Annotated in this window: 60 protein-coding genes and 3 pseudogenes (1 of these 63 only partly in view); 19 read left to right on the forward strand and 44 right to left on the reverse strand. The window is 51.7% G+C overall.

Features of this window, described 5'->3' with window-relative positions:
* On the forward strand, positions 1-381 hold a 381-nt coding region (locus WFP70_RS23675), incomplete at its 5' end, for a MipA/OmpV family protein (protein WP_337024632.1).
* 354 nt (positions 382-735) lie between these two features.
* The gene (locus WFP70_RS23680; protein ID WP_337024631.1) at positions 736-1773 is read left to right on the forward strand and encodes a tyrosine-type recombinase/integrase; all 1038 of its coding nucleotides are present in this window, start codon (positions 736-738) and stop codon (positions 1771-1773) included.
* A 52-nt stretch (positions 1774-1825) separates the two neighbouring features.
* Here the strand turns inward: WFP70_RS23680 and WFP70_RS23685 are convergent, their stop codons facing one another.
* A complete protein-coding gene (locus WFP70_RS23685) occupies positions 1826-2401 on the reverse strand; it encodes a PIN domain-containing protein (RefSeq protein ID WP_337024630.1) in 576 nt (191 codons plus the stop codon).
* Positions 2398-2856, reverse strand: a complete 459-nt coding sequence (locus WFP70_RS23690) for a helix-turn-helix domain-containing protein (protein ID WP_128602179.1) — start codon at positions 2854-2856, stop codon at positions 2398-2400. Before WFP70_RS23690 ends, WFP70_RS23685 begins: the two co-directional genes overlap by 4 nt.
* A 225-nt stretch (positions 2857-3081) precedes the next feature.
* On the opposite strand from WFP70_RS23690, the gene WFP70_RS23695 reads away from it, so the two are divergent.
* Complete coding sequence (locus WFP70_RS23695; protein ID WP_337024629.1) at positions 3082-3870, forward strand: nucleotidyltransferase domain-containing protein; 789 nt, start codon at positions 3082-3084, stop codon at positions 3868-3870.
* A gap of 79 nt (positions 3871-3949) precedes the next feature.
* Positions 3950-4888, forward strand: a complete 939-nt coding sequence (locus WFP70_RS23700; protein ID WP_337024628.1) for an Rpn family recombination-promoting nuclease/putative transposase — start codon at positions 3950-3952, stop codon at positions 4886-4888.
* Between the two features lie 8 nt (positions 4889-4896).
* Here the strand turns inward: WFP70_RS23700 and WFP70_RS23705 are convergent, their stop codons facing one another.
* The 7 genes from WFP70_RS23705 to WFP70_RS23735 all read right to left on the reverse strand — a co-directional run bounded on the left by WFP70_RS23705 (position 4897) and on the right by WFP70_RS23735 (position 11271).
* Positions 4897-5490 carry a DUF2913 family protein gene (locus tag WFP70_RS23705; RefSeq protein ID WP_337024627.1) on the reverse strand — a complete coding sequence of 198 codons (594 nt, stop codon included), beginning with the start codon at positions 5488-5490 and terminating at the stop codon, positions 4897-4899.
* Between the two features lie 376 nt (positions 5491-5866).
* Complete coding sequence (locus WFP70_RS23710) at positions 5867-6106, reverse strand: hypothetical protein (RefSeq protein WP_337024626.1); 240 nt, start codon at positions 6104-6106, stop codon at positions 5867-5869.
* A gap of 126 nt (positions 6107-6232) precedes the next feature.
* Complete coding sequence (locus WFP70_RS23715; protein WP_337024625.1) at positions 6233-7513, reverse strand: histidine-type phosphatase; 1281 nt, start codon at positions 7511-7513, stop codon at positions 6233-6235.
* A gap of 22 nt (positions 7514-7535) precedes the next feature.
* On the reverse strand, positions 7536-8894 hold the full coding sequence (locus tag WFP70_RS23720; protein WP_337024624.1) for an MFS transporter: 1359 nt from the start codon (positions 8892-8894) through the stop codon (positions 7536-7538).
* Between the two features lie 106 nt (positions 8895-9000).
* On the reverse strand, positions 9001-9810 hold the full coding sequence (locus tag WFP70_RS23725) for an inositol monophosphatase family protein (RefSeq protein ID WP_337024623.1): 810 nt from the start codon (positions 9808-9810) through the stop codon (positions 9001-9003).
* A 126-nt stretch (positions 9811-9936) separates the two neighbouring features.
* The gene (locus WFP70_RS23730; protein ID WP_337024622.1) at positions 9937-10917 is read right to left on the reverse strand and encodes a LacI family DNA-binding transcriptional regulator; all 981 of its coding nucleotides are present in this window, start codon (positions 10915-10917) and stop codon (positions 9937-9939) included.
* A gap of 96 nt (positions 10918-11013) precedes the next feature.
* The gene (locus tag WFP70_RS23735) at positions 11014-11271 is read right to left on the reverse strand and encodes a hypothetical protein (protein ID WP_337024621.1); all 258 of its coding nucleotides are present in this window, start codon (positions 11269-11271) and stop codon (positions 11014-11016) included.
* 422 nt (positions 11272-11693) lie between these two features.
* Here WFP70_RS23735 and WFP70_RS23740 point away from each other — a divergent pair, with 422 nt between their 5' ends.
* A complete protein-coding gene (locus tag WFP70_RS23740) occupies positions 11694-12932 on the forward strand; it encodes a diguanylate cyclase domain-containing protein (protein WP_337024620.1) in 1239 nt (412 codons plus the stop codon).
* 303 nt (positions 12933-13235) lie between these two features.
* Here WFP70_RS23740 and WFP70_RS23745 read toward each other — a convergent pair whose 3' ends face one another.
* From WFP70_RS23745 to WFP70_RS23785, 9 genes are all read right to left on the reverse strand, one after another.
* The gene (locus WFP70_RS23745; protein WP_017345754.1) at positions 13236-13445 is read right to left on the reverse strand and encodes a CsbD family protein; all 210 of its coding nucleotides are present in this window, start codon (positions 13443-13445) and stop codon (positions 13236-13238) included.
* Positions 13446-13715: 270 nt separating this feature from the next.
* Positions 13716-14810 carry an SMP-30/gluconolactonase/LRE family protein gene (locus WFP70_RS23750; protein ID WP_337024619.1) on the reverse strand — a complete coding sequence of 365 codons (1095 nt, stop codon included), beginning with the start codon at positions 14808-14810 and terminating at the stop codon, positions 13716-13718.
* Between the two features lie 23 nt (positions 14811-14833).
* Entirely contained in the window at positions 14834-15355 is a 522-nt protein-coding gene (locus WFP70_RS23755; RefSeq protein WP_337024618.1) for a VOC family protein, read from the reverse strand.
* A 90-nt stretch (positions 15356-15445) separates the two neighbouring features.
* Positions 15446-17260, reverse strand: a complete 1815-nt coding sequence (locus WFP70_RS23760) for a glycoside hydrolase family 15 protein (RefSeq protein WP_337024617.1) — start codon at positions 17258-17260, stop codon at positions 15446-15448.
* 71 nt (positions 17261-17331) lie between these two features.
* The gene (locus WFP70_RS23765; protein ID WP_337024616.1) at positions 17332-18225 is read right to left on the reverse strand and encodes an SDR family oxidoreductase; all 894 of its coding nucleotides are present in this window, start codon (positions 18223-18225) and stop codon (positions 17332-17334) included.
* A 403-nt stretch (positions 18226-18628) separates the two neighbouring features.
* Entirely contained in the window at positions 18629-18991 is a 363-nt protein-coding gene (locus tag WFP70_RS23770; RefSeq protein ID WP_224934485.1) for a hypothetical protein, read from the reverse strand.
* 376 nt (positions 18992-19367) lie between these two features.
* Positions 19368-19634, reverse strand: a complete 267-nt coding sequence (locus WFP70_RS23775) for a biofilm development regulator YmgB/AriR family protein (protein ID WP_337024615.1) — start codon at positions 19632-19634, stop codon at positions 19368-19370.
* Between the two features lie 374 nt (positions 19635-20008).
* Positions 20009-20770 carry a MerR family transcriptional regulator gene (locus WFP70_RS23780; RefSeq protein ID WP_337024614.1) on the reverse strand — a complete coding sequence of 254 codons (762 nt, stop codon included), beginning with the start codon at positions 20768-20770 and terminating at the stop codon, positions 20009-20011.
* 140 nt (positions 20771-20910) lie between these two features.
* Entirely contained in the window at positions 20911-21153 is a 243-nt protein-coding gene (locus WFP70_RS23785; RefSeq protein WP_337024613.1) for a hypothetical protein, read from the reverse strand.
* Positions 21154-21535: 382 nt separating this feature from the next.
* Between WFP70_RS23785 and WFP70_RS23790 the strand changes: the two genes are divergently transcribed.
* Entirely contained in the window at positions 21536-21775 is a 240-nt protein-coding gene (locus WFP70_RS23790; RefSeq protein ID WP_337024612.1) for a biofilm development regulator YmgB/AriR family protein, read from the forward strand.
* A gap of 175 nt (positions 21776-21950) precedes the next feature.
* Here the strand turns inward: WFP70_RS23790 and WFP70_RS23795 are convergent, their stop codons facing one another.
* Complete coding sequence (locus WFP70_RS23795) at positions 21951-22211, reverse strand: hypothetical protein (RefSeq protein WP_337024611.1); 261 nt, start codon at positions 22209-22211, stop codon at positions 21951-21953.
* Between the two features lie 835 nt (positions 22212-23046).
* Between WFP70_RS23795 and WFP70_RS23800 the strand changes: the two genes are divergently transcribed.
* Complete coding sequence (locus WFP70_RS23800; RefSeq protein ID WP_337024610.1) at positions 23047-24210, forward strand: diguanylate phosphodiesterase; 1164 nt, start codon at positions 23047-23049, stop codon at positions 24208-24210.
* Positions 24211-24311: 101 nt separating this feature from the next.
* On the opposite strand, the gene WFP70_RS23805 is transcribed toward WFP70_RS23800, so the two are convergent.
* A complete protein-coding gene (locus tag WFP70_RS23805) occupies positions 24312-24641 on the reverse strand; it encodes a hypothetical protein (RefSeq protein WP_282997086.1) in 330 nt (109 codons plus the stop codon).
* A gap of 185 nt (positions 24642-24826) precedes the next feature.
* Between WFP70_RS23805 and WFP70_RS23810 the strand changes: the two genes are divergently transcribed.
* The 3 genes from WFP70_RS23810 (at position 24827) to WFP70_RS23820 (ending at position 25846) form a co-directional block, all read left to right on the forward strand.
* Positions 24827-25114, forward strand: coding sequence for a hypothetical protein (locus WFP70_RS23810; protein WP_283227563.1), 288 nt, complete (start codon positions 24827-24829; stop codon positions 25112-25114).
* Positions 25115-25295: 181 nt separating this feature from the next.
* Positions 25296-25562 carry a hypothetical protein gene (locus WFP70_RS23815; protein WP_337024609.1) on the forward strand — a complete coding sequence of 89 codons (267 nt, stop codon included), beginning with the start codon at positions 25296-25298 and terminating at the stop codon, positions 25560-25562.
* A gap of 86 nt (positions 25563-25648) precedes the next feature.
* Complete coding sequence (locus tag WFP70_RS23820; RefSeq protein ID WP_313824975.1) at positions 25649-25846, forward strand: hypothetical protein; 198 nt, start codon at positions 25649-25651, stop codon at positions 25844-25846.
* 136 nt (positions 25847-25982) lie between these two features.
* On the opposite strand, the gene WFP70_RS23825 is transcribed toward WFP70_RS23820, so the two are convergent.
* The 3 genes from WFP70_RS23825 to ycgZ all read right to left on the reverse strand — a co-directional run bounded on the left by WFP70_RS23825 (position 25983) and on the right by ycgZ (position 26965).
* Positions 25983-26249: a biofilm development regulator YmgB/AriR family protein gene (locus WFP70_RS23825; RefSeq protein WP_337024608.1), complete on the reverse strand. Its 267-nt coding sequence runs from the start codon at positions 26247-26249 to the stop codon at positions 25983-25985.
* A 109-nt stretch (positions 26250-26358) separates the two neighbouring features.
* Positions 26359-26622 (reverse strand): hypothetical protein, encoded by a 264-nt coding sequence (locus tag WFP70_RS23830; protein ID WP_337024607.1) that lies wholly within the window; start codon positions 26620-26622, stop codon positions 26359-26361.
* 106 nt (positions 26623-26728) lie between these two features.
* Complete coding sequence (gene ycgZ / locus WFP70_RS23835) at positions 26729-26965, reverse strand: regulatory protein YcgZ (protein ID WP_337024606.1); 237 nt, start codon at positions 26963-26965, stop codon at positions 26729-26731.
* An 896-nt stretch (positions 26966-27861) separates the two neighbouring features.
* On the opposite strand from ycgZ, the pseudogene WFP70_RS23840 reads away from it, so the two are divergent.
* The 3 genes and pseudogenes from WFP70_RS23840 (at position 27862) to WFP70_RS23850 (ending at position 29641) form a co-directional block, all read left to right on the forward strand.
* Positions 27862-28487, forward strand: a pseudogene (locus tag WFP70_RS23840) (recombinase family protein).
* A 137-nt stretch (positions 28488-28624) separates the two neighbouring features.
* A complete protein-coding gene (locus WFP70_RS23845) occupies positions 28625-29059 on the forward strand; it encodes a hypothetical protein (RefSeq protein WP_337024605.1) in 435 nt (144 codons plus the stop codon).
* A gap of 183 nt (positions 29060-29242) precedes the next feature.
* Entirely contained in the window at positions 29243-29641 is a 399-nt protein-coding gene (locus WFP70_RS23850) for a hypothetical protein (RefSeq protein ID WP_337024604.1), read from the forward strand.
* A 29-nt stretch (positions 29642-29670) separates the two neighbouring features.
* On the opposite strand, the gene WFP70_RS23855 is transcribed toward WFP70_RS23850, so the two are convergent.
* From WFP70_RS23855 to WFP70_RS23895, 9 genes are read right to left on the reverse strand one after another with little or no spacing between them, the layout of a single operon-like run.
* Complete coding sequence (locus tag WFP70_RS23855; protein WP_337024635.1) at positions 29671-31179, reverse strand: conjugal transfer protein TraG N-terminal domain-containing protein; 1509 nt, start codon at positions 31177-31179, stop codon at positions 29671-29673.
* Entirely contained in the window at positions 31179-31544 is a 366-nt protein-coding gene (locus tag WFP70_RS23860) for a hypothetical protein (RefSeq protein ID WP_442956368.1), read from the reverse strand. The genes WFP70_RS23855 and WFP70_RS23860 overlap by 1 nt, the downstream gene beginning before the upstream one ends.
* A gap of 14 nt (positions 31545-31558) precedes the next feature.
* Positions 31559-33301 (reverse strand): TIGR03752 family integrating conjugative element protein, encoded by a 1743-nt coding sequence (locus tag WFP70_RS23865; protein WP_337024602.1) that lies wholly within the window; start codon positions 33299-33301, stop codon positions 31559-31561.
* A complete protein-coding gene (locus tag WFP70_RS23870; protein ID WP_337024601.1) occupies positions 33291-34205 on the reverse strand; it encodes a TIGR03749 family integrating conjugative element protein in 915 nt (304 codons plus the stop codon). The genes WFP70_RS23865 and WFP70_RS23870 overlap by 11 nt, the downstream gene beginning before the upstream one ends.
* The gene (locus tag WFP70_RS23875) at positions 34205-34861 is read right to left on the reverse strand and encodes a PFL_4703 family integrating conjugative element protein (RefSeq protein ID WP_337024600.1); all 657 of its coding nucleotides are present in this window, start codon (positions 34859-34861) and stop codon (positions 34205-34207) included. Before WFP70_RS23875 ends, WFP70_RS23870 begins: the two co-directional genes overlap by 1 nt.
* Positions 34858-35223, reverse strand: coding sequence for a TIGR03750 family conjugal transfer protein (locus WFP70_RS23880; protein ID WP_337024599.1), 366 nt, complete (start codon positions 35221-35223; stop codon positions 34858-34860). The genes WFP70_RS23875 and WFP70_RS23880 overlap by 4 nt, the downstream gene beginning before the upstream one ends.
* A gap of 13 nt (positions 35224-35236) precedes the next feature.
* Positions 35237-35638, reverse strand: a complete 402-nt coding sequence (locus tag WFP70_RS23885; protein WP_337024598.1) for a TIGR03745 family integrating conjugative element membrane protein — start codon at positions 35636-35638, stop codon at positions 35237-35239.
* A 31-nt stretch (positions 35639-35669) separates the two neighbouring features.
* Positions 35670-35912, reverse strand: a complete 243-nt coding sequence (locus WFP70_RS23890; RefSeq protein ID WP_200547421.1) for a TIGR03758 family integrating conjugative element protein — start codon at positions 35910-35912, stop codon at positions 35670-35672.
* Positions 35912-36247 (reverse strand): integrative conjugative element protein, RAQPRD family, encoded by a 336-nt coding sequence (locus WFP70_RS23895; RefSeq protein WP_312464422.1) that lies wholly within the window; start codon positions 36245-36247, stop codon positions 35912-35914. Before WFP70_RS23895 ends, WFP70_RS23890 begins: the two co-directional genes overlap by 1 nt.
* A 376-nt stretch (positions 36248-36623) precedes the next feature.
* On the opposite strand from WFP70_RS23895, the gene WFP70_RS23900 reads away from it, so the two are divergent.
* The 3 genes from WFP70_RS23900 to WFP70_RS23910 all read left to right on the forward strand — a co-directional run bounded on the left by WFP70_RS23900 (position 36624) and on the right by WFP70_RS23910 (position 39648).
* On the forward strand, positions 36624-37289 hold the full coding sequence (locus tag WFP70_RS23900) for an SOS response-associated peptidase family protein (protein ID WP_337024597.1): 666 nt from the start codon (positions 36624-36626) through the stop codon (positions 37287-37289).
* Positions 37290-37507: 218 nt separating this feature from the next.
* Positions 37508-37735: a hypothetical protein gene (locus WFP70_RS23905; protein WP_337024596.1), complete on the forward strand. Its 228-nt coding sequence runs from the start codon at positions 37508-37510 to the stop codon at positions 37733-37735.
* Between the two features lie 476 nt (positions 37736-38211).
* Entirely contained in the window at positions 38212-39648 is a 1437-nt protein-coding gene (locus WFP70_RS23910; protein WP_337024595.1) for an SEFIR domain-containing protein, read from the forward strand.
* Between the two features lie 630 nt (positions 39649-40278).
* On the opposite strand, the pseudogene WFP70_RS23915 reads toward WFP70_RS23910, so the two are convergent.
* From WFP70_RS23915 to WFP70_RS23950, 8 genes and pseudogenes are all read right to left on the reverse strand, one after another.
* A pseudogene (locus tag WFP70_RS23915) lies at positions 40279-40791 on the reverse strand (TIGR03747 family integrating conjugative element membrane protein); the annotation flags it as partial.
* 124 nt (positions 40792-40915) lie between these two features.
* Positions 40916-41710, reverse strand: a pseudogene (locus WFP70_RS23920) (TraI domain-containing protein); the annotation flags it as partial.
* The gene (locus WFP70_RS23925; RefSeq protein ID WP_337024594.1) at positions 41598-43115 is read right to left on the reverse strand and encodes a UvrD-helicase domain-containing protein; all 1518 of its coding nucleotides are present in this window, start codon (positions 43113-43115) and stop codon (positions 41598-41600) included. The pseudogene WFP70_RS23920 and the gene WFP70_RS23925, both read right to left, overlap by 113 nt.
* A 115-nt stretch (positions 43116-43230) precedes the next feature.
* Positions 43231-43911 (reverse strand): N-6 DNA methylase, encoded by a 681-nt coding sequence (locus tag WFP70_RS23930; protein ID WP_337024593.1) that lies wholly within the window; start codon positions 43909-43911, stop codon positions 43231-43233.
* Between the two features lie 125 nt (positions 43912-44036).
* Complete coding sequence (locus tag WFP70_RS23935; protein WP_337024633.1) at positions 44037-44972, reverse strand: DUF1281 domain-containing protein; 936 nt, start codon at positions 44970-44972, stop codon at positions 44037-44039.
* Between the two features lie 256 nt (positions 44973-45228).
* Entirely contained in the window at positions 45229-45570 is a 342-nt protein-coding gene (locus tag WFP70_RS23940; protein ID WP_337024592.1) for a hypothetical protein, read from the reverse strand.
* A gap of 98 nt (positions 45571-45668) precedes the next feature.
* A complete protein-coding gene (locus WFP70_RS23945) occupies positions 45669-46016 on the reverse strand; it encodes a hypothetical protein (protein ID WP_337024591.1) in 348 nt (115 codons plus the stop codon).
* Positions 46017-46321: 305 nt separating this feature from the next.
* A complete protein-coding gene (locus tag WFP70_RS23950) occupies positions 46322-47218 on the reverse strand; it encodes an integrase domain-containing protein (protein ID WP_337024590.1) in 897 nt (298 codons plus the stop codon).
* A 2762-nt stretch (positions 47219-49980) separates the two neighbouring features.
* Here WFP70_RS23950 and WFP70_RS23955 point away from each other — a divergent pair.
* The 3 genes from WFP70_RS23955 to umuC all read left to right on the forward strand — a co-directional run bounded on the left by WFP70_RS23955 (position 49981) and on the right by umuC (position 52073).
* Positions 49981-50217, forward strand: a complete 237-nt coding sequence (locus WFP70_RS23955) for a hypothetical protein (protein WP_337024589.1) — start codon at positions 49981-49983, stop codon at positions 50215-50217.
* Positions 50218-50360: 143 nt separating this feature from the next.
* Positions 50361-50801, forward strand: coding sequence for a translesion error-prone DNA polymerase V autoproteolytic subunit (gene umuD / locus WFP70_RS23960; protein WP_337024588.1), 441 nt, complete (start codon positions 50361-50363; stop codon positions 50799-50801).
* On the forward strand, positions 50802-52073 hold the full coding sequence (umuC, locus tag WFP70_RS23965; protein WP_337024587.1) for a translesion error-prone DNA polymerase V subunit UmuC: 1272 nt from the start codon (positions 50802-50804) through the stop codon (positions 52071-52073). It begins immediately after the preceding gene.
* A gap of 1188 nt (positions 52074-53261) precedes the next feature.
* On the opposite strand, the gene WFP70_RS23970 is transcribed toward umuC, so the two are convergent.
* The 4 genes from WFP70_RS23970 to WFP70_RS23985 form a co-directional block, all read right to left on the reverse strand.
* A complete protein-coding gene (locus tag WFP70_RS23970) occupies positions 53262-54218 on the reverse strand; it encodes a ParB/RepB/Spo0J family plasmid partition protein (RefSeq protein ID WP_337024586.1) in 957 nt (318 codons plus the stop codon).
* A complete protein-coding gene (gene sopA / locus WFP70_RS23975) occupies positions 54218-55384 on the reverse strand; it encodes a plasmid-partitioning protein SopA (RefSeq protein WP_337024585.1) in 1167 nt (388 codons plus the stop codon). Before sopA ends, WFP70_RS23970 begins: the two co-directional genes overlap by 1 nt.
* A gap of 14 nt (positions 55385-55398) precedes the next feature.
* On the reverse strand, positions 55399-55596 hold the full coding sequence (locus WFP70_RS23980; protein WP_337024584.1) for a hypothetical protein: 198 nt from the start codon (positions 55594-55596) through the stop codon (positions 55399-55401).
* A gap of 345 nt (positions 55597-55941) precedes the next feature.
* On the reverse strand, positions 55942-56811 hold the end of the coding sequence (locus WFP70_RS23985) for an ATP-binding protein (protein WP_337024583.1). 978 nt of this gene lie beyond the right edge of the window; the window shows 870 of its 1848 coding nt (coding positions 979-1848); its start codon lies off the right edge, out of view; it ends in the stop codon at positions 55942-55944.

A 56811-nucleotide genomic window follows, 5' to 3' on the forward strand; every position in this document is an offset into this window, starting at 1 on the left:
CTGCTGACAACCCGTATTGTTTCTGATGTGACAGGCCATAGTAATGGACAGGAGTTACTGGTTTGGGCTGATTTTCCAATCGTCTGGGATCAATTGCTTGTAATGCCAGGTGTGGGTGCTGTCGTTCGCAGCGACAAACTGGCAAATTACTATTTTGGAGGCGTTTCTTCATCTGAATCATCATCAGACCGAAATAGCTGGGATACCGGTACTACTATTTCGCCGATGGCTTCAGTCGTAACCAGTTACCGATTCAGTTCCCACTGGATTGGAATGTTTACAGCCAATTATGAGTATTACGATAAAGGGATCGCGGACAGTCCGCTGGTGCAACATAATGGTGAGTGGTTATTTATTACCGGGATTGGTTACTCCTGGTAGTTAAAACTCAGTATTAACCCTTAATTCCTCCATAAATTTTATTGAATTCAGTCCATCACATCTCTCATCATATAGACGCCAGTCAACTTTGGAATTTTTGACCTTATATAATATAGATTATATAAGGCCAGACAAACCCGAAAAACCCCTGTATCATGCGGATCCGGGCCGGATCCTGGGCTTTTGGCCATTTATACGTGACGGCGGAACCTTTACGCTGCCTTGCTGCTAGTGCGGGCGCAGGTGGATAATTCTCCGGCAGCGCTACGTAAAATCTGGCGGGCATATGCCCTGTTATCTCTTCAGAATTCACGTAGCGATGCCGTCATCAAAACGGACAAAGACTGAGCAGACATGAACGACATCTCCGTTTTTACCGGCGTGGCCCTCAGCGGCAGCGCCGGTGACGAACTCACCGCGAAGCTGGCCGCCTTTGTCCGGCACCGCGAGGCCTTCTCGCCGAATACCTGGCGCCAGCTGCTCAGCGTAATGCGGATCTGCTGGCGCTGGTCGCAGGAAAACAGCCGTTCATTTCTGCCGATGTCGCCGGAGGATATGCAGGACTACCTGTTTCACCTGCAGGCGCTTGGCCGATCAACTTCGACCATCTCGGTGCACGCCGCCCTTCTGTCGATGTTACACCGTAACGCAGGGCTGGTGCCTCCGACGGTTTCACCGGACGTTATTCGTGCTAAAAAGAAAATTAACCGTACGGCCGTCGTCTCCGGCGAGCGCACCGGGCAGGCGGTGCCCTTCTGCCGGCCGGATCTGAATCGTCTCGATGTTGCCTGGAAGCATTCGCCCCGGCTTCAGCATCTGCGGGACCTCGCCTTCATGCACGTGGCATACGGCACATTGCTGCGTATGAGTGAGTTGTCCCGCCTTCGGGTGCGTGACATTACTCGATCGGCCGACGGCCGCATTATCCTCGACGTCGGCTGGACCAAGACCATTCTTCAGTCAGGCGGCATCGTCAAGGCGCTCAGTTCACGCTCCTCTGAGCGGCTAATGGAATGGATTAACGCCGCCGGCCTGGCGGAGGAACCCGATGCGGTTCTGTTTTGCCCCATACACCGGTCAAACAAAATTACCGCAGTCTCAACAGTGCCCATGAGCGCTCCGTGCCTGGAAGATATCTGGCGCCGCGCAAGGCATCACGCCGGAGCGAAAGCTCCCCTTAAAACGAACAAGGGACGCTACTCCAGCTGGAGTGGCCACAGCGCGCGCGTCGGCGCCGCGCAGGATATGGCCAGAAAGGGCATCTCCATTGCGCAGATTATGCAGGAAGGCACCTGGACGCAGACCCAGACCGTGATGCGGTATATCCGCATGGTCGAGGCCCATAAAGGGGCTATGGTCGGTCTGATGGAGGCGGACACCTGGCCTGACTAAAGGGGCCAGGTGTCCGCCAGGCCCGCTCCGAATGCCATTAGCAAGCGAATATTCAGATTAATGCTGCCAGAGGCCGTAACCGGGAGACGGTTTCCGGAAGCTGCTGCCGCAGCAGACAGTCAAGATACTCATCGGGCGTGAAAGGCGGAGACGAAAGACTGGCGCGCTGGCGCCGGGCCGCGTCGATCACAACGGTGATGTCCAGGTCGGTAAGATCAGTGATAAAGCTGTCAGGGTGAATAGCACGCAGGTTCCATACCGACAGCACCTCATCAGGAAAATCCCTGAGGTTAAACGTCACAATACCTTCTGCCTGGGCCACGATCGCAGCGGCAACGACGTGACGGTCGTCTTCATCAGGCAATCCCCTGATGGATTCAATCAGAGACTGATATCCGGTTACCAGAGCATCCGGTACATGGCGATCCATTAATGCGCGGACACGCTCAAGCTGAGCCCTGTTAAGCTCGGTGCGATTGAGCAACACGTTACGTATCCACTCTTCATGGATGTCTTCACTCCAGCGCGCGCGAAACTGCCCGCCGGCAGCAAGGTACATCAGGAAGCTGCGCAGAGGTGCAGGGTAGAGAACGCAGGCGTCAAATACGACGGTATAACCAGAACTCATTCGTAACCCAGCCCAAGTTCCTGATCAAGTGCACCCAGCTCATCAAGCGCATCATGCCTCTGGTTCACAAGTTTGTTGCGGTAAGCAAGCGCGTCCACGTAGCGGATTTTACGGCGGTTTCCCGTACGATGGTAAGGCAGTTCACCGTTGTCCAGCAGGCGAATCAGCGTTGGACGCGAAATGTTAAGCAGATCGGCCACTTCCTGCGTTGTCATCTCTGCTCCGACCGGAACAAGGCGCACGGCGTTTCCTTCACCCAGCTCGGTGAGCACGTCTACCAGCATACGCAGCGCGCTGACCGGAATGCTGACATTGTGGATCTGGCCACGTTTGTCAGTGAGTGAAACCTGCTGTGACTCTGCGCGTGTTTCGAGCACGGCGGAGAGTTCCCTGCTGCACAGGCGCGCAAGTTCCGCTTCCTGCAGGGAAGGAAGCTTATTCTGAAGTTGTGTCATGAACACCTCCTGTATCTATTATTCGAAATTTTCGCAAATGGTGGCGTTATATGCAACCGCATTATGTTGTGACGTGTAGCTTAACGCTGCAGGCAGGGTCCGCTGGCATAACAAGAGCCATCAACGCGGGGAAAGTTGTGCTGCCTGGCACTCTTCACCTGCACGGGGTTTACAGATCGGGTGAACTGTCCAGGCCTATCCTTCATAATGTAAACATGTTCCCTGATGAAGCTGAGAAAAATGGCTGTTGATGAAACCGGTTTTATCTCCGACCCTGACGGAAAAAATTTACAGCCCCAGTTCAGCAATATGATTAGCGATGTTGCTAAAGCTCTTGTCATTTCTCAGGCAGACAACATACACAGCATCTATGTCTACGGGAGCGTGGCTCAGGGAACCGCCGTAGAGACGGTGTCTGATCTGGATATCACGGTTATTTTCAGTCGTGAACGCGTCGGGACTGAATCGCCTACACTGACTGAGGTCATCAGGTCGCTCGAAGAGGCACATCCGGTAATCAGTAAAATTGACCTGGACACCGGCACCCTCTCCACTGTGATGGATCCTCAACAGCTCAATCGATGGGGATACTGGCTCAAGCACCATTGCGTCTGCGTATACGGCCAGGATTTACGCGAACGTTTTGCAGCCTTCAGGCCTTCAAGGGAGATTGCCGTTGCCGTAAATGGTGATTTTTTTAACGTGCTTAATGAATACGCTTCACAGATGAAACCGCCTTCAGAACCCGCACAACGGCAGAGGCTGCAAAGAGCTGCGGCCCGTAAGGCCATTCGTTCGACAAATATTCTGAGAGACGAAAATGATTCAGACTGGCCCATGACGCTGGAAGAGCACTGTGCAAAGTTTAACGACCTTTATCCGGCTCTCTCAGAAGGAATGGACTACCTGCTGAGCATCAGTAAACGCCCTCGCGGCGATATCATGGCTTTCGCCAGCAGGATCTCGACATTTGTCTACTGGCTAAATGCGGAATTCAGCACGCGCAATCGGTAATCCCTAAAAGCCGGCAATGCCCTAACACACCCTAAATCTTCTGAAGTAGAAGGTCATCTGGCTGACGGATATCAGTGACATGAGTAAAACAACAACACCGACACCCCACGATGCGACATTCAAAGCATTTCTGACGCACCCGGATACGGCGCGCGACTTTATCGAACTACACGTGCCGGCAGAGTTTCGCGCGATTTGCGACCTCAGCACACTAAAACTTGAGTCCGGCAGTTTTGTGGAAGAAAACCTTCGCGCCTATTACAGCGACGTGCTTTACAGCGTTAAAACCACCCGCGGTGACGGCTATATTCATGTGCTGATTGAGCATCAGTCCACGCCCGATCGGCATATGGCGTTTAGGCTGATGCGATACGCTATAGCGGCTATGCAGCGCCATCTTGATGCCGGTCATAAGCAGCTGCCGCTGGTGATCCCAGTCCTGTTTTATACCGGGCGGCGAAGTCCTTACCCTTACTCGACCGACTGGCTTCAGGAATTCAGCGAACCGGACATTGCTGCACGGTTATACGGAGCGGCATTTCCACTGGTCGATGTTACAGTCATACCTGATGACGAGATAATGAATCACCGCAGCATGGCTGCACTGACTCTGCTACAAAAGCATATTCATCACCGGGACCTGACTGAACTTCTTGATCGGCTGGCTGCTACAATGCTGACCGGACATCTGACGGGACAGCAACTTGTATCGCTGATAAACTATCTTGTACAGGCAGGCGAAACTGATGACGCTGAAGCTTTTGTACGTAACCTGGCACAGAAAGTGCCACAGCATGAGGATGCTCTGATGACGATTGCACAACAACTGGAGCAGAAAGGCATTGAGATTGGACGCCAGGAGGGCCTTCAGCTCGGGGAGATGAAAGGCCGTCAGGAAGGGAAGCTTGAAGAGAGATTCGAACTGGCCGGCAAGATGCTTAAAAGCGGTATTCCTCTGCAAAAGGTCAAAGAACTGACCGGATTGTCAGACGAAGTGCTTTCTAAAATTCATCACTAAAAGCCCTCTTACCCCTGGTTGCTGGAAATTAAATGATGCAGCAGGGGATCCGTTGTACTGGCATGACGTTGCCATCCTGCACGCTTCAGCAGCGCATCGACAGCAGGAAGATCGGCGGTGATGCGTACAGCGAGAGGGGAGATCTGAAGCCCATCGTCATCGAATCCGGTTTCCAGATCGTTTTTCCTTAAAAAGACTCCCGGCACCTTCGGACTCAGTTTAACCGCGCGGCGCCCTTCCCATTCAGACTCGGTGAGAACGCCGTAATTAATACCCGTCAGCGTAATGGCGTGCATCACGTGCTGGAGGCGGAATAAATCATTCTGCGCCAGCAGATCGCCGCTGCTTGCCCGCCAGAGATATTCCAGCTTGCCTGGAAGATCCGCGCGAAGCCCCTTCTCCCGACCCTCCCTGAGCAGCCAGCGTATGTCATTAGCCAGTTCACGCCGGAACAGACGCTTCTTCTCTGCCGTCGCCAGCCATCTGCATAAAAAGAGATTTTCCTGCGCAGCGGAACTGACGGCTCCGGCCTGACGCGCCATGTTCAGTGCGATAAGCCCGCACCAGGCAAGGTGATCGACGTAGAGGTCCGTGGTATCCATACTTTAATTAATTTTTCGTTGGTATGCCGATTTAATTGCTGATCCTAACCTGCGCGGGCTTCAATTTCATCCCTGTTTATCATGGAGCCTGTCCGCCCTACAGGTGGCCTGAGGCTGACAGCGTAAATGGAAGCGCGGGTTATAGATAACTCCTATGACCAGTAACGAAAGGTAAATATAAATTCCACCCTGACCAGAGTAATATCGTGATGCACACACAACTACGCTGTTGCAAACGAGAATTTCTGTACTGATTTATTTAACCCGTCTTCTGGCGGGTTTTTTTCAGGATCCGCGCCGGCATTTTCAGGATGTTAAACACGCAGACCATCACGCCTCGAACGTCAGCGGTGTTCTGGCACAAAGGCAGCAGCCTTCAGGTCAGCGCATAGGGAAATCTGAGCATAAATACAGTGAGGGGTGTCTTGTGTTGCCTGCCGTACAGCTCATGGACAATCAGCTGCCTGCCACTCTGGATCCTGACTTCCAGGACCGTCGTGACGCTGGCTGCGGCATTGTTTTCAGTTGATGCGAAACGACTGCCTACCAGTGTGGTCAGCTCCGCTTCCGTTAACTTCATGAGCATGCCGTTCTTTTCCAAAAAGACTTTCAACATAAACAAGATAGCTTAAATACAGGCACCTGGTGACGTTTGCGTGCCTTTCCTGAAAATGTCAGACCTGACATGCGTACCGGAGAATACGGGCACACAGATATTTGTGTACCCGTGTACTTCAGTGACTTACTGATAGCTCACCGGCGTGATGGAATCTGAGTCCAGATTCCGGCCAAGCGCTTTCAGCGCCGTTTTCATCGGACATAACGTGCCCACTTCGGTGATCCGGCAATCGGACTGGTGCCACTCTTCCCGCAGCAACGGATGTTGGTCATCAACCGTCTGCAGGCGCCGCAGGTCATCTAGGCTCTGCCCCTGGAAATAGACGTGCAGGAACCGTTCGCCGCTTTTCGTATCGCGCCAGCGCTCAAACACCAGGCTGCTGCCCGGCGGAATGTTGCCACGCGTGTAGCCTGACAGCGTCCACGTGAAGTTCATCAGGGTGCGCACCATGGCAATATTGGTATCATGGGCAACCAGCAGCAGCCAGCGGGAGTCCGGCAGCTTATCCGTCGTATCGGAAACACCCTGTCCGACGCCCTGCAGCATAGTGTTGAGCAGAATCGACCCGCGTTTTTGCGCTGTATACATCACATCGTTGCCCATATCGTAATTCGCCGTGAGCAGCGGCAGCACCGCTGTGATCTGCGCGGATGAGGTGATGTTACCCCACGCCAGCTGGCTCAGCGGCAGGTTTTCATTCCATCCAAGGCGCAGAGTTTCAACCATGTTTGCCAGTACGCTCAGGCCGTCGATGGAGGCTTTACCGCTCTTACTCTGTTTAATCTGCCAGGGCTTGTCGAAGTACGAGCAGTCAGCATCCGGGCTGCACACCGCTTGTTTGAGTGCCTGCACCGCCGGCTGCAGCGCCTGCTGACGTGCAGCTAAATCCCGTGCCTTCGCTCTTACTGCCGCCAGCTGTTTTGCCGGGTCAGTATTGGTGGCAGGAAACGCCTCCGTCTGGAAAAGCGGGTCGTCCTCTCCCTCTACCCGATGGACCGATACGCCACAGCCGGGAAAGGCCCCGTCAACCAGCGCCTGTGCCGTGGCGCGGGTGCGCTGAAGTGGGCTGGCGCGCACGTATACATCCTGCGGTTGCGGGCAGCCCGCGGTCAGCAGGCCCAGCTCGCGGTAATGCTCCCCTTCCCAGCGGCCCTTGTTCGCCACGGCGGCATAGCCGTGACCGGTAAGCTCCCCGTCGCGCGTGGTCCAGGTTGTCCAGGCACGATGCGTGGCCGCTTCAATATCCTTGCGGTTGCCTGGCGTGGGCGGGCGAATGCCGTGACGGTTGAGTTCGACGACTTTCTCCAGCTGATACTGTGCTTCTGCGTGCGCCTGAGAGGCGCATAACCATAGTGTACCGGCGATAAACAGGCGTGCGGCGGCCTGATGTCTGCGTGGCATCATAATGTCTTCCTTACTGAACTGATTAAGAGGGAGAAAGGGTGCGGTGTTCGCTGGCGTTGCGTCTCGCCACCATTACGGCGGTGACAAAGCACAACAGCGCGGAAACGAGACCGGCTGCCACCCAGAACAGGGACAACGTGTGAAAATCGTAGATTTTTTTGCCGTTCTCAATCACCGATGTTCTGTCGATGATGATGCCGGTGAGAAACTCGCCAAACCCGGCGCCGGCGTAGCTGACGATGCCGATGGTACCCAGTGCTGCGCCCGCTGCTTTACGGGATGAAATGTCCACGGCCAGCAGGCCGCCCAGGAAGCAGGTCAGCGCACCGATGGTGGCGCCAAAAATGACCATGGAGATGATGTCGGTGTAGTAGCTGTGCGGTGACCACAGCATCAGCGCAAAGCCACCGGTGTTAATCAGGCTGATGAAACCGGCCATGATGCTGCGGTTTTTTGCAAAGAAACGGTCCGACAGCACCCCCGCCAGGATGGTACCGACAATACCCGCGATGGCATTGACGCCAATGATCGCCGAGGCCTCCACGGTGGTGTAGCCCTTACCCTGCTGCAGGAAGAATATGCCCCAGGAGTTTACGCCGTAGCGGTCGATGTACATAAAGGCTGAGGCCAGCGCCAGCGTCCACAGTGCCGGGTTGCGCAGCGCAAACAGCTGGTTTTTCAGGATGGAGCTTTTCGCCTCGTGTTCTTCCAGGGGCTCGTTGCTGATTTCATGAATGGACGGGAAACCGCTGCTCTGCGGCGAGTCACGCATAAACAGCAGCATGATCACCACGCCTGCTGCGCCCAGCGCGGCAGTGGAGAGATAGCCCATGTGCCAGCCGTATCCGGCAATCACCGCGGCGATCACCATATAGGTCATGGCCTCACCGATGTTGTGCGCGGTCGACCAGATGGAATAGAAGGTGCCGCGCTCTTTCGTGCCGTACCAGCGCGCGAGCGACACCGCACACGGTCCCACGCCCATCGACTGTGCCCAGCCGTTGATGCCCCAGAAGATGGCCAGCAGCATGGCGTTGGTGGTCATGCCCATCATCAGGTTCATGCCTGCGCTGAGCAGCAGGCCCAGGCTCATAAAGCGCACCACGTTAGCGTGGTCGGCAATAAATCCGTTTACCAGCTTGCCGATGGCATAACTGAAAAACAGCGCGGAACCGATCATGCCCAGCTCGGAAGGTGAAATACCGAGGTCCACCAGGGCGCTTTTTGCCACGGTGAACGACAGACGGCATACGTAAAACGTCACGTAAGCGAGCGTCATCGCCAGAAACGTCTGCCACCGCACGAAGCGGAAGCGCTGTTCATTAAAGGCGCCGGCGTGTTTCTCCGGACTGGCGCGGAAATAGCTGAGTAATCCAGACATCTTGTTGTCTCCGAAAGGCGGAGGCGTTGCTGATTGCTGTGTATCATCCCTGACGGCCGGTTCCATTTTATGTAGAGTACAGAATCAGAAGCCCTGCCCGTGCAGGTTAGCGTAAGGGTTGTTTAACCCATTGTTTTAATTGTGGGTAAAGCGTTTCACTTGCCAGCAGTACCGGGTTGCCGCGCGCGATGCCCTCGTCAGCCAGGTAGTCGTTTGTGGAGCCGCCGGCTTCGCGCATTAGCACGATGCCCGGCAGGCCGTCCCACGGATTCATGTGCGGTTCGTAATAACCAATCAGTCGCCCGGCGGCGGCCCAGGCGCTCATCAGAGCACCCGAACCGTTGCGGACGAACATGCCGCCGTGCTGCAGCAGCTCATCCAGAAACGGCAGGAAATCCGCGGAGGACACGCGGTGCGAGGTGCCGACGCCCATCACGCCGCCTGCCACGCTTGTCGCCGCATGCGGTGTGATCCGCCGGTCATTCAGCCATGCGCCCTGTCCTTTCAGAGCATGGAAGAGTTCGTGGTGATTCGGGTCGTACACCACGCCAATCACCGGTTCACCGTCCACCACGATAGCCAGCGACAGGCACCAGGTGTGCAGCCCGTTAAGGAAACAACTGGTGCCGTCAATCGGGTCAACGACCCACAGCACGCGCTGCTGCGCATCCACGGTGCCGCTCTCTTCACCAAGAAATCCATCTTCCGGGAAAGCGTCTGCAATGCGTGATTTAACGTAAGACTCCACCTCGCAGTCGGCGCGGCTGACCACGTCCTGCAGGTCATCCCCCTTGTGTTCGGTGAGCAGGCTGTCGCGCTGCTGATAAAACTCATAGGCCAGCTTTCCCCCGGACTCCGCAAGACTGCAGGCGAAACGGTAACGCGCCAGAAGCGAATCAACTTCATGGGTAGCCATAACTTCTCCTCGATAATGCACACGTGTGCATTTTGTGGCAAAAAATTAGCCCCGCAGGGCAGAAAAGAGTCTGGCTGGATTGCGAAGATTAATCTGTGAGCAAATCCACATAAAATTAATTTTCCATTATGCGCTATGACGAACGATTAATTTCACCGGCACGGCGCGCTGGCGGGACGGGAGATCAAACTGTTCAATACGGGTCACCAGCAGGTCGACCGCCTGCTGCGCCAGGCCGTCTGTATCCTGCTGCACGGTGGTGAGGTGATAGGGATCCCAGCTGGCCTGCGGAATGTCATCAAAACCGATGACCGCAGGAAGATCGCCGCTACTGTTCATCGCCCGCAGGCCGTCCATCGCGCCCAGAGCGAGCATGTCCGTGGCGCACAGCAGCACCTGGCATTCGCTTAGTTCCTGTGCCGCCGCCCGGCCTGCCGCATAGCCGCCGCCGGCAATAAAACGGGAGCTAATGGTGAGGTCTGGTGCGCAAGCCTGCAGCGCTTCGTAGCGTTGTTCCGTGCTGAAATTGCTGCTGTGTTCGCCGATAAAACCGATATTCTGCCAGCCCCGCTGGCGGCAGTAGTCAGCCATCAGCTGCATGCCCTGCGCGTTATCACTGGTCACGCGGTCGCAGCCCGGCAGGTCCGCGTGGCGGTTAATCAGCGTGACCGGGATTTTGCGCGCCAGGTACTCTTCGGCCAGCGACAGTGGCGGCGCGCCGGAGGTGATGATGACGCCCGCGACGTGATAGCTGAGCAGCTGTCGCAGCGAAGGCGCCAGCTGTTCCGGGTCGTCGGCATTCATCAACAGCGGCATAAAGCCGTGCAACGCCAGCTGGTGGACCAGAGGGGCGAGAAGTTTGCTGCGGAAAGGATTATCAAATCCGGCGGTGACGATGCCGATAAAGTTGCTGCTGCCGGTGTTCATGGTGCGGGCAATGATATTGACCTGATAGCCCAGCTGCTCGGCGGCACGCATTATCTTCGCGCGGGTTTTTTCTGCAACGGACGCGCCAGGCGTGAAAGTTCTGGAGACGGCCGAACGGGAAACACCCGCCAGCCGCGCCACGTCTTCAGCCTTTACCCAGCTTTTCCCTTTTTCAGTCATCCGTTGTCCACCCTGCCGATTCGCCTGCACTGATTACACAGGGAAAACTCACCTCAGGGCTACAACTTTTTTCAGAAATGCTGGTGGCGCCTCTGGTCAGGCAGGCTGCATGACCTTTTTCTGACGTAAGAGTCTGTTATGTTTTTCAGTGGTCAGACTGAGTTCGTTCTGCAGCTGAAGGTATTCCCTCCGGGCTGCGCTCAGACGCTTCTCGTGCAGCAACGTTTCCCTTGCCGTGGTTTGCTTTTCTTCCAGCGCGCGCAGAATAATTTCTGATTCGCGCAGGAAGCACTTCAGCTGTTCGATGTGAGCTTCATGAGCACTCACTGCTTTTTTTACATTTTTACGAGCCATAACCACCTCAAAATTTCCTTATTCCTAAAGCATAAAGCGTAATAACGAAAACTATAACTCGCTAATGGCTTAGTGAACTTTCGGTTGGTTATAGAGCACAGTGTTAGACAGCCTGCATAACAGCGCTACTAAAACCTATTTCGGGGGGATGTGACACTTAAGTTAGCGGACTGATCAGCCGATAAACATTGATTCGTAATTGCCGATAGTGTCTGACTGGTCCCTCACTCCAGAAATAATCCGCAGTTTGATTTCTGCAGGTTTATCAACAACGCTAAGCATGGATGCCATACCCAAAATGAAACGCTTTTATCTCTTATTAAATGATGAACTCCAGGAACGGCAGTGACGGATAAAAGGTATCTATCACGATTATTGTTGAGGTTATCCAGGATCGACAGTCTAAAACGGAGTTCAAAATAATGAGCAATGCGATCAAACCTGCCCTTTCCGCCGTCTGGTCCACCGACGCCTGTGGCTTCTGTGTTACCAGTCAGGAAAGCCCTGAAGGCCTGATCCCCGCACTTAAAGGCGTTACGCTGAGTGCATGGCTGAAGTTCGCACAGGCTGATAATGACGCAACGATTGCGCAGCAACTCACTGCAGCACTGGAAATGTTGACCCCTTTTAATATTGAAGTACCGATTAACTGCCTTGACGGGACCAGGCGCCGGGTGATCCTGTCTGGTTTACCGGGGAGCACGACCAGTAACTCTCCTGGCCATTTCAATGGATTTATCCTTGATATAACCGGTCAGCGTAAAGCACTTGAGGATGCTCTGCGCACGGCGACCGAATACCGGTTGTTGATTGAAAACAGCACCGACCTAATCGCGCATTGTGACAGGGACGGCAGGTACGTATCGATTTCGCCTTCATACAGCGAAATGATTGGATATTCAGTGGACGAGATAGTTGGCCAGCGCGTGGTGGATTTCCTCCATCCTCACGATCGCGTATCCGCCGGAGATGCGTTAATGCATCTATTTGAGGGTGGCGTGCTGCCGGACGTCGTAGAGGTTCGCAAAAGGCACCGGGACGGCCACTACATCACGCTCGGTACTAAGGCTTGTGGGGTAAGTGATCCCTCTACTGGCGATAATATCGGAGCCGTGCTTGTCTCACGCGATATCACGCATGACAAGGAAAAAATGAGAAGGCTTGAGAAGCTTGCTACCCGGGACACGTTGACCGGATTGCCTAACCGGGCCTGGGTTTACGATAAAGTCAGAGGGTTGCTGTCTGAGGGAGAAGATCTCACTTTCACAACAGTTCTTTTTATCGATCTTAATGGATTCAAACCCGTTAACGATACCCTGGGGCACGCTGCGGGTGACGTTTTGCTGCAGCAGGTGAGTGAACGATTAAAACACTGCATGCGCCCGGGAGACTCAGTGGCGCGCCTCGGAGGAGATGAGTTCGTTATAGCCGCTAAATGCCTTAATCGCGAGGCGGCTTCAGCGATCGCACAGCGTCTTATTGACAGCCTCCGGGAGCCATTCGTTATTCATAAAATGGAAGTGCGTATCGGGGCATCCATAGGTATCAGCCTTGCAGGCTTCGGATCAGTATCCGTCGATCAGTTATTTGATCACGCTGACAAAGCGATGTATCAGGCGAAAGCGAAAAGAACGGGCTCTTATCAGTTTTATGGTGGCTAAATAAAGGCTACAAAGGAGAGTTAAAAAAACCGGCACATTGAGTGCCGGTTAAAAATTCAAGTTTCCAAGAGATTGGGTTTCACCCGGCACTAACTATAGGTTAATTCAGAAATAAATCGCTATCTTAAATTTAAAGTGGCTGCGCACAGGGCAGTTTTCAGAATCCCCCTTTGAAGTGACAGTCATTAGGGTGAAATAGACGTACGGCACGCGGGCAGATTCCAGGCTAGCCCTTTATCACGTACTTATGCCCTGCAATAAAAAACCGGCATGGGAGCCGGTTTCAGTATTAAGTCGAGGGGCTTACCACTTATAGTGGTTAGAATCTTCCCAGTCTTTCAGCTCTTTTTCAGCCTGCTCCTTGCCGTAACCGTAACGTTCCTGGATACGGCCGACCAGCTGGTCGCGTTTACCTTCCGCGACATCCATATCGTCGTCGGTAAGTTTGCCCCACTGTTCTTTAACTTTGCCTTTGAACTGCTTCCAGTTACCGCTGATGCGATCTTCGTTCATGTCGGTCTCCTTCGTTAATTCACGGGCTGCCGCCTGGCAATCCCTCTGCAGAACTTCATGCTAATCATTATGGTTCAGGCATGGAGTTTTTCCTGCTGCGCGTCACATTCTCGGAATTTTCCTGACCTGAAGTCACCTTGTCAGGTATCCAGACACTCCGCCTGATGGCTTCTATTCAGGAGCGACTTCCGTTCTATGCCTGCAATTCATTCTGTCCTGCCCTGAGACTTTGTTATGCATCGCATAGAATTGATTCACATAATCGTCTTCTTAAGTGCTATAGGGAAAGCGGTAAACTGACCAGGGACCATGCGTTGCATCTTTACCCTTGTTATTATCTGCCAGATACTCAATCTGAGGCGCGGGCACATAGATCCAGCCGTCTGAGATAACGAGAGCGTCAGGCGTTATGAGCTTCTCATCCTGTATCAGCGTCTTCAGCGTACCGTCAGGCTGAAGTTTATCGACAGAGCGTTTCTCCACGTTGGAAAGATAAATATTCCCTGCCGCGTCAATGGCGGAGCCACCCACAGAGGGGATATCCGCAACTTTCTCAATTTGCCCCTCCAGTGCTTTATCGCTTAACCGGTGATCTTTTAATGAAGCCGTACGGATACGATAAAGCGGGCCGGTGGGGGTCGCATAGTATAACCATTGGCCGTCAGGGCTGACCTCAATGACGTCACTGTGGACGGCGGGTCGTTTTCCGTCTTTATCCTCCAGAATCCGGCCCTGGTAGCCTTTCTGATCGATCCCCTCTGGTTTACGCAGCAATGCACTTCCGGAGAGCCGCCTTATCGTTTTTCCTGTATCAAGGTCGTGAATGATGACGCCGCCAAGCCCGGAATCAGTCACGTACACGGAGTTACCCTGTATGCGCAGGTCGTTAGGCGCACCACCCGGCGGTAAAGCTTTTTCATCAAACCGGATAACTGAAGCCGCTTCGCCTGTTGCGATGTTGAATGCAACGAGTTTTGCTGCTCCCTTTGACGGTTTCTCACCCTGAGGGGCACCCTGATCAACCGCCCACAGCAGGCCGTCACCGAAGTGATGGCAGGCATTAACGTTGACAAGGCTGTTGAGACCTTCATCACCCGGCGTCCATTCATTCCAGTGATTACCCGGGAAGGGGGTCAGGCCAGATTCGGTCACGCGCGCAAGCGCCGGCGACTTCTCATGCCCTTTAAAGCGGGGGAAGTTGAGAAACATGGCGCCACCGGCTGAGACAGCAATGCCGTTGGCAAGCCAGGGTGAAGTGGCGACAACCTGTAGTTGCGGATTAACCATCGACTCTGCCACAGCGAAGGCTGCCCGCGACAGGCACAATGTTGCGAGTCCGCCCGCAATAAATTCACGTCTTTGCATCGTCTGGCCTCCGGGTAAAAGATTCAGGCTTCCGGTATCCAGCGCTGCTGAGTGGCTTCAGCGTCATAGCGAATGCCTGAAGGCAGTGTAATGAGCTCGATGAGGACGCCAAAAGGTGTCATGCCGAACCACGTCTGGTTGCCTGCACCCTCCTCCTGAGCAAAGCAGTCGGAAGGGCCTTCGAGCATTTCTGCGCCATGCGCCCGCATTCTTTCCGCAGTCTGGTGAATGTCATCCACATACACTGAGAAGTGGTTGATTCCCGGGAGCCCCGGGTGAGCAGAGCGATCCTTTGAGGGAGGATCTGTCTGGAACAGCTCCACATTGCAGCCATTCTTCAGCCGCAGCATGGACAGCCCGGTCAGCCTGAGTTCTGCAGGGAATCCATTGAGAGGAGCCATTTTTTTACCCGGAACAAATTTATCTTCTTCAGCGGGCGGAACGATACGATAGAGCACAGATGCATCCAGTGCACCGGTGAAGAAATGCTCGGCCTGCTTTAAATCAGAAACGGTAATGCCAATATGTTCAATTCCGCGGATCATCGGTTATATCCTTTTTAAAGTGATGTAAGAGGGCCAGCCGGGCTGTATCTGCAACGCTGGAACCCTGCTCTCAGAAAAAGCGGTTGAGGTTTAAGCGTGATCGGTCAGCGCCTGCGCCGCACAGATGAGAGCCAGGTGGCTCAACCCCTGTGGCATGTTGCCGCGCCACTCGCCGCTGCGGACATCAAACATTTCATTGAAGGTTTCGACGTTCCCGCGCTGGCAGAGCTTATCCAGAATCTCTTCCATCGCCTTTTCGGCTGACTGCGCTTCACCCATCGCTGCCAGCGCTTCGACCATCCAGAAAGAGCAGGCAATAAACGTGCTTTCTTCCTGCTCAACGCCGCTGTAACGGTATAGCATCGCGCTGCCGTGGCCCAAGTCCTCCCGGATGGCACGATAGGTGGCACGCATGCGTTCCGGGTTAACCGTGTTGCCATAGTGGTGTACCAGTGCCAGAGCGGCATCGAGCTCACCGTCAGCGTGGGGATAGAAGAGGTAAGCCTGCTTTTCCTCTGACCAGCAGTGCTCCTCAATCCATTCACTGATGCGATCCCGCTCCCGCTCCCAGCGCTGAACCCAGGTGGGTTCGATGTGTTTAGCTTTTGCCAGTGATACTGCGCTGTCGAGCGCCAGCCAGCAGGCCATTTTGGAGTGGGTATAATGCTGTTCGTCCGGCAACTCCCAGATCCCGCTGTCTTTCTGACGCCACTGATCGGCACAGTAGTTCGCCAGCTCTCCCAGCATGCGCGAAGTTTCAAGATCCAGGATGTGGCCGGCACGGATGAAGAGTTCTGCCGTGGCCAGCATGTCGCCGTACATGCTGAGCTGAACCTGATCGCGTGCGTTGTTGCCGATACGAACAGGAACAGAATGCTGATAACCGCGTAAGGAGGGGTAACTTTCTGCAGGCACCACGCCGCCTTCCAGCGTGTAACAGGCGCGCAGCCGGGTGCCGTGGCGTATGATGGTTTTCGATAACCAGGAAAAAGCGGCTTTACAGTCTTCCAGCGCGCCCAGGAAAACGAACGATTTGATAATCAGGCAGGCGTCGCGCACCCATGCATAGCGATAATCATAATTCTTCTCTCCGCCAATGCCCTCGGGCAGTGAGGTGGTTGCCGCAGCGGCCAGTGCACCGGTTGGCGAATACCAGAGGAACTTGAGAGACAGCGCCGAGCGTCTGACGTGATCTGCATAACGGCCTGCGTAGCTCAGGCTGTGCGTCCAGTCGCGCCACGCCGTATGGCTGGTTTCAATACGGGCATCAATGGCTTTCAAATCAGGCACTGCCAGCGGCTCGCGCTCCGTCACCAGCAGGGCGACCAGCGAGTGGCTTTCAGGCCGGGTGCGAAGCGTTGCGCGTATTATCCCATCGCCGCGCTCAGCGATCAGCCAGTCTTCAGTCGTGCGCAGCATCGCCATCAGGTCGGCAAGATGATAAACGTCTCCCTGTTCGGTGTTATCCCACCACGGTGAGCGTGTTTCGGCTGCGGTACCGAAGCGTAACGTCAGGCACAGTTCAACTTCGCCTTTAATCCCTTCAATACGTCTTGCCAGTTCGCTCCAGGGAAGACGACCGGCAAGCGTACTGTTAATCGACTCAGTAAAGAGTACGCTGCCATCCTGCGTGATAAACCGTGTCTCCAGGACGTTGCTGTCAGGGCGGTAGGCCCGTTCCGTACGATAATCCCCGATGGGTTCAATCTGGAAGAAACCGCCGATCTCGGGGTCCAGCAGGCGGTCAAACAAGGGGGATGAATCAAGGTTTGGCGCACACCACCAGTCAATAGCCCCATCCGGGGCAATAAGTGCCACAGACCGACCTTCACCAATGGCCGCATAGTCCCCAAGACGGGCAAATCCATCCTCGCGCATCGGCGATCGTAGTATCTGATTATTCATTGCTCTTCCCTGCATGCTGAGACCACAACGTGGCCGCTTTAGGCCACGTTCTTCAATAATCCTGTTGACACTCAGACCGTGCCGGTGCCGCCATCGGAGCACCAGACCTGGCCGGAGGTGAAGCTGTTGGTGGTTTCAGCGAAGGTGACATAGAGAGGCGCAATTTCTGCCGGCTGGCCAGGTCGGCCCAGCGGTGCGGTGGCACCAAACTGCTCAACTTTTTCCTGTGGCTGGCCGCCGCAGACCTGCAGAGGCGTCCAGTAAGGTCCGGGTGCGACAGCATTAACGCGGATTTGTTGTTCACCCAGCTGTTTCGCGAGGGCTTTGGTGAAAGCCACTATCGACGCTTTGGTCTGAGCGTAATCCAGTAAAATGGCGCTCGGGTCGTAAGCCTGCACTGAGGAGGTGTTAATGATAGATGAACCTGCCGGCAGGTATTCCAGCGCCGCTTTGGTTATCCAGAACATCGCATAAACGTTGGTCTTAAATGTAGCGTCAAAATCTTCCGTAGAGAGTGTACGGATGGATTCATTAAACTGCTGACGGCCGGCATTATTAACCAGAATATCCAGACCATCTAATTGACTGACAGCTTCGTTAACCAGTTTCTGACAAAACTCTTCTGAACGAATATCGCCTGGGATAGCAACGGCTTTTCGTCCTTCGGCTTCGATTAATTTTACGACTTCTGCAGCATCCTGCTCTTCATCCGGCAGGTAATTAATTGCGACATCGGCGCCTTCACGGGCATAAGCGATAGCAACGGCACGACCTATGCCGGAATCGCCACCTGTAATCAGTGCCTTACGTCCGGTAAGCCGTCCTGTTCCCCGGTAGCTGGTTTCACCGTGGTCGGGGCGTGGTTCCATTTTACTCGCCAGGCCAGGAACAGGCTGATGCTGTTTTTTAAACGGCGGCTTCGGATATTCCTGTGTGATGAGCGTTTTATTAGTGAATGAGTTCATCTGTGTCTCCTTTTTGGTGAATAAATTAAGCCTGGCAAAAATGTGATGTTTGTCACGCTGACAGACATCAAAATTATATTTTTTATAAGCGCAGCGTAATTCTGCTGGGATATTGAACAACGCTAATGATTAAGGCTGAGCGTATAGAACACCAGAAGAGAGATGAGAAGATTCTTAATGAGGGTGTCAGACTTAAAAATCAGATAATCAGTGTTCAGGAATCTGCCCGTTAATCTGTTCTCTTTAAATGAAGGCATTACCATTCAAATTAAAGTCTGGTTCTGAATGATTTTTAATCGAAAAACAAACACGCTGTGACAGCAGTCAGGCGCGACGAATGCCCGAATTGTACCGGACCCCCGAATGGCCCGGAATCATGCGTTTCTCTCAAAAAGGGGACTGATTAGAATCGTATAGAAGGTGTTCTGATCAGTTTATCCGTCGGATAATAGTTCTCATCACCATCTTTATCCGGTCGCAGGTATCCGCTTTCCGCCATCCAGCGGATCATGTCGGATAAATCAGAAAACAGCGCTTCTCTGTTGTTATCATTAATAATATATCTGTCCAGTTCAGTGATCACATCATCTGTGCGATGGCTGAAGTTAATCCCGGGAGCAGGTGCGTGGAGTAATGAACCGCAGGCTTTGAGATGCCAGTTCAGCGTTAACTGTGGCCGGCATTCTGCGTGTTGCGGAAATTTACTGAGACAGTGTCCCCGAACGATCTTGTAGACCTCATCAAAACTGATTAACTGGTTTTTCACTTACCCTCCGGACAATCCATGACAACGTGCAATTTTAACCGCTGGCTGTCAGCTCATATTTAACTCACTGACAGGTTCACATTGATTTAAAAACTTTACGCTGCGTTTAATACTCCTTCGAATATAGCAGAGTATTCAGGCTGCTAAGGAAAACCCGTATCGGGAGTTATAACGGGTCATTACTGTCTCATTTCTGTCTTAATAACATTCAGGTTAAACCAACCTGTCTGCAAATATTTTTTTGTGTGGAGATGGCGGTAACGATTAAGGCGGTGGCGTGACTTTATTGCGCATTCTGCTTATGTATACCAGCGGAAGCGTTCGATCAGGAACAGGAGGTCTGTCAGAACGCTTCCGCTGCTTTCATCAACGGGAATCAGTCATCAGGTGTGTGTCCGACAACGATTTCAAGCGTCCTGCGAAGTGTGTCTGCCTGCCTGTCGCTGCACGCTGACTCAAGTTCCCTGATGAGATGGAGGATGAGGGATTTATTGGTCACGCGACCCTCTGCGGCCAGTACGCTGCATATCACCTCATTCAGCAAAGCGGCTTCGTCTTTGGCCTCAGGTCCCGCGCTGCGCATGAAGCTGGCCAGTCTGGTGTCAGTCAGTGCTGAAAGGATGTCGTCATTGTTCTGCATCATCTTGTTCCGGTTAAGGTTTAATCCAGGAAATTATAACCCAGACGGCAGGATATGCGCGGTGCACTCGTCCTCTGAGGGTCTCGTTCAGAGTTTCGCCAGAGTCGCACGGGTGGCCACATTAACGGGTCCCCGCATTTGTTTTGATGATTGCAGATCAGGAAGCTGTGTCTGACGTCAGTCAGAATTAATCCTTCACTTCGTGTTCGGTATTCAACCTGCGACGCTTACAGGGCTCTGCCTGCCAGGTTAGCTATCTGTCGAAGTCATGAGGTATGTATATGGGAGATGTCAGGGCATAATTAAAGGCTGATACAACACCTGCGACGCCGTGAGGCGTAGTAATGATCGCTGCCCTGCCAGACAGCGGGTATAAGTCATTTCATATCATCTGTCACGAGGTCAGCCAGGAGCGACTGATCCGGACCACACAGCATGACGGGAAGGTCTTCACGACATTTTTGCCTGAAATTCCATTTCATCAGCGGACTGAACCCCGCTCCACACCACATCAAATGGTGCTTATGGTGCTCTGAGGCACTGGCGGGGTAGCCTGTCACGTTCGGGCATACCTCTACCCGGCAACCCTGTCCGGTGAGGCGGATCGCTTCCATCCATATCTCCGTGGCATCATCAACGCTGACGGCTTCCAGAAAAACCGGTACGGCATGACGACGGTGTGATGCGTTGATCATGGAGTGGGCAAGCCGCACGACTGCATTGTGAAAGCGCGCCTGGCGCGACGGAGCGTCCGATCTGCGGGCACGGCGTAACGTTAAATTGAGCGGTCTGAGATAACAGTTTACAAAGTCATCGCCGCAGTAGTCGCTGCCTGTCTGTCGGATGCGATCCTGAAGACGCTCACTGGAAGGATCGTCCAGCTGAACATGCAGTTCATTCCGGCGCTGCTCCCAGCCGCTGGCAGGCGCAGGATACCCGTTCAGTCGCAGGCGTACTTCGCTCAGCGCATCGCCGGAGGCTGTCAGATTAAGAATCTGATAAATGTGCGTCAGCTGCGCATCGGTATATCCGTCAGGCAGGGCGGGTGCGCCAACAAGGCCTGCGCGCCGCCAGTTACGAAGTATTCCCGGAAGTAAACCGGTCATTCCGCAGACGGTTTCGGTGGTTTGAGAGTTCATAGATGCCCCTTTTGGGGTGAATGGCCGCGGGCATTATTGCCCGGGAGAAAGATTAGTCTGCGCTCCTTTTTATACAAAGTTAAACCCTGCGCAGCTGAAAACCGCGCTGTGTCAGTATTGGAGATATCAATAATTCCCATTCATGGATAAACGCAGTAGGTGGTGCGCATATTTTTTTCACGCACCACCCTATCCAGGGCCTGCCTGTCTTCTGCCAGAACATCGATACGAGCTTTAATGAGCGCAGAGAATCGCTCAGCATTAACAGCGTGAGGCGCATTCTGTTCAAGAATAGACAGGTTAAATTCACCTTCGCCTATAAACCGCTTCAGCAGAGCGATGTGAATATCGAGCTCTGCGTTACAATACCAGAACATTTTCATTCAAACCTCACTTCAGGAGGCAAAACGAACCCTGTCTACCTGACGTTGTTAAACCGGACTGCAGATAATTATTTAGCATGAGTATTTCATTTTTTCTATAAAGTAACGAACTACTTTAATTTATGAGTTTTTGTCCTTTTTATAACGTGCATAATAAATAAGCGAAGCGGGAGGGTAATAATGCAAACCATTGAAATATAGTGAAAAATATCGTAACCCCCCTTGAGCCAGGCTTAATAATTTAAACTTAGAAGACCCAGACCTGCCAGGCGACATATAAAGTATTCTGAAAGCATGTTTTGAAACGAGAATCTTATCTGTACATTATTTATGAGTTCAATTACGTTTCGCACTGTGAAATGACGATTACGCAGGAATGATGATGCGACAGGACGGCTTACCCCCCGGAAAAGAAACGGGGCTGCCCGGCTATTTAAACCAAATTACCGATCCGGTTCAGATGGAATTGCTGGGGAATATTACCGTCGAAATTCTCAGGCAGGAAAGGCGCCTGACCCGTACCGCTATCTGCCTTAAGCTTATAGGCCGGATTGACGCGACTCACGATCCGGAGGAGGAAAGGCATTTACGCGCGCTTCTGGGCATGCTGTTTAACAGTTAGCGTAGCATCTCAGCATGCAGATGCCAGGCAAGAAAGACCGGGAAGATTAAGATGCTGATACGATGAAGAAAGTGTCGTCCCTGACAGTTTCTCCGGCCGGTTCACGCAATGGCGCAACCGATGAGGTCGTTCACGTTGTCGTTTTCCGGCCAGAGCCGGACTACGTCTCCTGGCGTCAGTTCTTCTCGTCGTTCAGGCCTGCAAGCGTCTGCAGGTATGGCACATGGCGGAAGGCCTGCTCCGGCTCATGAAAACTTCTCAGCCAGCTGGTGGCCTCTGATATTTCAGTAAGCCTCGCATTGCTGCCGCCCACTCTGGCCATGAAACCCAGCTCCGTAATGAGAGACTCAATGCTAATCTCCCGCTCGCTGAGTGCAAGGCTAAGTGCCGCTTCGCCAATGATGACGTGCCCTTTCCCGTCGTGTTGAATAGACAAATTAATTCCTCCATTAACGTTAATAACAACCTCACCACCAACTGTAGGCAATACAGAAGATTTTGCCGGGATAAAATTCCGAAACAGAATAATTGATTAATTTTCAAAAAATTTGAGTTAAGTAGAGTGGTTTGTCGATCTGCTTCTACACTCCCTGCGCTAGTTGTGAAATCTTTTTTTTTGTAAAAATTGAGTTATTGACCCCGAGGCGAAAGCCCGGGGCTCTTTTCTTCGGAGCATCTGACCTGGTTTTTTTCACTTTCCATTTTCCGCATGTCTCCATCGCCACATGTTAATGATGGCGTTGATTGGTCAGCAATCAGCAGTTTTGAGTATCAGTGTTCATAACGTATTGACTTAATAAAAAGGCTGAAATCCTGATTATCCTGCAAACGACCGAATTTATGGTTGCGACACACTCCCACACGCTATCGCACTTCAAAAAATAGCAAGTACAATCATGCGGATGGACGAAGTGAAATTTTCTTAACACTTTCCTTGAAAAAGGACGGCTGTTATGTTTTTTTTGGCTGGCTGTCAGAAATATATGCCCGAAAAGAATTTTGATGAATTTTTAATCAAAAGGTATGTCCGTCATTTTTATACAGGTGTGATTATTACTCTGCTCCCGATTTTAAGGTAAATGAGAATTACTTCTCAGTTGTTTTTATTACGCATTCCGCAATGTTTTACATGTGAATATTTTCAGAGAACTTAACAGCATTGCTGCATAAAAAAAAATTTATTAGTTTGCGCTCCGCTAATAATAAGGTGTCCGTCAAGCATACAGACTGCTATGGTGTGCGTGGACAATCATAGTTAAGCGGAGCAGAGCATGCTGACAACTATAATATACAGAAGCCATATTTCAGACGATGTACCCGTCAAAATTCTGCCGGGTATGGTCAGCCAGGCGAGCGGTTTCAACGCGAGCAGGAACGTCACGGGTATTCTGCTGTTCAATGGCACGCACTTCTTTCAGATCCTTGAAGGGCCTGAAGAAGGTGTACAGGAAGTTTATGCGCGGATCTGCTCGGACAGGCGCCATCATAACGTCGTGGAACTGATGCGGGATTATTCTCCCTCACGCCGGTTCGGTAATGCAGGTATGGAGCTCTTTGATTTGAGAACACATGCTCAGGAGACCGTGTTGCAGGCGGTACTGGACAGGGGGACCTCCCGCTACCGGCTGACTTATGACGATCGCGGACTCCAGTTCCTGAGAACCTTCGTCGAATCGCGCGAGAAAGAAAACTATTTCGAAGTGCTTCCCTCTGACTACTGGGAGTTTGTTCCGGGGGACAACGATCCCGTTACCTACGGGGATAAGGGCATCAGCTTCAGACCGGTAGTGGATCCGCTGGGTCGTGAAGTTAGAGCTATTGAAGCTATTCCTGACAGATTACAGGACGGCCTTAACGATGATGAGCGCTATGAATATGACCTCGGTGCAGTATGCCTTGCGCTGAAAAAAGCCGGCAAAGCCTGCCCCGACGGGATCCCACTTTATGTCACCATTCTGCCCATGACGCTGGTAGCGATTCCGGGCGCTGTTGGCCAGATTGTCAGTGCGATTGAGTCCGCGGGGCTTGTGCCTGAGCAGGTTATCCTTGGGGTCAGTGAAAGAGAAGTCATATCGCAACTGGACGAATTTACCCGCGCCATCCGCTATCTCAGACAGGCGGGCATAAGCATTTCAATCGATAACTTTGGCGACGGTTCTGCGGGACTTTCTCTGCTGGCAACTGTTCAGCCTGACAGGGTTCGCATTGACGCCGGTATCATCCGCCATATTCACCGCAGCGGTCCTAAGCAGGCGGTTGTCCATGCCGTTATCAGATGCTGTTCAGCGCTTGAAATCAATATCATAGCCTCCGGCATTGAGCATCCGGAAGAGTGGATGTGGCTGGAAGCCGCAGGGATCATCGATTTTCAGGGGAGTCTGTTTTTCCCTGGCGGTGCTGCCGTTTCCTGGCCCGAGTCCAGAGAAGCGATGTAATCGTCATCAGATATCAGGGACTCTTCCGGTTAATTTCCCGGAAGACGTCCGGTTACAGCCTGCTCTCGGCTGCTGGCTTGCCCATATCACACGAAAGAGAGTTAAACTGATCTTGCCGCAGCACTCTGCTGAGGCGTTCTCCCTCTTACCCTTGCAAGCGCTGCAGAGGATTTATCCAGAATGCTGTTGCCCGCTAGCTTCGGCTGAACCTGTGTCCTTTTTCTGTTGACCTTATCAAGCCAGCTCCGGAAATGCCCCGTCATCGCGCTGGCATGTTGCTGATCGGGAGTACGGTAAATCAGTAACCGGCTGACCGTCTGATGGCTCTGGTCGAGAAGATAAATTTCATATCCCCCATCCCGATTTTCGCATTCAATTGCTGTGAAGTGCATAGCTGGCCAGCGGTTAACCCGCTCCAGAAACTCGCTCATTATCATAATTATTCCTATTCTAATTATTCGCAGGCTTTTACTTTTTTTACTGGTCCGCCCAGATTAGTCGCAGACTGAGGCTTTGCAAGTTTCAGGGCCGTTAAAAATTGTAAAGATATGGGGACTGATGCCGGTCAGGTTTTGAAAAGCCTCTTGGGTCACTGAAAATTTGCAGGAGCAACTGAATGATCAGTAATAAACGTCTGCAGCGCATCGCTGAAAATGACATTGATTACGTCCCCGAGGTCAGGGAAATGGCCCGGGAAATTCTGGATTACCGGCGCGCGCTGTCAAAACCCTGGGCCATCATTGAGCCACTGGGCTCAAAGTATGTTGAGGACGGGAAAGGCGCCATGGTGTGGGCCGCCCGTTACAGCGGCCGTCATGACATCCCTCTTTACCGGCTGGATGCTGATGCGCTCCCGGCTGACGTAAAAAGCGCTAAACCCGCCGGAAGGTCTGATGAAACTTAAAGTTAACCTGGTTCTGATTCAGCTTAGCCAGATGGTGTCTTCAGATACGTGCAGGATAACTTCTATTAAAAAATGAAGTTCATTCGCGGGCATTGCGTTACCGGCACCCCTGATTCCGGTTGTGTTCCGGGAGGTTAGACCTGTGATAAAATATCCGGATGTTTTACCTGCCGGACAATTTATGAAAAATACACCTGAAGATGATATGACGGAAATTCTCATTGGCGAAGCCGTGACCGAGCTTCTTGAGACCCGGGCGGCCATTTCATGGAACGCCCTGCTGCAAAAATTGCAGTCGGCGATGAATAAAGAAACCTGTGAAGTCCGGAGTCAGGCCATACAGCGTGCCATTGATGAAGTCAGGCGGGAGATGCAGTTAAAATCCGGAGGAAACGAAACCAGGCCGGGCTCCGTGCAGAATGAGACAACACGTTCCAGGCTGCACTGATGAACCTTCATGCCTGGCCGCCTCGGTTTCTGTGGGCGGGGTAATTTGATAGACTGTATATCTATCCACATACGGACGGAGGTCATGTGAATAATGACGACGCCGCCGAAGATATCTACGCCGTCATCGGGACGGTAGTAGCACGCCTTCTAAAGCCGGGTGAACACCTCACACTTCACGAAATAACAACGGCTCTTCACGCGATGGGCGAAACAGATGCTGGTCAGGATGTGCGTCATGCGTGCCGGGCTGCCATCAGAATGCTGGCCCGCCAGATGCACTGACGTTAATTTTAGCGTGTCGCCAGACTTTTACGCCAAGGCTGGCGAGCGCATAACTCTCATGTTTGATAAACAGAATCTTTGTACCTGCAGCAGCCAATCGCAGGCATTACTGTTTCTTAATTTCACGCCGTTAATGCTACGCCCTTTCACTTTCTGGCGTACGACCCAGCACAATTTCCAGCGTATTGCGCAGCACATCGAGATGAACAACGTCAGTTTCATTCTCGATTTCGGCAACGAGGCAGAGGATAAGGGTTTTAGTCGTTACCTTTCTGCCTTCAATGACGATGGTCCTGATAGCCGCATCCAGCACCTTCGTTTCGGCAGACAAGTCGTCTCCCGCATCGCGGAAGTGATGAATGATCGCTGCTTCGGTGGTCTGGATGTGGGTAGACTGCTGCATTTTAATTCCATATTCCTTTCGGAAGTTAATGAGTTTTTGAGATAACGGTTTACGAGCCGTTTTCTCTGAAGTCCCTGTGGTTTGCAAAATACTGCTTTACCGTTAAGGGTTAATCTTTGTCACCGGCACCGCTGGGGGTAAAACCGGCTAACAGGGAGTCAGCGGCATGTTCATTCTGCGAAAGCCTGGGGGCTATTTCTTCGAGAGCCAGCTTCAGGGCTGATGTCCGTGCCGGAACCGCCTCATCTGCCATCATCTTTTCCAGTTGCTCTCTGAGCGACCGTGCGCTGATTCTTTCACCCGCGCAAAGCAGCTGGACGCTCGCCTCACCAAGAACAATATCTTTGAGTTTGCTGATTTCGTAGTTGCTCATTTCCGCCTCTACGGTTTTGACCACTCAACGTAAAAAAATTAAGACACCACGCCGGGTGTCTTGTCTGATATACAGTTATCAAATTGGTATAAAAGCGCGCATGGCCTCAGAACAGCATGGCAATCAGTGACTGATAGTGTCGCTCTTCATGCGCGCTCGCCGCATTTTCAAGACGCTTCAGTAAAACCGAGCAGATCGCTTTTCGATTTAAAGTTTTACCGGCCTGAAGAATTTCAACCACGACCTGCCCCATTGTCTCCTGCTGGTTAGCGTGTGCTGAAATGTTATGAAAATGTGCAATGTCGCTAGCAGTATCCGGTTGTGAATTAACGTTCTGACGCATGGGCAACCTCTCAGATGGTTAAAATTTATCGGCTCTGTCTGAGCGTAAAGTTATACAGTTACTTAAAACTTGTACACGGATTGTGTTTTGGTACAGGTGTGTTTTTGTTGCAAAAAGTGCTATTTATTTATTTTCATTAAGTTGCGTACTATCACTTATGTTTTAGTTCTGAGTTTATTTCACGAGCGTTGTTGTACAGAATTAGGTGCCTGTAGGAAAAATGTAGTCCACGAAGATTCCTAAGAGTTACCACTTTTGGCCGTGTTGTCTGCCCTCCTGACGGCCTTAATCTGTCTGCCGACCCAATGATAAAAACAGCTTTTTCCCCTCTGGATAAGCGCGCTCATTAGCGATATAGACACCGCCCTGCCCGACCGCCGTTTAAGCAGCGGCCTTTCAGGCGCACTGAAGTCAGACGGTCGGAGACGAAAGAAAGCACCCGCGGCACCACTCACAGCCACGAAGAACCCAGTAGTTACAGCATTCAATCCAGAGCCTTAAACAACTTACCGGCCCTGCGGGCCGGGCGGCGGCGGCTGGTCAGTGGGGGCAACCGGGGTGCAGGTACGGCGCGGGTCCGGGTGGAAAGGGGCTCGGAGTTCAAGTACTGCTCGGTGCCCGATGTTAAGTCGAATACTAATGATTGTTGTAACTAATTTCATCTTGCCCACCGCTTGTCTGTGGGAGCTGAGTCAATTTGTATGTATCTACAAATTGAGTGAGATACTAACTATTAGAACTGTTTCTCCTTGCTATTACCGCATCGCCTTCTCTGCCGGATCCGCTTTCTTCCGTATAAAGCACTTTCCCGGAAGCGTGGCACGGCCTCTGCGGCGGGTCAGGCGCCCTATCTTTCTCTATGCCCCTCCTACACATCTCTCATATTGTGTCCATGACTGCTGAATCAGCTACTACATGAACAGGATGCCCAGCGGGCAAGGCATCGTCTGGAGACGTTTGTAAAAGACAAAGGGCACCGGATCGCAAGCTGGTATATCGAGAACGTTTTAGGTGCCTCCATGCATCGTCCGGAGCTTATTCGCCTACTTGAAAGTGCTGCTCCGGGCGATGCCATCCTTATCGAGCAGGTAGACAGGCTGTCACGCCTTGATGATGAGGGCTGAGGCTGAAGTCTCTTATCAGCGAAAAGCATCTCTCGGTCATCAGTCTGGATTTACCTACCAACTACATGGCACTTGAAAAACATGCAAGCGATGACTTCACTTCAGCAATGCTGCGCGCGGTTAACAGCATGATGCTGGATATGCTGGCGGCGATTACGCGCAAGGACTATCAGGAACGCCGTCGCCGGCAAGCAGAAAGGATAGGAAAAGCGAAGGATGAAGGGAGGTTCAAAGGAAGGCAGCCTGATTTGACGCTTCATCACAACATGATCCGGTTGCGGGCGCAAAATGGGCTCAGCATTCGCGATATGGCCTCATTGTGCAAAGTATCGGAAAGAACCGTCATCCGAATCATAAATGCTTATCGACAGCAGGAGGAAGAGAAATGGGCTGATTGAGTACTTCTAAGGTTCGTCCGGAAAACGCATGTGCTCACTCGCCTCTCTGACACCCAAAAACTGACAGTGACCATTGAGGTTTCCGCGAAAATCTTGGTAAGGTGAGGTAAAACATCGATTATTCAGGAATATTTAAAATGTCAGTAGAAAAGCGTCTCACTCTAGATGATTTCGATTTCAGCAAAGTTAATAGGAACCCCGGGAAACCTACTGAAAATACAGCCAGGATCCTTCTGCGTATAGTGGAAGGTGCCGGCGTAGCGTTATGGCAATCCCGCTCAGATGCTACGCCGGAAGTCCTGATTCAACGCGGTAATATCTACCCCACAACAAGCGGCTATGCATGGGGATACAAGGGAGAAGGTTGCAAGCACTTGGCCTTTGCAATGGTGTCTGTAATCTATGAATTTGATCGGCTGGAGCCATCTGAGCTGAGCGATCGAGCCTACAAACTAGTAGAGGGATTCATTTCAGGCCTTAATGGTGAAATTCCTTATGATTTACCTGTGGCTTTTATCCGTAAAACTCTTGGCGATCACGAGCTGCCGCTCATACACCGCTCAGAATTCTGAACCAGAGCTGCCAGGTGATGGCGGTTGCCGTTTCAAAATCGATTTCTGATACCGCTTAGCGTGTTTTTTACATCCCTGGACCTCAACCCCTAGCTCATGTCGAACTGTATTTGGCAGCCAACGATTAAGCGTTTAAAGAGCCAACTGCATTAACTAAAAATATATGGTTTAGAGGTATCAAGCATGGAAAGTTTAGCGTTCAAACGAGGAGCCGTTGCAGCCAGGCTCTGGCTAAAATTTACGAAAAGCGCAAGGGCAGCAAATTATGTTTCTGTGGCATGGGTTTCAAAGCATGGGCTTCCTAAGTTTATGGGGTATTTTCCAGTTCCTACCGCATGTGTTGTGCTTTTTAGTATCGCTATAGTATGCGGTTTTTTTATTGGCACCTTTGTTATTCTTGGCAGCCTATTCGTTTACATGCTGTGCAACATAGCGGTTAGCGATACTGAAAATTGGGACGATGCTGATGAACTAAGTGGTTACCAGTATCGAGATGGGAATGACGGTTTTGGTATGTATAGTGGCCCACAAAGCGTTACGGTTACATCTACTAGGACTGATCGCGATGATGAGGATGATTAGCAGGTGACATTTCCTGCTAATCATAATTATCAGAGTCTTACTGCCTTCTTAGCTGTATCTACGGCGCTACCTCCGGCTTGTTGAACTTGTGAAATTCCTCCTTTCAATGCTCCGTCCAATGCACCACCAACACGTACCCCAGCCCATGACAGTGCACCCATCCAGAACGCTGGCAGTACCAGAAACATTGTCGCCATAACAAAATTCATAATCAGATCATCTGAACTGTTCTGAAAACCCGCCATGTTAAAGCTACTATGTGTGTCAGAACTGTATAACGCTGTTAGCAGCCAGCTGTCGAGCCATCGAGCCAGCTCCCACCAGAACGTCAGGAAGTTAAGGGCAAAAAGCACAAACGTGAGCGTAATGACGGTCTTAATTTCATAGGCTGAGAACGCCAGAATAAGCGGCAGAATCACCACCACCGCCATAAGCAATACAGCCTGCACCATTGGCAGCGCCTGGCGCATGGCATCGAATGCCGGAAACGCAGCCAGACTGCCTAACGCGGTGCCGCCGATCGCAGCCACGCGGGCTACGGAGTTATCAAGCGTAAAATCAGCGTTGCCTCCGTAGCCGGCATAGACGTGTCCGCCCTGTGATACTGTCAGACTCTCAGGGCTAACCAGGCGGCGGATAATAGCCTCCCTATAGTCTGCCGAGTTTCCCCCAATCATCGTCATGGCTGCCGACAGACGGGTCCACAATCCCGGGTCAGCCTGATCGACGACGCGGGCTTGCAGTCCGGTATCCGCTTTATTCCACCATTCGCTGCAGGTTGGATAGCCACCCCGGCCGGTATCCGGCCTTCCGCTATCGCGGCCTTCGTCCCAGGCAAATTCCGCTCGAGGCGTTTTCGATTGCAGGCTGCCGTAATAATTACTGAGGAAGGTTTTGCTGCCTATCCACTCAATATCACGCAGCGTCGCTTTGTCTTTTGTCTTCCCCTGATCCTGACGTTTCCACATATACAGCGCGAGCGAATAGCAGTCATTGGTAAAGTCCTGCAGCTCTTCCGCGAGAGATTTGTTGTTAATTCGCGTGTGCTGAACCTCAAAGCGGAGCTGGCGCATGTCCGGGCGGCAGGGGATTGTGGCAACAGATGCCTGCGTAATGCCCTTCGCCAGCTTGTGAATCAGATACCACCAGACCGGCGCGGCAGCCGTCTGATCGTTAATGCTCGATATGACCGGTGAATATCCCGTGTCATCGGGCGCTTTTGGCGTCCACGTCCCGCAGCTCTGCGCACGCGCCGTGTCATATTTTATCGTACTCATATCGACGTTCATCAGCGGCATACAGCAGGCAATCATCACCAGAAAAGACGTGTAAATCGCATGTTCCATACGCGGTATGGACAGAGCACCTTTATTCCCCTCATCTTCACCTTCCTCACGTACTTTCAGCCAGATGCCGATAAGCCGGAAAGCGACAGGCGCGGCAAACAGGCCGGTTGTGATGAGAATATTCCAGAGTCCGTTGTTTACAACCCAGCCAAGCAGGGTAAGGAAATATTCCAGGTAGCTGTTAGTCAGCATCATGACGCTCCCGTGCCGCCGAGCAGCACCAGTTCACAGACGACGGCAAAAATGACGCTGACGGCCGTAATGCGGATAAGAGGCTGGCGGTGTTGCGGGCCGAAGCCCGGCGCACGAAATACTTTCACAAAACCCCATGCCAGCGTACCGTAAACCGCAAGGCGCCATATCAGCCAGCAATAGCGGGCATGCTCCATCCAGTCACGGAATGCAGCGGCCTGAGCAGGATCTTTGATAGCCCGGTCCGCGACGATGAGCCCGGCCAGGAGGAATGCCAGCAGAGCGCCGGCTGTAGACAGCACACGAAACTGCGCGGGGTGCCGGCGGAGAAATGAGGCGCGTTGCGCCCCGTTTTCGGTTTTCATAGGCTGCGCTCTCATCAGTTGTTTTCCGTCTCAGGCACGGCCATGCGGTTAATACGGTTGTCGGTGCTGTCATCGCTCTGCGTTTGCGGGTTACTGTTAACGCGCCCGTTTTCCCGCTCGATAATGGTGAGTACAGAATTGCGTGACAGCTCGCGCTTGAGCTCCATTTCGTTGCGTAATGCGGTGATCTCGCGATCGATGGCCGCAACGCGACGATCCCCTTCCTCAATGGCCGCATTCTGCGCGGCAGCGTTAGGCTCAGACATGCCGGTAACGATCATGCGGCGCATAATCAGCGCGGTTTCAACCGTATCCGCCATCGCCAGCTCGCCGGCGAGGCGGGCGGTCAGGGCGGCGTTGTCAGGATCTCTCTGCAGTGCTCTGATGACGCCTGCAGTGATGGGTAAACTACCGGTTTTGAGTTTTGCCAGGTTCGTCGCGTTAGGCTGTTCGGTGCCGTTAAGCGTAGAGGTCACGCCGCCGTAGGCGTTGGTCTGGCTTGTCGTCTGATTCTGGCCGATGGCGTCACCCGCAGCCCCAGCGGCACCCAGCAGTCCGATCGTTGGCAGATAGCTTGAGGCATTAGACTTGCGCGTGCCGGAGATGCAGGGGATCCCGTTTTCATCAGAAATCCAGCCGATGCCGCCACTGGTGCCGGTCTCTTTGCCGCCGTTCTGGTTGCTGTTGTTGCCGCCTTTGCCGCTGCGGTCCGGCTTCGGCAGAGTACGTACGGTGCCGTCGGTGAACACAAAGGTGACGCTGTTGACCTGACCACGCACGCAGGACAGGGTCCAGTCGCCGGAGGCGGTACCGGAGACGATCGCGCCCTCGACGTCCGGCAGCTCAATGCCGTTGGCCGTCAGGTTGTCTTTACCAATGAGTACCTTAAAGGGATACGGGTCGGTTACGGTGCCGTTGATCGGCACGCGGCCGAGCAGTGCTGTCATGGCACGGCTGCCAATCAGCGTGGAGTTCTCCGGAAGCGTATACACCGGTTCGGCCTCCTCTTCCGCGTCTTTTTCAGCGGTTGAGCCCTTTACCTGCTGTTCATAACTGCCTTTTTGCTTCGTCAGCGCGTTTTCACTGAGAAACGACGTCGGGAACTGTGAACCGCCGGCGCTGCTGTCCGACGCGCCATTTTTCTGCGCCGAGGACGCGGAGGGACTGTCCTGGGGCGTGACCCACATCAGGCCATCGCTGCCGGAGGCCGGGGCATTGCCACCGCCGGCACCCATGCCGTCGAGACCCAGACCCAGCGGGATATCACTGTCAGTGCCTTTTGCCTTGTCTGCAATACCCTTACCGGCATTCTGCAGTTTATTCGTCAGCTCGTTGATTTTTGACGTCAGGACGTTCTGCTGCTGGCGCATCTGGCTTTCACGCTCGTGATAGCTTTTCTCCACGCCCTGAACAGCTTCGTTAACCTGGCCGGAAACGTTGGTATTGCGCTCACGTAACTTTTCATTTTCGTCCAGCAGTCTGGCATTCTGCTTGTTAAGAGAATCCTGCTGCTGACGAACGGCGTTAAGCGAGCCCACGATGGTTTTCAGCGTATCCTGCGGCGTGTCGCCCTCGATGCCGAGCGCTTTGAGCTCCTGCGGAGACAGGTTTTTCAGCGCATCGTCTCTCTGTGAATGTGCAGACTGCGTGGCTGGCTCCTGCGGCTTGCCGTTATAACTTTTCACCGCAATGAAACCGCCGCCAACCAGAATGGCCGGAACCAGCACTTTAACCAGTCCGTTTGACTTAATTTTCATAGCGGATCACCTTCTGGGCCGGGCGGGTAGCAGCCTTATGGCTTACGGATGGCTCACGTACAAAAGCGTCATCAGGACGACCGGCGGTGACGAGGTACAGCGTGGTGGTATCTTCGGGCGTGCCGGCGGCACCCACCCAGCGGTGCTGGAAGGTGGCCGTGACAAACCGGCCCTGCAGCTCTCGCGGATCGAGGACTACCTTCTGCGACGAGCTGTTGCGGATCCTCAGCGCAATGACGGTGCGACCGGCCACGCCCCAGCCTGCCACCGGTGACACGGTCACAGGAGCCGAGGGATATAACGTCGTAATGCGTGATGGCAGGTTCGGATTAACGGGATGAATGCCCGGCAAGGCTTCAACGGTGCGCACCGGCGCATACAGATTCTGAGCTGCGTAGCGCGTCAGCAGTACCGGAACAGGAGCCTTATAGCTCACTTTTTTACGCTTCGTCTGCGTGCTGTCACTGGCGGCTTTCTCTCCGGTGCCGGCGGATGCACTGCTGAGGGTGCTGACGTCGCCGCTGTAAACGATTTTAACCGGTTCGGCTGATGCGGTGGCCGTCGTACGAACGTCCAGCAGAATAACCTCACCGCTTTCCATATCCTGCAGCTGCAGGCGAGTCTGGGGAAAATCACTGTCAGCTTTGAGATAGACCGCGCCGCCTGTGCTCTGTACGCGCAATTTTCCATTTAGTGCCGGCGGGAAACCCACGCGCACGTTTTTATCAACGAAAATCACGCGTTCCTGACCCGTTTTGAGGGGAATTTGCAGCGGCACGCGCTCCCATTTCATCAGTTCGTCCGCCTGCGCCGGTGCGGAAAGCATCGCTGCCATCGGCATCAGGGACAGTGACAGCGCCATAAGGTATGCACGAGATCCTGAGGTAAAAGATGGATTCAACATCAGAACATCCCCTTTCTTTCTGGTTTCGGCTGTTCAGGCGCGGCGGAAAGACGCTGCGGGATGCCTTCATAGCAGTCCAGCGCCATGCCAAATGGATTAGATTCAGAGTCGCCGTCCCAGCGCACGACTTTTAGCGGATAGCGAACCATGGCGCGTTTAACCGGCTCGGTAAGGTAGTATTCGTCGGCAACAAGATCGAGTTTCACCACCCAGTTGTCGCGATCGATGACCTTCACGCTGTCACCTGAATAACCACGTCCGGGAATTTCGTAAACGACGCGCACGCGGTCGGTTAACTCGTTTTTTTCACCGCGTACCTTTGAATCTTCCTCAAGAAACGCCTTGCACTGTGGCGTCAGGTAAGCTGAAAGCGACTGAATGCGTGCGGGATAGTCCACTTTGCCGTTTTTGGGCCAGGCGTTCAGCTGCTGGAAAATGTAATACGTAAAGCCGTAGACGGTCGGAGGCGGGATTTCCCACCACGGGCGCGTGCTGCCCTTACGCAAATCAGGCGGGTTGTGGATGGTCAGCTTTTCAGGTGCCCGCATCCAGCCCCCCATAGCGGTAATCAGTAACAGCAGCAAAACGACACAGGCCGCCCGCAGGGTAAAAATATGCTGATCGCGGCCCTTAACCGCGTGGCGAAAACGACTCATCTGGTACTCCTGAGGGTTTTGCTGCGTCGCAGGGACCAGCCCTGCGAGTCAATGATTAATCTGGGATCGCCCAGCCCCATGCGGCGCTTTTTTAACTCAAATTGCTGCCAGAGATAATTTTCTGGTTTTCCCCGTTTTTTGCTGGCAAGCCATTTGCCGCCAAACGCAATCAATACAAGTGGGAAAAGCAGAGTGCCGGTTGGAATGGCAAGCCAGCCAAAAAGTAACGCGAAGGGCAGGGAAAGTATGAAGCCGGATAAGATGCCAATTAGTGCTGCCAGTCCTAACTCGGGGGTATTAAACCCCCGAAATACGACTGGCTCAGCATTCAGGCGATCCGGTAAAAATTTAATGGTCGCCATCTGGGGCTGTCCCTTACGCGATAACTTCTGCAGACTTGCCGAGCAGCCAGATAACTGCGACAAGCATTACAACCCCAACAACAACAATGGACCCGAATTTGGTCCAGGAGGCACGGTCATTACGGACTTCACCAAACGTTACGAGACCAGCTTCAGCAACTTTAAAGAATGCAAATCCGCACAGAACGAGACCACCGAGAATGAGTCCATCCTGCACATGACCGCTGAGCGTTCCCATTAGGCCAGTACCCGTTCCGCTCGACGTTGGACCTTCAACCGTAGGCAGATCGGCAAGAGCTGGCCTGGCAGCCAGAGCACTCAGCAGGCCAGCCGTCAGGATACGTGCCCAGGCTGATTTAGCTTTAGTCTTAGCTTTAGCGGCCACGCGGGTTACTGCTGATACGAATTTAGACATGATTTCACCTGTAAAAAGAGTGGGTTTAGGGTTAACTACAAAACATCCAGATACTTACGACTAACAATAAGACTGAGCGAACTACGGCTTTGCCCATCGCGCCCTCCTTCAGGCGCTGATTTGTCCAGCCTGAGTAGACATCCACGATTGCCCATGCTGCCCAGAAGAAGAGGAATGCGATCAGCAGCCCGAGACAGAGCAGGTGCAGCAGATTGGGTTCCACGTTTCCTGAAGCCGCTTTAAAAGCTGCTTCCTGTGCAGCGGTCATCGCCATCAGGGACGCTCCCGGCGATAATTTCCTGCCACGCCAGACAAATCCCGGGGCTGAGCACGCGTTGGTTCCAGATAGCGATCAATGCCGGCGCTGATGGTTTTCAAATCGCCATTAGCCCGCTGGTAATCGAAGAAGTAGCGGCCACGCTCCGACGGATCAGCCTGTGCTGCGGCAACCCGCGCCCGTTCCAGCGAAGCCTGAACCTGGACGATCATTCGCTGAGCGGATGCCAGCTCGTCTTTCTCAGATGCAGACGCCGGAGAGGACGCGAGAAAGGTCAGGCCCAGCACACCGCCGCATAACAGAAGTTGTGTTGCCGGACGAAGAGATTTCATATGCACCTCCAGTGGTTGTTGAGTGCGGTAAGCTTGCGAAATCTGGCTGCCGGGTTCAGCCGTTAACTCTTTTTGGGAAATTAAAAATTTAGAGAGCAGCGGAAATGCTGAAGGAAGTTGATTCAGATAGTAGTGTTTGTGGTAACTAAATGATTACTCTGACGCGGCGCTATGCGCCTTGCCTGCTGACGGACGGCATCTGAAAACAAGTTTCAGGTGCCTCCGTCCAGCTCTGATAGGGAAAAACAGCGTAAGACATTAAATTAATTCCCCGAACGCAGAATTTAATCAGCGGTTTTGCCGACTAATATTGAATGATGAGTAAAATCAGGCACGGCGTGCGTTAACAGGTAACCTGAAGAATGGGAGAGACACTATGTGCGGAAGGTTTGCGCAGTATCAGAGTCGGGACGTTTACTTTGACGCCCTTGGCGCAGCCGACAGTGATTACGTGCATGATCCGGAACCCATCGGCCGTTACAACGTAGCGCCAGGAACCAACGTGCTACTGCTGAGCGAGCGCGACGGCGAACTGAAAATAGATCCTGTGTACTGGGGTTACGGACCCGAATGGTGGGACAAGCAGCCACTCATCAATGCGCGCAGAGAAACCGCCGCATCAAGCCGTATGTTTAAACCGTTATGGAACCACGGCCGCGCCGTGGTGTTTGCCGATGGATGGTTTGAGTGGGTGAAGGAAGAAGAAAGGAAACAGCCCTACTTCATCTATCACAAAACGCATGAGCCGCTGTTTTTTGCCGCCATCGGCAAAGCGCCCTATAACGATCCGCACGGGCATGAAGGTTTTTTGATTGTCACCTCAGCCAGTAACAAGGGCATGGTGGACATTCATGACCGCAGGCCGCTGGTGCTGAAGGCGTCAGCAGTGAGGGAGTGGCTAGGCGGTGATACCACACCCGAACGCGCAGAAGAAATCGCGCATGACGCAGCCTTACCGGAAATCACATTCAAATGGCACCCCGTATCGACGAAGGTGAATATGCCACGTCATCAGGACGAAGAGCTGATTGAAAAGATATAGCTCAGCTGTTTTTCATACATATAAGACAGAACGCCGCGCGCCTGCCGGGGTTCTGGGTGCGAAAATACTGCCCGCATCCTGTGCCTACTTTGCATCCGCTGTACGCCCTGATAATGGGCATTCCGATATGGATAAACACGCATTTAACCGAGGCCGTCCTGGTAAAGGCTTCTGAGTGGCGTTAAAATGCACAACCACGTTTTATCAGGGCAGACAGCATGAAAACGCAAACCACGGCTAAGAAATTTGAAGAATGGCTCCTGAAAGTATTAGGCAGCTATGTGAATATCGGTTTGTCCGCAATGCTGTTCGCCGTAACGGGGCTGAGCGCAGTGTTCTACTTTCTCAGCAGCGCAGACGCGCACAAAGCCGTCTATCTGGTGATGTTCGGCGCGGTGGCTGCGCTGATCCTTGTCGCCTGGCAGAGCAAGCGATCGCGTTTCTAGAGATGCCCACTGACCGCCGCGAGGCGGTTTTTTTACGCCTTCCTGCCGCCGTTCGGTATTAGCGGCGTAAACCAAAGCCTGCATTTCACAGGCTTTGGTATCAGGCCATTAAAGATAATGGTATGAGCACCTCCACCATCGGGTGCATGTGAGATTTACCCTGCGTAACAGTCCGCTCAGTGCCAACTGCAGACATTCGGTAGTGTGGTACATCTTTATTAACCGCTCTCTTGTTAACCCAAACTACTGGGTAAATCATCAGGTTTTTAGCTTTGATGAGATCATTGGGCTGGTCATAACAACTGCGTTAATGATGTCTGAATAAATTTAATCACCTCATAAAAAAGAATTGAAATATACGCATATCAGAGTTAGTTTTGTGTAGGTAAAAATAGGAAGGATGGTAAACCGTTTGACTTTCGCGTGGAAATATTTCCATCTAATTTTTTGATCCCAAAATATTATGACGAGAATCTATGGACGAGCCTAAAGTATTTATTTCATATAGCTGGAGTGGCAAATCACACCAAGAATTAATAAAGCACTGGGCTGAAAGGCTTGTAGCTGATGGGATAGATGTCGTTCTTGATATTTATGATCTTAAAGAAGGTCATGACAAATATGCATTCATGGAAAGAATGGTTACAGATACATCTGTAACACATGTGTTAGTTGTGTGCGACAAAAAGTATACTGAAAAGGCAAATTCCAGAAAGGCCGGAGTTGGCACTGAATCGCAAATAATTTCAAGCGAAGTTTATGAACAGGTAGAACAGTCCAAATTCATACCAATAGTTTGCGAATTTAGAGATGATGGAGAACCATTTTTACCCGCGTTTATGAAATCTCGGATATGGATTAATTTTTCGACTTCAGAAGCTGAGAATGAGAACTGGGAGCAACTAGTCAGGCTTTTATACGGTAAACCACAGCATATTAAACCTAAAAAGGGCAAAGTGCCAACATATATAACAAGCGAAAACCCCATTCCCACAAGCGAAGCTTTCGCAAAATTTAATTCTTTGAAACAGGCTATTCTACAAGATAAAAAAGGTATCAATCACTATCGGCGTGACTTTATCGATTCTTGTGTAAGTTATGCTGATACTCTTCGTGTACGGGAACGACCAACTGTGGACTCAATGGGAGAAAAGGTCGTCGATGACTGCGGAAAGTTAAAAGCAATACGCGACCATCTATGTGACTGGGTTCTTCTTGAAGGGGAGATTACAGCTCCTGAAATACTATCAGAAACGGTAATTGATGTTCTCGAGAAGCTGAGAGAATTAAAATCACGTCCCCCTGAAATAAACAGCTGGAATGATACCTGGTTCGAAGCTCATGCAGTTTTCGTATATGAAACATTCCTATACATTATTGCGGCATTACTTAAGACGGGTGCTTACTCAATATTACATGATATTTATTCTTCTCATTATATCTTGCCATCATCAGAAAGATACGATAAAACTAATTTTGAAAAATTTGATTGTTTTTATGGTTACTCGGAAAGTTTACAACATGTGTTAGCTCCGGAAGGTCGAAGACTTAACGCTCCTGCCGCTGAGCTTATAAAGCGCCAGGCAGATCGTGCTGATTTGCCATTTGGCGATATAATGCAAGCAGAATTATTAACTCTACTGATGTCATTTATTACTCCAGATACTAGGTGGTATCCTCAAACCCTTCATTATTCGTCCCATGGTAATAGATATCCGTTTTTTGTTAGGGCTGCACAACATAAGAACTTTAAAAAGTTATCTATCATAACCGGTATAGATTCGGCTGATGATCTAAGGGACAAAGTTTTGGAAGGACATGAACGACTAGGGACTCGGGAATGGCATAACTTTCACTTTGAAAGAAATTTTTGGTCATCCATGAATATGGATGAACTCGACAAGCTTAGATAAGTTAATAACTTAGCCAAGCGGACGCAGCTTTGCTGCGCCGCTGTTAAGGCGTTAATGTCCGCAGATCGCTCAGGCTGTGTGAAAACTGTTTTGGTCGCTTAAACTGTCAAAAACAGGGTTCAACACTGCGCTAATACGTAAAATTTGGCTCAGCTAACCAGTCGAACGATTTCAGATTTTGCGTAGATGCGCGTACATCAGTTTTGGTTCAGGTTTTTCACACAGCCTGCGCTCATAGCTGACCTTAGATCTCACGTGAACTTTATCGATGTCCGCAGACATCAACTTTTTCGCCAGTCAGTCTCCCAACAGCCTCTATTGCGTCTGGATCACCATGCCAGGCCATGCAACTTAAACAATCTCCGCCACAGTCTAAATTCAATGTGTCTGGTGTTTTACTCATTGGCTTATTACAGGTCTGGCAATTGTTTTCTTTCACTGGAAGTGGCATCCGATTTTGATTTTCATTTCTATGTTACCTGACATATCACTCTTATGTCCGCAGTTCGCTCAAATCGGTCATTGAAGTCGGCTATATTTCATAATTGGATTTGATTCTGCCGCGCCGCCACTACGGCTTGCCTGCTGAAGCCAGCGCACAAAGTCGAGCTTTGCACGCTGTCGTCCAGCTTATAAATATTTTTTGAACGATGCCGTTGTAACCGTAATGGTCAGCCCAAGCATTAATGCTGCGGGCAGCAGTAGAAGGTTTGGATAGACCGCTGAAGGCCATGAGAGGTAGGCCATCACCGGCAGATACACAGCCGGTTTGATCAACCTTTTTGCGCGGTGATACAAAAATGACGACTCATAACCGGCACCAAATCGGCGCAAATCACGTCGGCCAAGCCCTTCAACCACGGCAACGCATATAACCAGTACGAACAGCGGCACAGAAAGGGCAATGATGGTGACGCGGATCAGCGTCACGATAGAGACATATACCGTTGCCATCATGTACTGCTGCAAATAAGTTCCCAGCCAGCGGCTGGCACCCTTAAGATTGCGCGATACCTCATTGCCGCTGTTCAACTCGGCCTGATATTTTTCCTGTATCCAGCCGATGATCCCACTGTCCACAAACGCCCACTGATAGGCATCCGTTATCCACTGCACTGTTCGACCCGATACCGGCGAGTGCAGAGGCAGCACTGATGATATCGTCAGGGAAAGCCGTTGCTGGCAGTACGGAATCCGGCATCGGCACCGCAGCGGCCATTGCAGACATGCCCGTCTGAGTAGAATCGGTGGGCGATTCGCTGATGCCTCGCGCTTTGTCGAGAATTTCTTTGATGAGCGGCATAGCCGTTGCATCTCCGCCAGCCAGCGAAGCCATCACCCGCAAGGCCTGGCGATCTCCGCAGAGCCAGGAGACTCCGTCATGAGGCAAGAGCCTGGCCGCCATCATTGCCGCCATACCAGAGTCGGCTGCATTGTTTATCCGGAACCGATAAGGTGCACCCGGCGCTGACATACCGGGGATCCAGCACTGTCCGTCCAGCAATCCCCCCTCAATCCGGGTCAGTTGTGGCAGATGCGCAGTAAGCGCTGACCAGAAAACAACAGCATTCCAGAGCGTGTTTTTAGCGGCCTGTTCCTCAGGTGCCGCGCCCGGAGGAAACATATGCCCTTTTGCCAGCCTGACGCTGCAGGCGGTAAATTTCAGGGTGAGATCGATGTACCCGCCCTCTTTACTCCATTCACCTTCAGTGCTGGCCGGCACGTTTTGTACGCCCTCAGCGAGTATTTTCAGCGGTGTCAGGTAAAGCCGGTTATAAATTTCCTCCGGCAAAGACGTGTTATCCCATATTTGCCTGAGAAGGAGCTTACGATGCGGGGAAGCAAGCAGCTCGGTGGCTGACTGCGGCGCGAAATATCCCGCCGGAACCTTACTGCAAGCCTGCGCTGGCTTAGCCGCGGTTTGCCCTCCGGATATCATGGTTATGAGCTTACTGAACATTCTGGCTCCCTGATAATTCAGCTTCATCGCTGATATCAAGCGCAGCATCTGCGCTTTCTGATTCCTTTCCGCCCGGCGTTTCAGAGCCTTTACACAATGCATCAAGGCAGCCGGTCACGATACAGACCAGCTCATTTGGCACCAGAATTTTGCGCGCGCGCGTCACCGATACGTACAGAAGATTCAGCTCATCTTCTTTTTCACGCGGATTTAAAAGGGGATCGGTAATATCAACAAAATCATCGCTGATTTTGACCGCGTTCCACTCAAGCCCTTTACTACGGTGCGCCGTCACGACTGTCACATCAGCATCGCTTTCGCGCGTCACCGCCTGCTTTTTTAATACGGCCAGCAGCATTGGGAGTGGAAAATACATGTCCAGCAATCGTACACCCTGCCCCATTTCCGGATCTTTTGTTGCTTTGGCAATGGTTCGATATTCTTCAAAGTCACGATAATCGCGCGTCAGCTGCGGCGACTGAATACGATCGAGCATATCGACCGAAAGCCAGTACAAATCTTCCAGTTCACCAATGCGGTATCCTTCCATTCCGCCCACCCAGTACACCTTTTTACCCGTCAGGCTCTCCATCAGAGCTGAGCCAATCACGCCTGCTACCGTCCGGCTGATAACACAGCAGTGCGCTGTTCCGGCTGGCAATTCGGCTACAACCTGGTCCTCACCACCAAGGCCGCTGATCCGGCGGCTTTCCCCCGCCTCGGCAAGCAGGGCATTCGCAACGTTTGTGACCGCCGTACCAAACCGGAAGCTGTTCGTCAACCACAGCCTGTCTGCAGTCTCCAGCTGCGGCGAAACGAGGGCATTTTCCGCCCCCCTGAAGCGATAAATCTGCTGATAACGATCGCCGACAAGGATGATGCGACAGGGCTGGCTGAGAACAAACTGACTGGTCACCGGATTAGCATCCTGCGCCTCATCGAAAAGGATCACGTCCCATTTCTTATTCAGCTCCGGCACTGACAGCTGATAAAGTTTTAGATAGATGTCATGCGTCACCGGAAAATGTGAATCCATCCGGGTCATTTCATGCCATACGACCTGTGCAGCTCCGAGTATTTTTCCCGCGTCCAGTCCGCCACGATCGCTCTCATCGGGCAGGTGCAGAAATGAGATTTCCCCGTCGGCGCTGTACAGAAAGATGTTAAGCGTGTTCAGCGCTGTCCGTGCCAGCAGCCAGTGCCGGGTATTGAGCAGCCGCGCAATATCCGTTATGCGCAGAGACGTGGTAAGCCGCGTCTGGAAGTGCCGCCCGAACGTTGGCCATGCCAGTTGATGAAACGTTTTGCACTCCACGTTAAAAGGAAAGCGACGCTCGGACTCCTCCCTGATCGCGCGATTGTAGGCGAGATAAAGCATCCGCTCCGTGGGGTTTGCCAGCGCGTAGGCTTCAAGCGTGGACGTTTTGCCCGTACCGGCAAACGCCGTAACGACAAGTTTTGTGCCTTTCCAGGCGATGATCTGTGCCTGCTCCTGCGTGGGTTGCATGTAATCAGTACCTCCGTCAGCGTCATGCCATGGACCATGCCCTGCCGGGGAGGCGGTATCCACCGCAAACTCTATACTGACCCGCAAAAAAAACGCCTCCGGAGAGGCGTTATGGTCAGGCTGCGCGTTGCTCTGCGCTGCCGAGTTTTGCTGCCCACCTGGCGGTGTAGTGCAGCGGGGTGTAAAGCGTGCGACGCCGTTCAAGCGTCAGCGCGTTTCCGGTCACAACCTCTGCCGCAATGCCGCAGAGCGAGAGCTGTATGTAGGACATACTGGCGGCCAGTGGATAAACGTCCGTCACCGACACCCACAGCTGTTCTGAGACCGTGTAACCGCGCTGAGCAAACTCTTCAGCGAAGGCGATGACCATACAACCTGCACCGCTCGCCGGCTCCTGCAGGGTAATGAAGTCTTTTCCCTGCATCAGCGCATCGATGCCGGAAAGCTGCACTGATGCCATCATTCGCGATACGTCCCACGGCGTGAAAAACTGGCCGCGATATTTATCTCCCAGCTCTAACTCCATAAAAACGCTGCCGAGAAAATCACAACGTTCCTGATCGAGCGCCATCACGACGTGACCCAGTAACTCAGCCATCCGGGTGACGTCTTCCTTCTCGTAGCCGGCAATTATGCTCAGATACTGCTTTTCCAGCTCAGCATCGTGCGCAACGCCGTTGTGCAGCGCAATAGCCGCGCAGCTGACGAAGTCCTCAAACACCTTGTGCCGGTGATGATAACGGGCGGTTGTGTTGAAAATCTTCAGGAATGCGCTGCGATGATTGATAAAAGTCATGCGTGTTCTCCATAAAAAAGGGGAACACGCCCCTGAGGAGATGTTCCCCTCAGGGTGTGAGGCAAGCCTTACGGCCCGCCTTTTTTGGTTACCAGCTGAACGTGGTGAATCCTACCGCCTGCCGCTCATCCCTGTGCCGCCTGATGAACGGATGCAGCGTCTGTCGGTTCGTCAGGTTCAGCGACCGGCACCAGATGAAGCCCGGGCCTGCCGTCGTCCAGCTCGTCGATAATCGCCTCAGCACTGCAGACGTGCTCGCCCCGATCGTAACAGTCATAACCATCAAGATCGTGAACCGGCTCGCTATACCAGTGACGAATTTCACAGTCAAACGTGGATGACAGTGCCGCGATGACCTCTCCTGCCGGAGGGAACCAGGCGGAATCAAACGCAAGTTTTATGCTGCTGACGCCTTCTCGTTCCCAGCTGACGTTGTGACCTGCCGGCCACTCCATGCCGTACTGCCGGCAATAGAGGCTGCCGGACGTAGAAGCCCCGGAAAGGAGTCCGCCACTTCCGTTCAGTTCAGCAGCCAGCCGGCTCGGGATTATCTGCAGCATATCGCAGGGTTGAGCCCTGTCAGGCAGCTGACTCAGTCGTTCCCAGCACTGACCCGGATCGATTTCCCGGGAAAGCGTGGCAATACCAAACCAGTCCGCATAGCGTTCCTCAATGAGTCGCGCGATATGCCTGCGTGAAACGTCCGGAATACTGCCCCAGCGGATCGCGTCGATACCCGACTGATGGTAAAGCCGCTCAATTTTGCGCAGATGCTCCCCGTCGAGCGGTACGTCATTGCGCAGTAAACCAAGCCACTGATCAAACGCCAGGTTGGCTGGCGTGCCCTGTCCCGTTCCGCTCTGCATTAACCCGGGAAACGACGGAAAAGACTCCGTTTTAACCGGGCGTAGCAGGCCGCCACAACCCGCCAGAAACAGCTTTATGCTGCGCATGACGGCGTGACGGTAAAGCGGTACGGCTTCACCGCTGATCCACTCCTCCATAATGCTGATGAGCGCGGATTTTCCGGTGATTTCTAAACGGTTAAGCCTGATACTCATGGCACGTATTGAGTCAACTATCTCGTCACAGCCAGAACCAAGAAAACGGTTCTGAACCATGCCAAACTCAAGGTTATAAATGACGTTAATCTGAATGTTCATAGTGAGAGGGAGCTCACCATAAAGATGTATCTGTTCATCAAGGTCATCCAAGCCAGACCTTTGCCAGGAAAGTGCTTTCAACATCTCGCCTTCAAATTCAGCTAACTGCAGCATATCCGTCAGGTTGGTTGAAATTGTCATATACAGCTCATCTTCACTGGTATGCATAACGCAGGTTTGCCATCTGATTCGCCAGCTTCAGTGCAAAGCGACGAGCCTGTCGGAACGAGCTGAAAACCTCATCCGGTTGTTTAAGGGAACCGAACCGGTGATTACCGTAAAATGTGCCTGAACGGGTGAGTATGCCAGACGTCCACTTTCCTGATTGCAGCTGATAAACATGAACCTTAAAGCTGAGTGAACCAGCCCGGTTTGTTATCCACTCTTCTTTTCTTTCACCGGCCGCTAAGCGATCCCGCAGGAATAACGCTGCTGCGGAGGCTGCTGAAAAGATGCCTTTTATGGAAAATGAAGTTGGTAATAAAAGTGTATACATGGTGTTTCTCCTGTTGAGCGGGAAACACCTGCCCTGTCGGGAAGATGTTTCCCGATGGGCATTCGCATAGCGAATGTATGGTTCAGACGACTGTGCTGTTACTTCTGAGCGGTGAACACCCTGAAAGTCGCAGCATCAGACGCAGCATGCTGAGCCGCTTTGGCTGCAGCGTTGTGTGTAAAATGCTTACCATGCCGGCTGAAAATGAATTCATCGCCCGGCTGGCCTTCGGTCAACGTTCTTGCCATGACAATGGCGTGATAACGTTGATCGTCAAACCAGACGCGGGAACGAAATTCATAATGACCGGAAGGTGAAGCGAGCCACGATGTTCCCCTGAGTGCAGCTTTAAGATCAGGACATTCAGATGCAACACGGGTTGCAACGGAAAGGACCAAATCGAGTGGCAAACGCAGTTCATTCAGAAAGGAACAGGTTATGGACATAGTTTCTCCAGAAAACAGAGAAACATTTGCCCTGTCGGGAATGTTTCCCCGAAGGACGAAGGCCGGAGCCGGATGGTTAAATGTACCTTCATCGCCAGGCAGTAGGAGCCGTAATTGACGATATCTGCTTCCAAAGGCGGGCAGATGTACCACACTGATGTGTTCTCCCTCTCAGGCTACAGGAGTGTTATTTGCAGCTACCCGAAGGCGGTCATCTCAAGCTACAGACCATTGGTGGTTGTCCGAAGACAACGTAAGAAGCGTTTTAATAATAGCGTTTGCCTGAGGCAAATTACAAGAGCCTTTTATTCATCTGACTCATCTGTCCGGTTATAAACCCGGGTAACGTAAGCACCACGTCCATCACCGTGTCCAAGATCCATAGAAACTAACGCCTCAGCTTCTTTGCGACTCATGCCATTTATTAAATGATGATTTACGGCATCCCTGGAATAAGCATACCTGAGACTGTGCGGGGCATGGATCCCCGTCATTCCACTTTCACGTAGTACGTTATGATAACGATCAAGCGCCTGATGAAGCGTTGGTTTATCGATTAACTTACCGTTATTTTTTTCTATATAGCGAATAGCTTCATTTAACAGGTTAACAACTTTCTGTTTATCAAAAACACTGGCATCACGTGGACGCCCTCCTTTAGAGCCAAACACAACACGCACATTATTATTTCCGGCTTCTAAGTTTTTTCGCCAGGTCTTAAATGATTTTGCCGACTGAACAGTTTCCTCTGCACGCAGCCCAATATATCTGGCGAGCTGAATACCTAATGCAATCCCCCTGTCCTTTTCTGAAACCGTTATAACGATTTCTCTGAGACGTTCGTCAGAAATCGCAACCTTAGTGCCTTCCCGACTGGCTCCTGAAATATTCAGTGCTTGATTACTTAATTTCTCATGTGCAGGATTAGCCAGAATGTTACGTCCGCCTTGTGACAGGATTGAACGTAAAGCGGCCATTTCATTTTGCAGGGTGCGTGACGAGATATTTTCATCCTGACGACTACGGATATAATTCTCGATATGTTTGGTTTTAATATGGCTAACGTCCCGAATCTGAATATTAAGGGTTGCCAGTCGCTCTGAAAAGCGACTGGCAATCTTTGAACGATCAGAAACCGTTTTAAAACTTCCTCCGCCATGACGTGCGAGCGTGACGAGCTGCTTACCTAATTTACCAGACACTTTTTATCTCCTTCAAAACCTACAGCTGTAAGCCCATAAACCAACAGCTGTATGACTCTGAATCTGTACATCTCTTCCCCGATGACACGGTTGCTTTTGCGCTTCCTGCGTCTCGACTGGTATCTGTGCATCGGGGCGGCGAAATGTTGAGTTCTTGCGAGGCTCCCCAGGTCTCTGACCTGTTTGCGGCTTGCGCCGTGCTGACGTCAGTCAGTCTGCCTCCGTACACCAGTTTCCTGATGTCGCCATCGATACCGAGTCGATCATTCTCCTTCTAATAAAACGCCCTTAACGTGTTGTTCGTTAACGTCGCGTCATGGTTGATAAATAGCCAGTTGATCATCTGAAAACACGTAATACGTGCACGTCAGATTGTAACGGCATGCTGAAAACCGCACTTTATATGGGTTTGGTCGTTATGCGCTGCGCGCGTCACTTTGTTCTCGTTTCACTCGAACCAAAGTGACGCCGCGCAGCTTCATGCTCCTAATGCGTCTTCCGCAAGCGCCCAAATGTTCCAAATGGGCTTATGCGTCATAGCAAAAGTCGTATGTAGCTCAGGGCGTACCCCTGAAAGTCTCATAACGTTTGTGAAAAAAGCATCGTGGGGATGCCTTATCTGATGTCGCCAGGCGTGTGTTAAAAGCCCAGCTTTCGTGAGATTAATGTACCCCCATCGTCGCGTCGTAGGTGCGCTTGTTTTGACGATATCTGCTTCCAGGAGCGGGCAAATGTACCACACTGATGTGTTCTCCCTTTCAGGCTGCAGGAGTGTTTTCGTAGCTACCCGAAGGCGATCCTCTCAAGCTACCGGACCATTGGTGGCCGCCTTATGGCGACTTACAACGCTTGTTAACATATCAAGAACTACAAATATTTGTCAAAGGATTCAAGGAGAATATAGTAGATTTTGATAAATCACTACTAGTACTTATTAGCTCTGGAATTACGATATCAATTTTTCTATTTACAATGATATTTAATCTTCACGGAAGAATGAAATTACTAAGAAATGAGAAAATATCTTTATACAGGGATATCAGTTCCGCGTTACAAGGTTTTGGTAAGAACACTGAAATATTGAAGTTACTAGAAAAGAAAGTTGAATAAGAGTCTCTACTGTACGTAACTAAAACCAATAATATCGATGATGAAAAAATGATGCTGATTATAATGAACAGGAATCCTGAACTAAAAAAACAGACGAATACGAACTTAGGAAATACCTTTACTGTATATATGCTTTAAGAAAAAGCGAATCGCCTTTAGCCACAAAAAACAAGCTGTTTCTTTCAAGATAGAAATTTACAGAAAAAACCCTTCTGGGTTTTTCAATAAACCTTCTCCAACTTCTCATAATGGGCGTAGTGTTATATGCATTAATGCGAGTTATCATTTTAAAAATTATAGTGGCATCATTAATCCTTTCCTTTAGTTTTGTTGCAACATACATATCATTTATAAAAAGCCTTACCAAGCACCCTCCTCTATTCACATATAAGTCTAACAGGAAACGAGTTGAATCCTTACTATGAATACGAATGATTATTTTTGGGATTTGGCGCAAGTTAATAAAATCCACTTATGGTACTGTATATCTTGACGGTATAAAAATAATAACAAATGATTATTCATTCATCTATGGGGTGAAATATAAAAGAAGAGAAATCCAGTATTACTAAAGTAAGTATTTCATCACGAGATAAAATGGTTTTAAACCGCTTTTATATATTCATCATCATATCTCATTTATGCTTGTTCTCGACCTACATAGTGTGTTGTACAAACGCAAGTTGCGAAAGTGAGAATATATTTTAAATGGATTAGTGTTACCGTTCATAGTCACTTTCAGGCGACCATAGGAGCCGGTCTGCTTGTCGCAATAGATAATTTCGTTAGACTGGTTTTTTGACATATAGGGATCCTTATAATTTGGTTGTCACTTCACGGCACTCTGTGCAATTTGTCCCGCCCTTCTTTTAACTACTCACATTTCATTGGACAGCCCTCATTCTTGGATCTTGGACGTACTGCGGCGAAGCCGTGCCAAAGCAAACATGAAAAGAGAGATCACAGGCATAAATTTGCTATGACGCCTGTTCCCCCTGTACACATTCTAAACACTATACTGAAGCAAATTGTTACGCCTTCGGGCCACTATTAATATGAGGTGTTCTCTCATGGAGTCGTCATTTTACTGCTATCTGACCCCTGCCGTAGCAGGTGGAGCAACACTTCACGTCAGGGGTTGCTCCAGCCTGATTGATAACAGTAACCGTATTTTCCTAGGTTCCGTATATAAAACCTATCAGGCCGTAAACCTGGCAAAGCGGCACAGCGCAAATGTTGCAAAATGCCCGTATTGTATGGGCGAATGATCCTTGCCAATTCTGATTGCGACCTTCCTGCATCCACTTTGCGGATGAGAGGTGAATTGGCTTGCACTGACCAATGGCTGAATCAGGCAAATTCACCTGCCTGAAATGAAGGGCTGTTCGCCAGAAAACCTTGCCAGCACCCTGTTTGGCGCAGGCAGGTTTTGAGGAGCCAATGTGGCTGGAGTCAACGCTTCTGGCCAGTTCGACCTGCGGTAAACTAACGCATCGAAAAATGTCATCTCCGGTCAACGCTTTCTAACCGCCCAGCACCAGAAAGCGATCGCTACTACCGAAACTGTCAGTGATATAAGAAGTTGAAAGTTATCCTCAGATTGGAAGCTGTGTACCACGTCCGTGCCCAAAACGCCCACCAGGGAAAGCATCATGGATGGCAAAACCCACGTCACCTGTTTACGCAGCTGTATCTCACCCTTATCAAAGGTATATAACCCGGGCCTGCGCAACACCTTCTTTAGCGAAGAAAGAGATAAGGTGGATGGGGCTAAAGTATCTGAATGCAAGGCTATTCACATCAGCCTTGCACATCCTATGCCTAAAGCTGTGGATAGATTGCTGCAGACCTTGCAGTCAGGAGCGCGCAAACAAGCGGTTATTTTGTAATCACCTAGCGGATTATATCGCTTTAAAAATCAACGAACGGACAGCTTTACCTCCCCTCCCCTGCCCACAGCATCTTGCGTCTGACTGAAAGTCAGTCAATACTACTGTGAATATATACAGCATATTTAAATGAGACTACTGCTATGTTTAACGCCTTTGAGTTGATAAACCCGGCGTCAAATCCTCCTCCCCGTTTCCGGCCACTATTTCTGGAGCGCGTACCCTGCGGGTTTCCCTCCCCCTGCCAGGACTACGCTGAGCAGGAGCTGGACCTCAATGAGCATCTCATTACTCATAGGGCAAGCACCTTTTTCCTGCGCGCACAGGGCAGCAGTATGCAGGACATTGGCCTTTATGACGATGACCTGCTTATTGTTGATCGCTCACTGAAACCTGAACACAGTGACATCATCATTGCGGAGGTTTACGGCGAGTTTACGGTAAAACGCCTGCTGATCACGCCTGACGGGCCGGTTCTGCAGCCAATGAATCCTGCCTACCCCGTTATAAAACCCGATCCTGACTCGCTTCAGATTTTCGGTGTGGTCATTCATTTCATTCACACCACGCGCCGGAGAAACTGAATGTTTGGGCTTATCGATGTGAATTCATTTTATGCGAGCGTGGAGAAAGCGTTTCAACCCGCGCTGAGGAATGAGCCCGTCTGCATCCTTTCGAATAACGATGGCTGTGTTATAGCAAGAAGCAAAGAAGCCAAAATATATGTACGCATGGGTGAACCCTGGTTCAAGATTAAAAACCAGCAGTTTCCCGTTAAGATCCATTTTTTCTCCAGCAATTACGCGCTTTATCACTCCATGAGCAACAGGGTGATGTCCTGTATTGAGGAGATGGTTCCCCGACTGGAAGTGTACTCGGTGGACGAGGGATTTTGCGATTGCAGGGGAATGGAACTGACCATGCCTTATGAAAATTTCGGGCGGATGATCCGGGAGCATGTTCTGCAATGCACCGGCCTGACGGTGGGTTGTGGCCTGGCCCCCACGAAAACGCTGGCAAAATCGGCTCAGTGGGCAAGCAAAGAGTGGCCCCAGTTTCGTGGCGTGCTGGCGCTGACCCCAGATAATCCCGGACGCATTGAGCAAATGTTGTCACGGCAGCCCGTCGAAGAACTGTGGGGCGTGGGTTCAAGAATTGGCAAGAGGCTTAATCTGTTAGGCATCAAAACGGCGCTCGAACTGGCACGCACCTCCCCTGTGTTTATCCGTAAGAATTTCAGTGTCGTTCTGGAACGGACCGTGCGCGAGCTCAACGGTGAGTCCTGCATTGAAATGGAGGATGCCCCTCCCCCAAAGCAACAGATTGTGGTCAGCCGGAGTTTTGGGGAACGTATTACAACTTATGAGGCAATGCGTCAGGCCATCTGCACTTACGCCGAACGTGTCGGAGAGAAGCTGCGCGAAGATCGTCAGTACTGCCATCACGTTTCGGTTTTCATACGCACTTCTCCTTTTGATAACGGGCGGCCCGGCTACAGCAATACGGCGTTTGTCAGGCTTCAGGTCGGTACGCAGGATACCCGCGATATTATTCAGGCGGCCATGCGATCGCTTGATAGCATCTGGCAGCCGGGGTTTCGCTTTGCTAAAGCCGGTATCATGCTGAGCGAGTTGCGACCAAACGGCTTCGCTCAACTCAATTTGTTTGATGAACAGGCTCCACGAGCGGGAAGTGATGCCCTGATGAGTCTGATGGATAAGATGAATCGTTCCGGGCGTTACAGCATCGGTTTCGCTGGCAAAGGTATTCAGCCCGAATGGCGCATGAAGCGGGAGATGTTAAGCAAAGCCTGGACGACTAACTGGAAAGATATACCCCTCGCCAGAATCTGCTAGCAGTCCGGTCACGCCTTTCTCCCGGAGGCAGTACTGGTAGCATTCAAGGCGTTTCCCTTTCAGATTGTTTGGAGATGCTGGGACCGTGGTCCCGGCATCTCAGAGAGTGCCACCACGAACCAGTCAGAAACGTTGAGAATTGTCATGGCTAGCTTCCGGGATGACAAAGACTGAAATGAGGGAATTATTTCTGGTGGACAGAGTGGCGGTCCCACTTCACCAACACTGCATCAAGGTTATGCGGGGTGAGAAAATAATTTTTCCTGATTGCTGGATTACAGAAACGTGGAAAGCTGTACTGACGCTGGGACCGCGGTCCCGGATGTTGCTCACATGCAAAGATATTTATGCTGCTCAAATCAAAATCCTGTCTGCATTCCATCCTTAACCGGCACTTTTATGAACACGAAGAAGTGATAAAACTCAGCACGGCCTGTGGGTGGGACCGCGGTCCCACTTCAACAGAAATGCGCAGAGGATAGAATTGAGAAGGGATATGAGTCTGTTCATCGGGTCCAATTTTTCATAACAATGATCAGTAAGTCGCCTCAGGATGTCAGAAGTGAGACCGTGGACGCCGATGTTCCCGGAGAGGAACGGTATGTCTGCTGATACCGAAGCCTTTTATGTTTCATGGTCAGGCGGTCATTCCTGAATACAGTGATGCTGTAACTCAGTAATTCACTGCGCGCTGTACGGGTGGGACCGTGGTCCCAGCTGCGCCATAAACAGTTATGCCGTGAGTCAGTAACCTTTGACCGTGAGCACATCTTAATGAAAGTTGCTGATGTGGCATCTGCTCTGATATGTCAGCAGCACAGGGTGGGACAGCAGTCCCACCTGACTGTGAGGCAAAGGCCTGTCTAAAGATGGGGGCCAAATCCTGTCGCTGACCGCACATTCTCTGACAGACTGTCGCGCGAAGTCCGCGGAAAGCGTATTTGAGAACGTACCGGAAATGCGAATAGCCCAGCACGCTTGCAGGTTGCAGTCGGTATGATAGCTCAAGGGGAGAGTGAAATATGCTGAGGTTTGAGCGCAGGATGCAGCGCCGGGACCGTGGTCCCAGCGGCGTAAAAAAAATGTCACATTAACGGATTTGCGTCAGAAAGCGTTACGGGAACCGAAGTCCGGTCTGTGGCAGTTTGTCAGAAAAGAAAGCTGGGACCGCGGTCCCAGACAGGTCATTCAGGAATGATGTTGCGTCAGCAGCGCTTCAAGCTGATCAATCAGAGCCTGAGGAACTTTGGTTTTATCAAGACTAAACAGAACCTTATTGCCTTTATACTGAGCCGATGCACCCGGACCAAAATCCTTTTTCACAGCAGGCTCACGCGTCGTTCCTGACGGCAGGGTGAGTGCCGAGAGCAGTTCCTGAATGATCTCCTCCGCATCGTAGAGCAAACCGCTGTTACGACCCGCCATCAGAGACTGCGTCTTTTCATCCAGCAGCGACGCTTTTCCTTCAGACGCTTTGAACAACTGTTCGCCCGCTCTCGCCGAGAGTTCTCCCGGATGCGAGAAGAGAGAAAGCACGTCGTGAGGTAGCCTGGAGGTGTTCAGGCAACGGGTAATAATCTTGCGGGAGATGCCTTCCGCCTCGGCCAGGGCCGAAATGTTATTAGCAAACTCATTCTCCAGCCGCAGCGCATAGCGTCTGCCGCGCTCGTAAGCGCTGGTGGGGCGGTAGTCGTTGCCCAGCTTGCAGAGCGCATCCATCTGGTCGTCATCAAGATCGCCAACCAGAACGCGATAGTCTGAAGATGTCAGAATTGCCGTCATGCGCCGGCGGCTGCCGTCGGCCACTTCGATGCCGCCCTGAACCTGACGCCCGAATGCGGGTGTCTGCTGACCGTTAAGCAGGAAAGAGGGGATCAGGTCATCCAGCGCATCTTCCGTTAAAAACGCCTGAACGCGCTCGTTACCCGCCCAGACCCGGGTGGCGTTTTCTACCTGGCCGGCGGGCACGGTTTCGAGCGTAAACTTAACGTCGCGTCCGCATACCGGCAGCACGATCGTATTTCCCTTGGCCATGGCGCCAACGCGCGCCATCAGCGAATCCACCATCGGTGCAGCGGGTGCCGCAGAGGGTGAGGCGGATGCGGAGGAGGGGGATGATTTCGGAATAATGGGTGCGCGTTTCATCAGCGGATCTCCCAGCGTGGTTTGATCAGGCGATCAAAAATTTCGTTGCAGACGGGCTCCCAGATAGCCAGCGCGTTTCGCCAGGCGCCGGTCGAAGAGCGCTGATCGATGGCCTGTTCAAACACGGTTCGCATTCTTATCTGTCCTTTCCCCACCTCATCGGTTTCGCGGACGACGTTCTTCAGCACCATGCCGCCCCAGGCGTCGCGGATCTGCTCTTCCATCCACGGCGACTGCGAGCCGTTGTTGTTGCTGTACTTGGTGAGCAGGATCCGGACGTCGGGCTCAAATCCCTGCAGGTCGACGTTCTTCAGCAGGTCGCGGAGCATGTCAAAGAACTGCAGGGCAGAGGTGTAGTCAAACAGCTCAGCCGGGGTTGGCACGATCAGCACGTCCGCCGCGCACACCACGTTGATGGTGCCGATACCGAGGTTAGGCGCGCTGTCGATCACCACCACGTCATAGTCCTGCGCCACGGATTCTATGGCGAGTCTGAGCATCATGTGCGGCTCGGTGGGCAGTTTACCTTCGTCAAAGCGGCCCATGAGTTCGGTTTCAATACGGTGCAGCGCCAGACAGGAAGGAATGATATCGAGGCCGGGCCAGCAGGTGGGGCGGATCGCGTAAAAGGCATCGTCCCGCTCTCCCAGATAGAATGGGAGCAGCGTGTCCTCAGCGTGGATGTGCAGGTCGGGTACCCACCCGTGGTACATGGACGCCGTTCCCTGCGGATCGTTCCCCTCGACGAGCAGCACCCGCAGCCCTTTAAGAGCGAGGTCCTGCGCCAGGTGCACCGACACGGAGGTTTTATAGACGCCGCCTTTATGAGCCGCAACGGCAATCACGGGAGGGATACTTTCATCGGGCCGGCGCAGGCGGGTCCCGAAAACATCCCTCATGTGATTGATTTGCTCAATGGTGTAGCCCACGCGCTGCTCCACCCGGCCACGCATTTCAAGATCGGGGTAGGGCAGGCGTCCGGCCTTTTCCGCGTCGCGGATGGCCTGCGGCGACACGCCGATGAGATCTGCCGCTTCACCAACGCGCCACCGGCGGGTGATTTTACGCGCCTCTGGGCTGTCATCATTAAACTGCGCTACGGCAATGGCGCGGGTCATCTCATGCCCGGCGGCGATGCACTGGTCGAGCGTATTCATCAGTCCCACAAACCTTCTCCTTATCAACTTTGCATGCAAGCATTAAATCTTGATATTTGGCGCAAAGCAACATCAAACATGAAAATATTGACAATTATTGCAAAGTTCAAAAATCCATCGTAGGGGAGATAAGTAATGCCGCCCATCAACTGCAGCGTGGCATTCAGGTCCAGAATTAATCGCACCTTCTGGCCGGAAGCAATGTCCAGTGCAAATTCCAACTTTAAGGCTCCGCAGACTCAAACTTTTCGGGGTCAGGCCGAGACTTAAGTTGATTCGGCGAAAAGTGGTTGTAGAAATTGTGCAAAGCGGTGGCGGAAGGTGTCAGCAGACACTTCATTATCAATGCGTAGCAGCACCTGGCTAACACAGTCAGTGGACAAGAAACACCGACTGTACACTGGCAGAGGCAGCCTTTAAGCAAATAAAAATGCCTGACCCATTTTTGAAATCTCGCATAACTAATGCCTGCCAGCCCCTCAGAATTCACGTAGAGACGCCTTCGAAGGTCACTTGGCCAGCTGTCTGAGGAGGCTTTATCTCAAAAATTGCCACGAGTGTAGTGATTAAAATATCAAATCATCAGGGTCCCAGTCCTTTTCCTGCTCCGCCAGTAGGTCCATGAAAGAAATCGTTTTGCTTCTAGGTTTTTGCTCAGGAGCGAGCTCCGAAACTCTGAGTTTGAGGGGCATCGGGCTGACAATACCACTGAATATGCAGGTTCCCGTTGAAAGGGTAGGAATTGACTCTTCAGTCAGTTTGTCTATGTAAGATACTGACTTTTCGATAGCGTACAAATCGTTCTGATTAATCAATCGATGTATGAAATAGTTATGTGCCTGCGAAATGATGGTTGATGATATGTCATTGGGTCGCTGGCTGGATATTGTTATAAAGACGCCAAACTTTCTGCCTTCTTTTATGATCTCTTCAAAAGTCTCCAGTCGGTAATCTTTCCAGCTTTCGGTTTCACGAAAAGAAGTATTAGACAGAATATTATGTGCTTCGTCGATAATCATATGCAGCGTGGACGGTATAACTGATAACTTTTTTATATTATAAGCCCATTTAGCTATCAAAAGCGGAAGTGTTTTTTTCATAGTTATATTCACCATATTGAGATTTATTATGGTGAAGTTTTTATCGTTCCAGAAATCCCGCTGACCTGTAGTATCAAAAATTTTCGCGATATCTTTCCGGTTCGCATTCATTCTGTTTATGACGGGTGATATGTGTTCAGGATTTGACTTATTTGATAAATATTCCTGAATTAGCTGGAGGTACATAAAATCGATAAGGTCTTCAATCATGTCATTTTTGAATTGATAATTACAAGCCAGCCTGAAAATGTAAGATTGCTCGGCATCTATTTCAGAATTAAAAATATTACCGCCTCGTAACCTCCACTTGCCGGCCTGTGAATGAAATTCCAGGTC

Origin of the sequence: Pantoea sp. USMM079 (assembly GCF_037153115.1) — a bacterium.
Lineage (GTDB): Bacteria > Pseudomonadota > Gammaproteobacteria > Enterobacterales > Enterobacteriaceae > Pantoea > Pantoea communis.

Coding starts and splice junctions, on each gene's coding strand:
- WFP70_RS23680 (WP_337024631.1), top strand. CDS start 736: ATGAACGACATCTCCGTTTTTACCGGCGTGGCCCTCAGCGGCAGCGCC.
- WFP70_RS23685 (WP_337024630.1), bottom strand. CDS start 2,401: ATGAGTTCTGGTTATACCGTCGTATTTGACGCCTGCGTTCTCTACCCT.
- WFP70_RS23690 (WP_128602179.1), bottom strand. CDS start 2,856: ATGACACAACTTCAGAATAAGCTTCCTTCCCTGCAGGAAGCGGAACTT.
- WFP70_RS23695 (WP_337024629.1), top strand. CDS start 3,082: ATGAAGCTGAGAAAAATGGCTGTTGATGAAACCGGTTTTATCTCCGAC.
- WFP70_RS23700 (WP_337024628.1), top strand. CDS start 3,950: ATGAGTAAAACAACAACACCGACACCCCACGATGCGACATTCAAAGCA.
- WFP70_RS23705 (WP_337024627.1), bottom strand. CDS start 5,490: ATGGATACCACGGACCTCTACGTCGATCACCTTGCCTGGTGCGGGCTT.
- WFP70_RS23710 (WP_337024626.1), bottom strand. CDS start 6,106: ATGTTGAAAGTCTTTTTGGAAAAGAACGGCATGCTCATGAAGTTAACG.
- WFP70_RS23715 (WP_337024625.1), bottom strand. CDS start 7,513: ATGATGCCACGCAGACATCAGGCCGCCGCACGCCTGTTTATCGCCGGT.
- WFP70_RS23720 (WP_337024624.1), bottom strand. CDS start 8,894: ATGTCTGGATTACTCAGCTATTTCCGCGCCAGTCCGGAGAAACACGCC.
- WFP70_RS23725 (WP_337024623.1), bottom strand. CDS start 9,810: ATGGCTACCCATGAAGTTGATTCGCTTCTGGCGCGTTACCGTTTCGCC.
- WFP70_RS23730 (WP_337024622.1), bottom strand. CDS start 10,917: ATGACTGAAAAAGGGAAAAGCTGGGTAAAGGCTGAAGACGTGGCGCGG.
- WFP70_RS23735 (WP_337024621.1), bottom strand. CDS start 11,271: ATGGCTCGTAAAAATGTAAAAAAAGCAGTGAGTGCTCATGAAGCTCAC.
- WFP70_RS23740 (WP_337024620.1), top strand. CDS start 11,694: ATGAGCAATGCGATCAAACCTGCCCTTTCCGCCGTCTGGTCCACCGAC.
- WFP70_RS23745 (WP_017345754.1), bottom strand. CDS start 13,445: ATGAACGAAGATCGCATCAGCGGTAACTGGAAGCAGTTCAAAGGCAAA.
- WFP70_RS23750 (WP_337024619.1), bottom strand. CDS start 14,810: ATGCAAAGACGTGAATTTATTGCGGGCGGACTCGCAACATTGTGCCTG.
- WFP70_RS23755 (WP_337024618.1), bottom strand. CDS start 15,355: ATGATCCGCGGAATTGAACATATTGGCATTACCGTTTCTGATTTAAAG.
- WFP70_RS23760 (WP_337024617.1), bottom strand. CDS start 17,260: ATGAATAATCAGATACTACGATCGCCGATGCGCGAGGATGGATTTGCC.
- WFP70_RS23765 (WP_337024616.1), bottom strand. CDS start 18,225: ATGAACTCATTCACTAATAAAACGCTCATCACACAGGAATATCCGAAG.
- WFP70_RS23775 (WP_337024615.1), bottom strand. CDS start 19,634: ATGATGCAGAACAATGACGACATCCTTTCAGCACTGACTGACACCAGA.
- WFP70_RS23780 (WP_337024614.1), bottom strand. CDS start 20,770: ATGAACTCTCAAACCACCGAAACCGTCTGCGGAATGACCGGTTTACTT.
- WFP70_RS23785 (WP_337024613.1), bottom strand. CDS start 21,153: ATGAAAATGTTCTGGTATTGTAACGCAGAGCTCGATATTCACATCGCT.
- WFP70_RS23790 (WP_337024612.1), top strand. CDS start 21,536: ATGCGACAGGACGGCTTACCCCCCGGAAAAGAAACGGGGCTGCCCGGC.
- WFP70_RS23800 (WP_337024610.1), top strand. CDS start 23,047: ATGCTGACAACTATAATATACAGAAGCCATATTTCAGACGATGTACCC.
- WFP70_RS23805 (WP_282997086.1), bottom strand. CDS start 24,641: ATGAGCGAGTTTCTGGAGCGGGTTAACCGCTGGCCAGCTATGCACTTC.
- WFP70_RS23810 (WP_283227563.1), top strand. CDS start 24,827: ATGATCAGTAATAAACGTCTGCAGCGCATCGCTGAAAATGACATTGAT.
- WFP70_RS23815 (WP_337024609.1), top strand. CDS start 25,296: ATGAAAAATACACCTGAAGATGATATGACGGAAATTCTCATTGGCGAA.
- WFP70_RS23825 (WP_337024608.1), bottom strand. CDS start 26,249: ATGCAGCAGTCTACCCACATCCAGACCACCGAAGCAGCGATCATTCAT.
- WFP70_RS23830 (WP_337024607.1), bottom strand. CDS start 26,622: ATGAGCAACTACGAAATCAGCAAACTCAAAGATATTGTTCTTGGTGAG.
- ycgZ (WP_337024606.1), bottom strand. CDS start 26,965: ATGCGTCAGAACGTTAATTCACAACCGGATACTGCTAGCGACATTGCA.
- WFP70_RS23845 (WP_337024605.1), top strand. CDS start 28,625: ATGTCAGTAGAAAAGCGTCTCACTCTAGATGATTTCGATTTCAGCAAA.
- WFP70_RS23850 (WP_337024604.1), top strand. CDS start 29,243: ATGGAAAGTTTAGCGTTCAAACGAGGAGCCGTTGCAGCCAGGCTCTGG.
- WFP70_RS23855 (WP_337024635.1), bottom strand. CDS start 31,179: ATGCTGACTAACAGCTACCTGGAATATTTCCTTACCCTGCTTGGCTGG.
- WFP70_RS23860 (WP_442956368.1), bottom strand. CDS start 31,544: ATGAAAACCGAAAACGGGGCGCAACGCGCCTCATTTCTCCGCCGGCAC.
- WFP70_RS23865 (WP_337024602.1), bottom strand. CDS start 33,301: ATGAAAATTAAGTCAAACGGACTGGTTAAAGTGCTGGTTCCGGCCATT.
- WFP70_RS23870 (WP_337024601.1), bottom strand. CDS start 34,205: ATGTTGAATCCATCTTTTACCTCAGGATCTCGTGCATACCTTATGGCG.
- WFP70_RS23875 (WP_337024600.1), bottom strand. CDS start 34,861: ATGAGTCGTTTTCGCCACGCGGTTAAGGGCCGCGATCAGCATATTTTT.
- WFP70_RS23880 (WP_337024599.1), bottom strand. CDS start 35,223: ATGGCGACCATTAAATTTTTACCGGATCGCCTGAATGCTGAGCCAGTC.
- WFP70_RS23885 (WP_337024598.1), bottom strand. CDS start 35,638: ATGTCTAAATTCGTATCAGCAGTAACCCGCGTGGCCGCTAAAGCTAAG.
- WFP70_RS23890 (WP_200547421.1), bottom strand. CDS start 35,912: ATGGCGATGACCGCTGCACAGGAAGCAGCTTTTAAAGCGGCTTCAGGA.
- WFP70_RS23895 (WP_312464422.1), bottom strand. CDS start 36,247: ATGAAATCTCTTCGTCCGGCAACACAACTTCTGTTATGCGGCGGTGTG.
- WFP70_RS23900 (WP_337024597.1), top strand. CDS start 36,624: ATGTGCGGAAGGTTTGCGCAGTATCAGAGTCGGGACGTTTACTTTGAC.
- WFP70_RS23905 (WP_337024596.1), top strand. CDS start 37,508: ATGAAAACGCAAACCACGGCTAAGAAATTTGAAGAATGGCTCCTGAAA.
- WFP70_RS23910 (WP_337024595.1), top strand. CDS start 38,212: ATGGACGAGCCTAAAGTATTTATTTCATATAGCTGGAGTGGCAAATCA.
- WFP70_RS23925 (WP_337024594.1), bottom strand. CDS start 43,115: ATGCAACCCACGCAGGAGCAGGCACAGATCATCGCCTGGAAAGGCACA.
- WFP70_RS23930 (WP_337024593.1), bottom strand. CDS start 43,911: ATGACTTTTATCAATCATCGCAGCGCATTCCTGAAGATTTTCAACACA.
- WFP70_RS23935 (WP_337024633.1), bottom strand. CDS start 44,972: ATGAGTATCAGGCTTAACCGTTTAGAAATCACCGGAAAATCCGCGCTC.
- WFP70_RS23940 (WP_337024592.1), bottom strand. CDS start 45,570: ATGTATACACTTTTATTACCAACTTCATTTTCCATAAAAGGCATCTTT.
- WFP70_RS23945 (WP_337024591.1), bottom strand. CDS start 46,016: ATGTCCATAACCTGTTCCTTTCTGAATGAACTGCGTTTGCCACTCGAT.
- WFP70_RS23955 (WP_337024589.1), top strand. CDS start 49,981: ATGGATGGCAAAACCCACGTCACCTGTTTACGCAGCTGTATCTCACCC.
- umuD (WP_337024588.1), top strand. CDS start 50,361: ATGTTTAACGCCTTTGAGTTGATAAACCCGGCGTCAAATCCTCCTCCC.
- umuC (WP_337024587.1), top strand. CDS start 50,802: ATGTTTGGGCTTATCGATGTGAATTCATTTTATGCGAGCGTGGAGAAA.
- WFP70_RS23970 (WP_337024586.1), bottom strand. CDS start 54,218: ATGAAACGCGCACCCATTATTCCGAAATCATCCCCCTCCTCCGCATCC.